At 70.2% G+C, this 56,625-nt stretch carries 52 protein-coding genes and 1 other RNA gene (2 of these 53 cut by a window edge); 38 read left to right on the top strand and 15 right to left on the bottom strand.

All coding sequences use genetic code 11. From position 1 onward, the window contains the following. The 4 genes from MKL11_RS17400 to MKL11_RS17385 all read left to right on the top strand — a co-directional run. Positions 1-950: the 3' portion of an OpgC family protein gene (locus tag MKL11_RS17400; RefSeq protein WP_243945518.1), read on the top strand. Its footprint begins 148 nt before the window's first position; the window shows 950 of its 1,098 coding nt (coding positions 149-1,098); the start codon falls outside the window, past its left edge; its stop codon occupies positions 948-950. Next, complete coding sequence (locus tag MKL11_RS17395; protein ID WP_243945516.1) at positions 911-1,792, top strand: SGNH/GDSL hydrolase family protein; 882 nt, start codon at positions 911-913, stop codon at positions 1,790-1,792. The genes MKL11_RS17400 and MKL11_RS17395 overlap by 40 nt, the downstream gene beginning before the upstream one ends. A gap of 158 nt (positions 1,793-1,950) precedes the next feature. Next, complete coding sequence (locus MKL11_RS17390) at positions 1,951-3,306, top strand: lipopolysaccharide biosynthesis protein (protein ID WP_243945514.1); 1,356 nt, start codon at positions 1,951-1,953, stop codon at positions 3,304-3,306. After that, the gene (locus tag MKL11_RS17385; protein WP_243945512.1) at positions 3,303-4,442 is read left to right on the top strand and encodes a GNAT family N-acetyltransferase; all 1,140 of its coding nucleotides are present in this window, start codon (positions 3,303-3,305) and stop codon (positions 4,440-4,442) included. Before MKL11_RS17390 ends, MKL11_RS17385 begins: the two co-directional genes overlap by 4 nt. 9 nt (positions 4,443-4,451) lie before the next feature. Here the strand turns inward: MKL11_RS17385 and MKL11_RS17380 are convergent, their stop codons facing one another. Continuing rightward, the gene (locus tag MKL11_RS17380) at positions 4,452-4,736 is read right to left on the bottom strand and encodes a hypothetical protein (protein ID WP_243945510.1); all 285 of its coding nucleotides are present in this window, start codon (positions 4,734-4,736) and stop codon (positions 4,452-4,454) included. A gap of 153 nt (positions 4,737-4,889) precedes the next feature. On the opposite strand from MKL11_RS17380, the gene MKL11_RS17375 reads away from it, so the two are divergent. Next, entirely contained in the window at positions 4,890-5,144 is a 255-nt protein-coding gene (locus tag MKL11_RS17375) for a hypothetical protein (RefSeq protein ID WP_243945508.1), read from the top strand. A gap of 9 nt (positions 5,145-5,153) precedes the next feature. Here the strand turns inward: MKL11_RS17375 and MKL11_RS17370 are convergent, their stop codons facing one another. From MKL11_RS17370 to MKL11_RS17355, 4 genes are all read right to left on the bottom strand, one after another. After that, positions 5,154-7,496: a PAS domain-containing sensor histidine kinase gene (locus tag MKL11_RS17370; RefSeq protein ID WP_243945507.1), complete on the bottom strand. Its 2,343-nt coding sequence runs from the start codon at positions 7,494-7,496 to the stop codon at positions 5,154-5,156. A 179-nt stretch (positions 7,497-7,675) separates the two neighbouring features. After that, the gene (gene pepN / locus MKL11_RS17365) at positions 7,676-10,297 is read right to left on the bottom strand and encodes an aminopeptidase N (RefSeq protein ID WP_243945505.1); all 2,622 of its coding nucleotides are present in this window, start codon (positions 10,295-10,297) and stop codon (positions 7,676-7,678) included. 82 nt (positions 10,298-10,379) lie between these two features. Next, positions 10,380-10,820: an arsenate reductase (glutaredoxin) gene (arsC, locus tag MKL11_RS17360; RefSeq protein WP_243945503.1), complete on the bottom strand. Its 441-nt coding sequence runs from the start codon at positions 10,818-10,820 to the stop codon at positions 10,380-10,382. Further along, positions 10,813-11,172, bottom strand: coding sequence for an ArsR/SmtB family transcription factor (locus MKL11_RS17355; protein ID WP_243945501.1), 360 nt, complete (start codon positions 11,170-11,172; stop codon positions 10,813-10,815). Before MKL11_RS17355 ends, arsC begins: the two co-directional genes overlap by 8 nt. A 50-nt stretch (positions 11,173-11,222) precedes the next feature. On the opposite strand from MKL11_RS17355, the gene arsH reads away from it, so the two are divergent. From arsH to murD, 10 genes are all read left to right on the top strand, one after another. Further along, complete coding sequence (gene arsH / locus MKL11_RS17350; RefSeq protein WP_313900759.1) at positions 11,223-11,969, top strand: arsenical resistance protein ArsH; 747 nt, start codon at positions 11,223-11,225, stop codon at positions 11,967-11,969. A 129-nt stretch (positions 11,970-12,098) separates the two neighbouring features. Further along, positions 12,099-12,539 (top strand): VOC family protein, encoded by a 441-nt coding sequence (locus tag MKL11_RS17345; RefSeq protein WP_243945499.1) that lies wholly within the window; start codon positions 12,099-12,101, stop codon positions 12,537-12,539. A gap of 111 nt (positions 12,540-12,650) precedes the next feature. After that, an RNA gene (gene rnpB, locus MKL11_RS17340) (RNase P RNA component class A) lies at positions 12,651-13,049 on the top strand. Positions 13,050-13,453: 404 nt separating this feature from the next. Then, positions 13,454-14,521, top strand: a complete 1,068-nt coding sequence (rsmH, locus tag MKL11_RS17335; protein ID WP_243945497.1) for a 16S rRNA (cytosine(1402)-N(4))-methyltransferase RsmH — start codon at positions 13,454-13,456, stop codon at positions 14,519-14,521. Further along, positions 14,518-14,931 (top strand): hypothetical protein, encoded by a 414-nt coding sequence (locus tag MKL11_RS17330; RefSeq protein WP_092041622.1) that lies wholly within the window; start codon positions 14,518-14,520, stop codon positions 14,929-14,931. The genes rsmH and MKL11_RS17330 overlap by 4 nt, the downstream gene beginning before the upstream one ends. Before the next feature lie 174 nt (positions 14,932-15,105). Beyond that, positions 15,106-16,863, top strand: coding sequence for a penicillin-binding protein 2 (locus tag MKL11_RS17325; protein WP_279600555.1), 1,758 nt, complete (start codon positions 15,106-15,108; stop codon positions 16,861-16,863). Beyond that, on the top strand, positions 16,860-18,320 hold the full coding sequence (locus MKL11_RS17320; protein ID WP_313900758.1) for a UDP-N-acetylmuramoyl-L-alanyl-D-glutamate--2,6-diaminopimelate ligase: 1,461 nt from the start codon (positions 16,860-16,862) through the stop codon (positions 18,318-18,320). Before MKL11_RS17325 ends, MKL11_RS17320 begins: the two co-directional genes overlap by 4 nt. After that, positions 18,320-19,804: a UDP-N-acetylmuramoylalanyl-D-glutamyl-2,6-diaminopimelate--D-alanyl-D-alanine ligase gene (locus MKL11_RS17315; RefSeq protein ID WP_243945493.1), complete on the top strand. Its 1,485-nt coding sequence runs from the start codon at positions 18,320-18,322 to the stop codon at positions 19,802-19,804. Before MKL11_RS17320 ends, MKL11_RS17315 begins: the two co-directional genes overlap by 1 nt. Positions 19,805-19,894: 90 nt before the next feature. Continuing rightward, on the top strand, positions 19,895-20,980 hold the full coding sequence (mraY, locus tag MKL11_RS17310; RefSeq protein WP_243945491.1) for a phospho-N-acetylmuramoyl-pentapeptide-transferase: 1,086 nt from the start codon (positions 19,895-19,897) through the stop codon (positions 20,978-20,980). Between the two features lie 206 nt (positions 20,981-21,186). Next, positions 21,187-22,551 carry a UDP-N-acetylmuramoyl-L-alanine--D-glutamate ligase gene (murD, locus tag MKL11_RS17305; RefSeq protein WP_243945489.1) on the top strand — a complete coding sequence of 455 codons (1,365 nt, stop codon included), beginning with the start codon at positions 21,187-21,189 and terminating at the stop codon, positions 22,549-22,551. 146 nt (positions 22,552-22,697) lie between these two features. Here the strand turns inward: murD and MKL11_RS17300 are convergent, their stop codons facing one another. Further along, positions 22,698-24,173, bottom strand: coding sequence for a PAS domain S-box protein (locus tag MKL11_RS17300; protein ID WP_243945487.1), 1,476 nt, complete (start codon positions 24,171-24,173; stop codon positions 22,698-22,700). 287 nt (positions 24,174-24,460) lie between these two features. On the opposite strand from MKL11_RS17300, the gene MKL11_RS17295 reads away from it, so the two are divergent. From MKL11_RS17295 to murC, 3 genes are all read left to right on the top strand, one after another. Continuing rightward, entirely contained in the window at positions 24,461-25,627 is a 1,167-nt protein-coding gene (locus MKL11_RS17295) for an FtsW/RodA/SpoVE family cell cycle protein (RefSeq protein ID WP_243945485.1), read from the top strand. Continuing rightward, positions 25,624-26,733, top strand: coding sequence for an undecaprenyldiphospho-muramoylpentapeptide beta-N-acetylglucosaminyltransferase (murG, locus tag MKL11_RS17290; protein WP_243945483.1), 1,110 nt, complete (start codon positions 25,624-25,626; stop codon positions 26,731-26,733). Before MKL11_RS17295 ends, murG begins: the two co-directional genes overlap by 4 nt. A gap of 152 nt (positions 26,734-26,885) precedes the next feature. Next, positions 26,886-28,292 carry a UDP-N-acetylmuramate--L-alanine ligase gene (murC, locus tag MKL11_RS17285; RefSeq protein WP_243945481.1) on the top strand — a complete coding sequence of 469 codons (1,407 nt, stop codon included), beginning with the start codon at positions 26,886-26,888 and terminating at the stop codon, positions 28,290-28,292. A 15-nt stretch (positions 28,293-28,307) separates the two neighbouring features. Here murC and MKL11_RS17280 read toward each other — a convergent pair whose 3' ends face one another. After that, positions 28,308-28,691 carry a helix-turn-helix domain-containing protein gene (locus tag MKL11_RS17280; protein ID WP_243945479.1) on the bottom strand — a complete coding sequence of 128 codons (384 nt, stop codon included), beginning with the start codon at positions 28,689-28,691 and terminating at the stop codon, positions 28,308-28,310. Between the two features lie 10 nt (positions 28,692-28,701). After that, positions 28,702-29,019: a type II toxin-antitoxin system RelE family toxin gene (locus MKL11_RS17275; RefSeq protein ID WP_243945477.1), complete on the bottom strand. Its 318-nt coding sequence runs from the start codon at positions 29,017-29,019 to the stop codon at positions 28,702-28,704. A gap of 8 nt (positions 29,020-29,027) precedes the next feature. Between MKL11_RS17275 and murB the strand changes: the two genes are divergently transcribed. The 9 genes from murB (at position 29,028) to MKL11_RS17230 (ending at position 39,783) form a co-directional block, all read left to right on the top strand. Next, on the top strand, positions 29,028-29,954 hold the full coding sequence (murB, locus tag MKL11_RS17270; RefSeq protein ID WP_243945465.1) for a UDP-N-acetylmuramate dehydrogenase: 927 nt from the start codon (positions 29,028-29,030) through the stop codon (positions 29,952-29,954). Between the two features lie 113 nt (positions 29,955-30,067). Further along, positions 30,068-30,991, top strand: coding sequence for a D-alanine--D-alanine ligase (locus MKL11_RS17265; protein ID WP_243945454.1), 924 nt, complete (start codon positions 30,068-30,070; stop codon positions 30,989-30,991). Next, the gene (locus MKL11_RS17260) at positions 30,958-31,914 is read left to right on the top strand and encodes a cell division protein FtsQ/DivIB (protein ID WP_243945451.1); all 957 of its coding nucleotides are present in this window, start codon (positions 30,958-30,960) and stop codon (positions 31,912-31,914) included. Before MKL11_RS17265 ends, MKL11_RS17260 begins: the two co-directional genes overlap by 34 nt. A gap of 52 nt (positions 31,915-31,966) precedes the next feature. Next, positions 31,967-33,289 carry a cell division protein FtsA gene (gene ftsA, locus MKL11_RS17255; protein WP_243945449.1) on the top strand — a complete coding sequence of 441 codons (1,323 nt, stop codon included), beginning with the start codon at positions 31,967-31,969 and terminating at the stop codon, positions 33,287-33,289. Between the two features lie 91 nt (positions 33,290-33,380). Further along, a complete protein-coding gene (gene ftsZ, locus MKL11_RS17250) occupies positions 33,381-35,150 on the top strand; it encodes a cell division protein FtsZ (RefSeq protein ID WP_243945447.1) in 1,770 nt (589 codons plus the stop codon). Positions 35,151-35,591: 441 nt separating this feature from the next. Continuing rightward, on the top strand, positions 35,592-36,539 hold the full coding sequence (lpxC, locus tag MKL11_RS17245; protein WP_243945445.1) for a UDP-3-O-acyl-N-acetylglucosamine deacetylase: 948 nt from the start codon (positions 35,592-35,594) through the stop codon (positions 36,537-36,539). Positions 36,540-36,731: 192 nt separating this feature from the next. Then, positions 36,732-37,613, top strand: coding sequence for an outer membrane protein assembly factor BamD (locus MKL11_RS17240; protein WP_243945443.1), 882 nt, complete (start codon positions 36,732-36,734; stop codon positions 37,611-37,613). Positions 37,614-37,791: 178 nt separating this feature from the next. Continuing rightward, the gene (recN, locus tag MKL11_RS17235; RefSeq protein ID WP_243945438.1) at positions 37,792-39,465 is read left to right on the top strand and encodes a DNA repair protein RecN; all 1,674 of its coding nucleotides are present in this window, start codon (positions 37,792-37,794) and stop codon (positions 39,463-39,465) included. Positions 39,466-39,582: 117 nt separating this feature from the next. Beyond that, a complete protein-coding gene (locus MKL11_RS17230) occupies positions 39,583-39,783 on the top strand; it encodes a hypothetical protein (RefSeq protein WP_243945436.1) in 201 nt (66 codons plus the stop codon). 78 nt (positions 39,784-39,861) lie between these two features. On the opposite strand, the gene MKL11_RS17225 is transcribed toward MKL11_RS17230, so the two are convergent. Further along, positions 39,862-40,122 (bottom strand): hypothetical protein, encoded by a 261-nt coding sequence (locus tag MKL11_RS17225; RefSeq protein WP_243945434.1) that lies wholly within the window; start codon positions 40,120-40,122, stop codon positions 39,862-39,864. A gap of 265 nt (positions 40,123-40,387) precedes the next feature. Here MKL11_RS17225 and pstS point away from each other — a divergent pair, with 265 nt between their 5' ends. The 6 genes from pstS to phoB all read left to right on the top strand — a co-directional run bounded on the left by pstS (position 40,388) and on the right by phoB (position 46,205). Continuing rightward, complete coding sequence (gene pstS, locus MKL11_RS17220; protein WP_243945431.1) at positions 40,388-41,428, top strand: phosphate ABC transporter substrate-binding protein PstS; 1,041 nt, start codon at positions 40,388-40,390, stop codon at positions 41,426-41,428. Between the two features lie 86 nt (positions 41,429-41,514). Next, positions 41,515-42,492 carry a phosphate ABC transporter permease subunit PstC gene (gene pstC / locus MKL11_RS17215; protein ID WP_243945429.1) on the top strand — a complete coding sequence of 326 codons (978 nt, stop codon included), beginning with the start codon at positions 41,515-41,517 and terminating at the stop codon, positions 42,490-42,492. A 12-nt stretch (positions 42,493-42,504) separates the two neighbouring features. After that, positions 42,505-43,401, top strand: coding sequence for a phosphate ABC transporter permease PstA (gene pstA, locus MKL11_RS17210; RefSeq protein WP_243945427.1), 897 nt, complete (start codon positions 42,505-42,507; stop codon positions 43,399-43,401). 80 nt (positions 43,402-43,481) lie between these two features. Next, complete coding sequence (gene pstB / locus MKL11_RS17205) at positions 43,482-44,297, top strand: phosphate ABC transporter ATP-binding protein PstB (protein WP_243945425.1); 816 nt, start codon at positions 43,482-43,484, stop codon at positions 44,295-44,297. 313 nt (positions 44,298-44,610) lie between these two features. Beyond that, complete coding sequence (gene phoU / locus MKL11_RS17200; protein ID WP_243945420.1) at positions 44,611-45,333, top strand: phosphate signaling complex protein PhoU; 723 nt, start codon at positions 44,611-44,613, stop codon at positions 45,331-45,333. Positions 45,334-45,509: 176 nt separating this feature from the next. Then, positions 45,510-46,205, top strand: a complete 696-nt coding sequence (gene phoB / locus MKL11_RS17195) for a phosphate regulon transcriptional regulator PhoB (protein WP_243945579.1) — start codon at positions 45,510-45,512, stop codon at positions 46,203-46,205. 30 nt (positions 46,206-46,235) lie between these two features. Here phoB and MKL11_RS17190 read toward each other — a convergent pair whose 3' ends face one another. The 4 genes from MKL11_RS17190 to MKL11_RS17175 form a co-directional block, all read right to left on the bottom strand. After that, positions 46,236-48,386 (bottom strand): protein-disulfide reductase DsbD family protein, encoded by a 2,151-nt coding sequence (locus MKL11_RS17190; RefSeq protein ID WP_243945417.1) that lies wholly within the window; start codon positions 48,384-48,386, stop codon positions 46,236-46,238. A 379-nt stretch (positions 48,387-48,765) separates the two neighbouring features. Then, entirely contained in the window at positions 48,766-48,930 is a 165-nt protein-coding gene (locus MKL11_RS17185; RefSeq protein WP_243945415.1) for a hypothetical protein, read from the bottom strand. Further along, positions 48,917-49,210 (bottom strand): hypothetical protein, encoded by a 294-nt coding sequence (locus MKL11_RS17180; protein WP_243945413.1) that lies wholly within the window; start codon positions 49,208-49,210, stop codon positions 48,917-48,919. Before MKL11_RS17180 ends, MKL11_RS17185 begins: the two co-directional genes overlap by 14 nt. Before the next feature lie 139 nt (positions 49,211-49,349). After that, on the bottom strand, positions 49,350-51,188 hold the full coding sequence (locus MKL11_RS17175; RefSeq protein ID WP_243945410.1) for an aminopeptidase P family protein: 1,839 nt from the start codon (positions 51,186-51,188) through the stop codon (positions 49,350-49,352). 138 nt (positions 51,189-51,326) lie between these two features. Between MKL11_RS17175 and MKL11_RS17170 the strand changes: the two genes are divergently transcribed. Continuing rightward, positions 51,327-51,587 carry a hypothetical protein gene (locus MKL11_RS17170; RefSeq protein ID WP_243945408.1) on the top strand — a complete coding sequence of 87 codons (261 nt, stop codon included), beginning with the start codon at positions 51,327-51,329 and terminating at the stop codon, positions 51,585-51,587. Between the two features lie 205 nt (positions 51,588-51,792). On the opposite strand, the gene MKL11_RS17165 is transcribed toward MKL11_RS17170, so the two are convergent. After that, a complete protein-coding gene (locus MKL11_RS17165) occupies positions 51,793-52,713 on the bottom strand; it encodes a 50S ribosomal protein L11 methyltransferase (protein ID WP_243945576.1) in 921 nt (306 codons plus the stop codon). Positions 52,714-53,020: 307 nt separating this feature from the next. On the opposite strand from MKL11_RS17165, the gene MKL11_RS17160 reads away from it, so the two are divergent. From MKL11_RS17160 to modB, 3 genes are all read left to right on the top strand, one after another. Next, positions 53,021-53,164 (top strand): hypothetical protein, encoded by a 144-nt coding sequence (locus MKL11_RS17160; RefSeq protein WP_243945406.1) that lies wholly within the window; start codon positions 53,021-53,023, stop codon positions 53,162-53,164. Positions 53,165-53,656: 492 nt separating this feature from the next. Next, the gene (gene modA, locus MKL11_RS17155; RefSeq protein ID WP_243945404.1) at positions 53,657-54,466 is read left to right on the top strand and encodes a molybdate ABC transporter substrate-binding protein; all 810 of its coding nucleotides are present in this window, start codon (positions 53,657-53,659) and stop codon (positions 54,464-54,466) included. A gap of 16 nt (positions 54,467-54,482) precedes the next feature. Beyond that, the gene (gene modB, locus MKL11_RS17150) at positions 54,483-55,175 is read left to right on the top strand and encodes a molybdate ABC transporter permease subunit (protein ID WP_243945401.1); all 693 of its coding nucleotides are present in this window, start codon (positions 54,483-54,485) and stop codon (positions 55,173-55,175) included. A gap of 39 nt (positions 55,176-55,214) precedes the next feature. Here modB and MKL11_RS17145 read toward each other — a convergent pair whose 3' ends face one another. Continuing rightward, positions 55,215-55,871 carry a glutathione S-transferase gene (locus MKL11_RS17145; protein WP_243945574.1) on the bottom strand — a complete coding sequence of 219 codons (657 nt, stop codon included), beginning with the start codon at positions 55,869-55,871 and terminating at the stop codon, positions 55,215-55,217. 65 nt (positions 55,872-55,936) lie between these two features. Between MKL11_RS17145 and modC the strand changes: the two genes are divergently transcribed. Next, on the top strand, positions 55,937-56,625 hold the 5' portion of the coding sequence (modC, locus tag MKL11_RS17140) for a molybdenum ABC transporter ATP-binding protein (RefSeq protein ID WP_243945399.1). 418 nt of this gene lie beyond the right edge of the window; only the first 689 of its 1,107 coding nucleotides appear in the window; it begins with the start codon at positions 55,937-55,939; its stop codon lies off the right edge, out of view.

The raw sequence follows: 56,625 nt of genomic DNA, 5'->3' as shown, positions 1-56,625 counted from the left end.
GCTGGTCGATCGGCATCGCCACCCGCGGGCGCGACGGGCAACCGGAACCGGCCGGCCGGAGCGTGGTGCGGCTGCTCGCCCGCACCGTCGAGGTCTACCGGGCGCAGCTCACCGTCATGCTGCTGGCGCTGGCGATCATCGCCGGATCGGCGCTGCTGCTCGACAACCCGCTGATCCTCGAATGGCACAATGCCGGCGGCTTCTTCGCGGACCCGATCCAGTCGGTCTGCGGCATGGCGCTGATGACCTACCAGCTCGGCTTCTTCAACATCCTGCCGCTCTACGTGGTGCTGATCGGCATCGCGCCGATCTTCGTGCTGGTCGGCCGCTTCAGCCTGCTGGCGGCTTTGGCCCTGTCCGGGGGCGTCTACCTCGCAAGCCTCGTGTTCGAATGGAACGTACCGTCCTGGCCCGGGGAGGGCGATTGGTTCTTCGATCCGCTCTGCTGGCAGGTGCTGCTGGTGCTGGGCTTCGTGCTCCAGGGCTGGAACCTGCGCTCCGACACCCTGCGCCGCTGGGCGCGAAGACTGTTTCCGGTGGGGCTCGCCATCGTCGTCCTCGGGATCGTGCTGGCCGTGACGGGTCTCCGGCCGGATCCGCTGATGGTTCCCGAGCCGCGGCTGCTGTTCACGTTCGAGAAGACCTACCTGACACCGGCACGGCTTCTTCATTTCCTGGGGGTATTGCTCGCCTTCGCGCCCCTCTACGCAATCCTGGCTCCCCGAATCGGCGTGGTCGGTGGCTATCTGACCGGGCTGGGCCGGAACTCCCTGGCGGTCTTCTCCATGGGCTCGATCCTGAGTCTGATCGGGCAGCTCGTGCGTTTCCAGACCGGCGGCGGCGTGCTGGTCGATATACTGGTCGCCGGAAGCGGCTTGGTCGGTCTGGGGTTCACCGCATGGTTCGTCGAATGGCGCGCCCGCACCAAGTCATCCCGAGTTCGCGCGTGACGCCGGCACGCGCATCCGGGACCCGCTGGGCGCTGGCCGCCCTGATCCTGGCCGGTCTCCTGCCGGCGGCGGCGGCGGAGCAGCCGGCGGATCCGGGCGCGGGCGACCAGCCCGGCCTGTCTCAGGAATGCCGGGTCCCGGGTGCGCAGCTCTACACCATGGCCAAGCTGCGCGCGGTCCAGGCCGCACTCAGCGCGAACCGCACCCTCAAGATCCTGGCGATCGGCGGCAGCGCCGCGCCGGGCGCCTCGGCCTCCTATCCGGCCAAGCTCGAAGCCGCCCTCGAACACGCCCTCCCGAAGACCGACGTGACCATCGACCATCGCGGCCTGCCGGGGGAGATCGCCTCGGGGGCATCCGAGCGCCTGCGCACGATGGTGGCGGAGGCGGAGCCCGATCTCGTGGTCTGGCAGGTCGGCACCCATGACGCCATCGCCCGGGTCGATGCCGACGCCTTCGCGAGTGCGCTCAGCGAGGCCGTGGCCTGGATCCGCTCGCACGGGATCGACGTGGTGCTGGTCGACCCGATCTACACTGCCAGCATGGCCGCCGATGTCGACTACAACCGGATCGTCGACGCGGTCCGCACCGTGGCAGCTCAACAGGAGGTGCCGCTGGTGCGGCGCTACGAAGCCCTGCACTACCTGTCGAGTCGCAGCGACAAGGGCGAGGGGCACATGCTCGGCCGCCAGTTCCGGCTCAACGATCTCGGCCTGCGCTGCATGGCCGAGCACGTGGCGCTGACCATCGCCACCTCGCTCGCGCGGACCGAGGCGGAGCCGGATCCGAAGCTCGCGCCGGCCGCGCCACCCTTAACCGAGCCGCAACGCGCCCCGGGCTAGACCGGAAAACCCGAGACCGTCCTCCTGCGGTCACTGGCGTATCGACCCGGATATTGGATCCCGGACGCTGCTCCAGCGGGTTTGACGGGACATCATCTGTTTCCGAGCCGGCGGCGGCCGTTCGGGATGATGCTCCAAAGCCCGGCGCGGAGCGCGTAGTGTCAGCGACAGCCCTCCCAGCCTTCGGCAAGCTCGCCGCCGCCGGCCAGCGCCTCCAGGCCTTGAGCAGAGGCCCGGCGCGGGCCGCGCTCACGGTCTTCGCGATCCGGGTCGGCGCGGCCGGCTTCGCCTACGCGGCCCAGGTGCTCGCCGCCCGGCTGATGGGCTGGGACGCCTACGGGGTGTTCGCCGCCGTCTGGGTCTGGACCGCGATGCTCGGCCATACCCTGACGCTCGGCCTGTCGCAGGGCGCCTGCCGGTTCGTTCCGACCGACCAGGCGCGCGGCGATCTCGACCTGGCCCGGGGCTATATCCGGGCCGGTGCGCTGGTCACCGGCGGGGCGGCGCTCAGCGTCGCCGGCCTCGGTGCAGCCCTGCTGCGGCTGGAGCCGGGCCTGTTCGCGGCCGCCTACCGGGCGCCGATCGCGGTCGCGCTCGGCGTGATGCCGCTCTTCGCGCTGCAGGACTATCTCGAAGGCGTGGCGCGCAGCCAGAACTGGGTCGGGCTCGCCATCGCGCCGCCCTACCTTCTGCGCCAGAGCCTGATGATGGTCTGCATGGTCGGGGCCGTCCTGCTCGGGGCGCCGCCCCGGGCCGAGGTCGCGATGGCCTGCATGCTGATCGCCGCCGCCATCGCCACCGCGCTGCAGGCCGGCTTGCTCCTGGCGCGGCTGCGGGCGAATCTGCCGCCGGGGCCGCAGCGCTACCAGTGGCGGACCTGGCTCGGCACCAGCCTGCCGATCGCCGGGATCGACCTCGCCAATGCCGGTTTCACCTTCGTCGACGTGATCGTGCTCGGCGCCCTGGTGAGCCCGGCCGAGCTCGGCCTGTATTTCGCCGCGACCCGGATCCAGCAATTCGTGGTGTTCGTGCACTTCGCCGCCAGCGCGGCGACGCTCCAGCGCTACAGCGCCGCCCACGCCCGGGCCGATCGCCCCCTGCTCGCCGACCTCGTGCGCCGCCAGGGCCGGCTGACCGCGGGGGCCACCGCTCTCGTCGGCTGCGGGATCGTCGCGCTCAGCCCCGTGCTGCTGGCGATGTTCGGCCCCGGCCTCGGCTCCAGCGTGCCGATCCTGGCGGTGCTGGTCGCCGGCAGCGTCGCGGCGAGCCTGTTCGGACCTGGCGAAGACCTCCTGACCATGCTGGGCGGCGAACGGCTCTGCGCCGGCATCACCGCCTTCATGCTGATCGTCGCGGGCGCCCTGTGCTGGGCGCTGATCCCGCCTTTCGGAACCTTGGGTGCCGCCCTGGCGGTGGCGCTGGCGACGATCATGCGTGCCGGCCTGCTCGCCCGCACCGCCGGGCGCCTGCACGGGCTGCCGACCCCGATCTGGTCCGCGGGAGCGATCCGATGAGTGTTCCGGTTCACGCGCCGCCCAACGTGGTCGCCGGCCTGTCGGTCTCCGTCGGCCCCGCGCCGGATCCGGCAGCCTGGGACGCGCTGTTCGCATCCAGCGCCGCTCCGCATCCGCATTACGCGCGTCGCGTGATCGACGCGCATCGAGCCGCCGGGCTGCTGCCCGCGGACCTGCGCTTCGTCACGATCCGCAGCGGCGGCGATCTCGTCGCGCTCCTGCCCGTCACCCTGCGGCGCGACCTCACCGGACTCGGCAGCCGGGTGGCGCGGCCGTTCCTGTCGCCGCTGGTGACCGCCACCGCGCCCCTGGTGATCGACGGGTCCGGGCGCGCCGCGGCGGCGGAAGCCCTGGTCGCCAGCCTGGAGGAATGCGGCCGGGCCTGGCGCTGGCCGCTCTTGCCGACCGGTGACGGCGCGGTGCCGGAGATGCTGGCCGCGATGCGGGCGCGCGGCTGGGCGATCGGGACGGTCTCGGCATTCGAGCGCCCGGTGATGGAGCGCCGGGCCGATCACGACGCGTTTCTGGCCGGACACCCGAACCGATCCCGGTTCAAGGATCTGCGCCGCCGCGCCCGCCGCCTCGCGGAGTTCGGCACGGTCGCGCATGTCAGCGCCGCGGGCGGCCCGGAGTTGGCCCGGCTGGTAACGGATTTCCTCGCCCTCGAGCAGAAGGGCTGGAAGGGTCAGGCCGGCACCGCCATGGCCTGCCGGGCGGACATGGCCGCGCTCGCCCGCGCCCTGTTCGCCGACGCGCCCGGCCCGGTCGGTGTCCGGGCCGACGCCCTGACCCTCGACGGGCGGCCGATCGCGGTCAGCCTCGCCCTGGTCGGCGGCGGCACCGCGACCCTACTCAAGATCGCCTACGACGAGGACCTGCGCAGCCACGCCCCTGGCCTGCTGCTGGAGGCGGAGATCGTGCGCGCCTGCCACGAGACCGGTTTCGCGGACACACTCGATTCGGCGACCCTCGACGGCTCGGCCCTGGAGAGCCTCTACCGCGAGCGAACCCCGGTGGCCGAGATCATCGCCCTGCCGCCGGGGGATCGCACCCTGTCCCTGGACCGGCGCCTGCGCCTCGCCCGGTTCGAGCACGAGGCGCGTGCCGCGGCCAAGCGGGCTCTGCGGCGGCGCTAAAGAGCGTCCCTACCGGCTTCGGTACGGCCCCTCGCCCTCGACCCGGTCGTAGACGCCGTGCCCGGTCCGAGCCCGATAGGCGCGGCCGGCGATCTCCCCGGGGGTGGGCGGCGTGCCGGGCTGGGCGAAGCTCGTCTCCGGGCGATAGGCCGGCCCCCAGCCGATCTCCTCGTCGCCCGCCGGATCCTTGCCGGGGAAGCCAGTGGCATAGCCGACGCTCTGCGCGCAGGCCGGGGCCGCGGCCAGCCCGAGCAGGGCCGCGAGGGTGAAGCGGAGCGTGGTCTTTGCGGGCATCGATCGTCTCGTCCGATGGTCGATCCGCCGGGCGGATCCTCTGACGGGGAAACGCCGGTCCACACCGCGCGTTCTCGGAGGCGCATCCGTGTCGCGGGCGAGCCCCCGAAAAGCCGGTCCGGACGACGTCGCAGTACGGAGGCCCGGGTCGCCATGGAGGATTGGAAGGCGGGTTTCCGGGCCGAGTTGCGGGCGATCGAGATCGCCACCGCCGATGCGGCGGCATCGGTACTGCCGGATCTGCTGCGGCGCCTGCGCCATCACCAGGCCGGGCTCGGAGGCCCCGCGCTCCTGACGCTCTACCGCCGCTGGCGGATCCGGCGCCTCGCCCGGGCGGTGGCGGATGCGCGCTGGCAGGTGGAGCAGGGTCGCCTGGCGCGATCGGGCGGGCTCGATCCGCGGCGGTGAGAGACGGATTCAGGCGGCGACCGGCCGGCGCGCACCCAGCCTCCGGGCTTCCCGAGACGCGCCGGCCGCGCCGCCGGGCCGGTCGTTCTGCTCGGGCGTCGGTGCCGGCAGGCGCACCAGGACGACGGTGCCGACCGTTTCCTCGGAGCGGATCCGCAGGGACCCGCCATGCAGCTCGACCATCGAGCGGGTGATCGCGAGCCCGAGCCCCGACCCCTTGTGGCTGCGAGTCATCTGCGCCTCGACCTGGGTGAACGGCCGGCCGAGCCGGGCGAGGTCGGCGCGGGGGATGCCGATACCGCTATCCTCGACGAACAGGTGGGTGCTGGCCCCCGCGCGCCGGACCCGCACCGCGACGCGGCCGCCGGCCGGCGTGAACTTCACGGCGTTCTGCACGAGGTTGGTCAGGATCTGCTGCATCGCGCTCGGATCGGCGAGCAGGTCGATCCCGGGCTGCACGTCGAGGCCGAGGGTTATTCCCTTCTCACGGGCGGCCGCCTCGACCAGCCCGAGCGCGGCGGTGACGGCAGCCTCGGCCGGGATCGCCCGCGGGTTCAGCCGCACCCGGCGCGCCTCGAGCCGGGCCATGTTGAGGATGTCGTCGATCATCGAGAGCAGGTGCGAGCCGCTCTCGCGGATGTCGCGGCAATACTCGGTGTAGCGCGGGGTGCCGAGCGGGCCGAGGACCGCGTTCTCCATCACGTCGGCGAAGCCGATGATCGCGTTGAGCGGCGTGCGCAGCTCGTGGCTCATATTGGCCAGGAACTCGGACTTGGCCTGGCTGGCGGCCTCGGCGGCGGCTTTCTGGTCGAGATAGCGCTCGGCCAGGTCGGCGAGCTGCTGGGTCTGGAGTTCGAGGGTGCGGCGGGAGCGCTTGAGGTCCTTGACCGTCTCGATCAGCTCGCGCTCCGAGGCCTGGAGCTGTTCCTGGTGGCGCTTCAGGCTGGTGATGTCGGTGCCGACCGAGACATAGCCGCCATCCTTGGTGCGGCGCTCGCTGATCTGGAGCCAGCGGCCGTCGGTGAGCTCGGCCTCGAAGGTCCGGGCGGCCATGCCCGGGAGGGCGAGGCCGGCCTCCGGGGATTCGCGCCGGACCTGGGGCAGCACGCCCCGGCCCATCACGTCGCTGTAGTTGCGGCCCGATTGCGCGTCCTCGGGGCTGAGGGCGTGGAGGTGGCGGAACTTCGAATTGCACAGCACCAGCCGGTTGCCGGTATCCCAGAGGACGAAGGCCTCCGAGATCGCCTCGACGGCGTCGCGCAGGCGCATGTCGGAGGCCGCGTTGGTCTCCTCCAGGGCGCGCTGCTCGGTGATGTCGGTGGCGATGCCGACGAGGTGGCGCCCGCCATCGGTGGCGTCGGGCATGACCTCGGCCCGGGCGCGCAGCCAGACATAGGCGCCGTCGGCCCCACGCATCCGGAAGGCGTGGTCGATGCAGGTCTGGGCGGCGGCCAGCCCCCGGGCGAGGCTGTAGAGGTCGCCGTCGTCGGGATGGACCAGGGCGTTCACCGCCCCGAAGGAGAGATACTCGTGCTGCCGCTGGTAGCCCAGCAGCGCGTACATCGAGTCGGACCAGTAGATCCGGCCCCGGGCGATATCCCAGTCCCACAGCCCGCAGGCGCCGCGGCGCAGGGCGGTCTCCAGGCGGCCGCGGATCTGCTCGCCGGCGCGGTCGGCCCGGGTCGCCTGTCGGCTCTGCAGCCCGTAGGCGAGGCCGACGCCGACGATCACCAGGATCGCGGCCCCGACCAGGACGATCTGGTCCCGGGCCCGGGCGCTCCAGCCACGCATCAGCGGCTCGATCGGCTGCAGCACCGCGACCTGTCCGGCCCCGTCGGGCAGGCTGTGGATGGCGGCCAGCACGCTCTCGCCGCCGGGCAAGTCGAGGGCCATGGCGCCGGCGCGCTCGCCGAGGCCGGAGAGCGGCTCGCTGTCGCCTAGCACCTGGGCCAGGGTCGTCGCGTTGGCGGGAAGGGGCGGGTGTGCGGCGGCGATGCGGGTGTCGGGCCGCAGCAGCAGGAGGCGCCGGCCCGGATGCCGCTCGCTCTCCGGCATCAGGGCGCGCAGGTCTGACGCTCGGCCGGCGGCCGGCGTGATCGCCCGGGCGGCCAGTCGGGCGAAACCCTCGACCTCGGCCTTGGCTCCGGCCAGGATCTCGGCCCGCTGACCCTGGATGTGGAGCGCCGCGAGACCGACCAGGCAAGCGAGGAACACCGCCAGGATGCCCGGCACGGCGTAGCGCAGCCACCGCTCGACCAGACCGAGCCGCGGATCCCGGACGCGCATCGGCCAGGAAACGGCGAGACTCGATTCCGCACGCGCGGAGAAGGAAGCGGAAGCCGCCTCCGGCATGGCCGAACCTCACCCGTGGGAGTTGCGATCGGTTCGCCGCGTCTCGCGCCCCCCGAATCTGACTGAATACAATCACCTTCAGGGGGCGCTTGTCCACGGGTTTTTTACCATTCGGTCTTGACGCAACCCGTGCGTTACGACTCGGCAACAGAATCGTTTTCTACCGCAAGTTCAGTATGTTAGCCGCCTCCCAGGCTGCGCGCGACGATGTCCGCCGAGTCCCGGGACAGGCCCGGGATCGCCTTGATCCCATTAAGCATTTCGCCGGCTTTGGCGGCCCGCGATTTTTCCAGCCGACGCCAGGATCCGAAGGCCGTCAGGAGACGTGCTGCAACCTGTGGGTTGGTCGAATCGAGGGTCGCGACCGCGTCGGCGATGAGCGAAAAACCGGCTCCGTCGAGCCGCGCGAACTGCGTCGGGTTGCCGAACGCGAAGCTCCCGACCAGCGCGCGCACCCGATTCGGGTTGGTCATGGTGAAGGCCGGGTGGGCCTTCAGCCGGGCGATTCGCTCCAGGGTGCCGGGTTCGGGGATCTGAGCCTGGATCGCGAACCACTTGTCGAGGACGAGCGGTTCGTCGGCGAATCGCTCTGCGAAGGCCGCGAGCGCGTCCTCCCGGGCCGGGCCCGGGATCAGCGCCAGGGTGCCGAGCGCCGCCAGCCGATCGGTCATGTTGGTGGCGTTCGCCAAGCGTTCCGCCGCGCGCGCCGCCCCGGCCTCCGGGTCACCGGCCGCGATCAGGTCGAGGGCGGCGTTGCGCAGGGACCGTCGCCCGGCCGAGGCCGCGTCGGGGCTGTAGGCCGCGCCGTCGGCCGGGGCGAGGGCCGCGTCGAGGCTTTCCAGCCGCGGTCGCAGGGCACGGCCCAAGCGCGCCCGCAGGTCGAACCGGGCGCGGTGGATCGCGTCGGGATCGACGTCGGCGGGCACGGCGTCGGCGGCCTCGCCCTCGCTCGGCAGGGCCAGGACCAGAGCGGCGAAGGCCGGGTCGGCGAGCGCCTCGCCGTCGAGGAACCGCCCCAGCGCCTCCGCGAAGGCGTCGGCCCGGGCGGGATCGGGATCCAGGATCAGCCGCAGGGCGACGTCCTGCGCCGCCTGCCAGCGGTTGAACGGGTCGCTGTCCTGCGCGAGCAGCCGCATGCGCTGGGCGTCGGTGAGATCGAAATCGAGCCGCACCGGAGCCGAGAAGTCGCGCAGCAGCGAGGGCACCGGCTCCTCGGTGACGTGCTCGAACACGATCTCGGTCTCGGCGCTGTCGAGGACGTAGACCCCGTCCCGCACATCCGGGCAGGTGGCGTGCGCGAGCGGCCCGTCGGCGCCGACGAGGCCGAGCGCCACCGGGATCACCAGGGGCGGCGCGTCCTGTCCGCCCTCGCCGGGCAGTCTCTGGGCGAGGCGCAGGGTGCAGCGGGCGGCCTGCTGATCGTACGCCATGGTGACGGACAGGCGCGGCGTGCCGGGCCGCTCGTACCAGCGGGCGAAGGCCGAGAGATCGCGCCCGCTCACCGCCGCGAAGGCGGCCAAGAACTCCTCGACGGTGGCGGCGCGGCCGTCATTGTCGGCGAAGTAGCGGTCCATGCCGGCCCGGAACGCTTCCGGGCCGATCAGCGTCCGCAGCATCCGGACGATCTCGGCGCCCTTCTCGTAGACCGTCGCCGTGTAGAAGTTGTTGATCTCGGCATAGGCCCGCGGCCGGACCGGGTGGCGCAGGGGGCCGGCATCCTCGGGGAACTGACGCGCCCGCAGGGAGCGGACCTCGGCGATCCGATGGACCGGCCGGGAGCGCATGTCGGAGGAGAATTCCTGATCGCGGAAGACCGTCAGCCCTTCCTTGAGGCAGAGCTGGAACCAGTCCCGGCAGGTGACCCGGTTGCCCGACCAATTGTGGAAATACTCGTGGGCGATGATCGCCTCGATCGCCGCGTAATCCCCATCGGTCGCGGTCTCCGGGCTCGCCAGAACGTACTTATCGTTGAAGATGTTGAGGCCCTTGTTCTCCATGGCGCCCATGTTGAAGTCGGACACGGCGACGACATTGAACACGTCGAGATCGTAGGGACGGCCGAAGGCGGTCTCGTCCCATTTCATCGAGCGGATCACGGCGTCGAGGGCGTAGTCGGCGCGGGCCTCCTTGCCGGGCTCGACATAGACCGCGCAGGTGACGGTGCGTCCCTCCATCGTGGTGAAACGGGTCTCCACCTGGCCGAGCCGGCCGCCGACCAGGGCGAACAAATAGGCGGGCTTCGGGTGCGGGTCGTGCCACACGGCGAAGTGCCGGTCGCCCTCGGCCGGACCGGACTCGACCAGGTTGCCGTTGCCGAGCAGCACCGGCGCCGCGGCCCGGTCCGCCTCGATGCGGGTGGTGTAGACCGCCATGACGTCGGGACGGTCGAGGAAATAGGTGATCCGCCGGAAGCCGTCGGCCTCGCACTGGGTGCAATAGACCTCGCTGGAGCGATAGAGACCCATCAGCTTGGTGTTGGCGGTCGGATCGACCTCGGTGACGAGGCGCAGGCTGAACGGCTGCTGCGGCGGGGCGTGGAGGCTGAGGCCCGACGGCGTCGCCGTGTAGGCATCCGCCGCTAGCTCTGTGTCGTCGAGGGCGACCGAGACCAGACGGAGATCATCGCCATCGAGATGCAGCGGCGCCCCCGCGCGGCCGGCCGGGTTCGAGCGCAAAGACAGGGTCGCATCGATCCGGGTGGCATGCGGGTCGAGGCGGATGTCGAGATCGACGCGGTCGATCAGGTAGTCGCTCGGCCGGTATTCCTCCAGGCGGATCAGCGGCGGCGTCTCGGTGCGCATTCGGCTCTCTCTCCGGATCGGGTTCGGGCCCGTTCTGGTCCCTCGCGGGGCCGGGCGCAACGCGGTCCGGGAGGCCAAGCGCTTACGCCAGACCGACGCGGCGGCCGATCTCGTCCACCACCGGCTCGCCGTCTTCCTTGACGAACGCTCCCTGCTGCACCGGCAGCAGGTCCAGCACGTCCTCGGAGGGCCGGCACAGGCGGACGCCCCTGGGGCTGACCACGAGCGGCCGGTTCAGCAGGACCGGATGCGCCGCGACGGCGTCGAGCAGTTGGTCGTCGCTCAGCGCTGGATCGGCGAGGCCGAGCTCGGCGTAGGGCGTGCCTTTTTCGCGCAACGCCGCGCGCACCGATAGGCCGGCCCGGGCCAGGAGTTGCTTGAGCAGCGCCCGCGCGGGCGGGGTCTTGAGGTACTCGATCACGTGCGGCTCGATACCGGCGTTGCGGATCATCGCGAGGGTGTTGCGCGAGGTCCCGCAATCCGGGTTGTGATAGATCACCACGTCGAAGGCGCGATCAGGCATGGTCCACGTCTTTTGCGTAGGAGCCGCAGGCCGACAGGGCGGCAAGCGCCGGGGCGCAGACCTCCGAATGTCCCTGGCAGCAATCCGTCATGAGAAATGCGATCAGGCCGGACAGGACCGGGTAGGCGGCGCTGTAGATGATCGAGCGCCCCGCCCGGCGCGACCCGATCAGCCCGGCCTGTTGCAGCTCCTTCAGGTGGAAGGAGATGGTCGAGGCGGACACCCCGATGGCATGGGCCAGCGCCCCTGAGGCCATCCCGTCCGGCCCGGCCTTCACCAGCGCCCGGAGCGTCCGCAGCCGGTGCTCCTGGCCCAGCGCCATGAAGGCCGCGAGGGCTTGCGGTTCATCCATTTTCGTTTCAACATTCAAACGATCGTTCGAACATACGAGAAAGCGTCCCCGTGGACAAGCCCGAGCAGCCCTTCGCCGACGGCATCCCGCATGTCAGCCGGTCGCATTTCGTGGTGCCGGATGCAGCGCAGCTCGCAGCGGCGCGGCCGTTCGCGCACGCGCCGCGCTTCCTGATCCTGTACGGCTCGCTGCGCGCGCGCTCGTTCAGCCGGTTCCTGGCCCACGAGGCGGCGCGCCTCCTCGAGGCCATGGGCGGGGAGGTCCGGATCTACGACGCTTACGGCCTGCCGCTGCCCGACGACGCCACCGCCGACCACCCGAAGGTGCAGGAGCTACGTGCGCTCTCGCTGTGGTCGGAGGGGCAGGTCTGGGTCTCCCCGGAGCGGCACGGCACCCTCACCGGCGTGATGAAGAGCCAGATCGACTGGCTGCCGCTCAGCGAGGGCTCGGTGCGGCCGACGCAAGGGCGCACCCTGGCGGTGATGCAGGTCTCGGGCGGCTCGCAGAGCTTCAACGCGGTCAACAGCCTGCGCCTGCTCGGCCGCTGGATGCGGATGATCACCATCCCCAACCAATCCTCGGTGCCGATGGCCTACAAGGAATTCGACGCTGACGGACGGATGAGGCCGGGGCCGCTCTACGAGCGCGTGGTCGATGTCTGCGAGGAGCTGATGAAGTTCACGCTGCTGACACGCGAGCGGGCAGAATATCTCGTCGACCGCTACAGCGAGCGCAAGGAGCGGGCGCCGGAGCGGCTGCGGGACGTAGCGGCGGATATCGGCATCGGGACGCCATGACCGGCTCGGGCGGCCTACTCGGCCGGGGAGGCGCGCTCTAGCTAGGACAGCGACCGGCTCTGCCGGCCAAAACCGATTCCGCAGAGGGCGTCGCATCGGCCCTCGCTCCGACAGAGGGATAGCCGCCCGATGGAATACTTGCACACCATGGTCCGAGTGGCCGATCTCGACCGGGCGCTCGCCTTCTACGTCGACACCTTCGGTTTGAAGGAGGTCCGCCGCGTCGAGAACGAGAAGGGCCGCTTCACCCTGGTCTTCCTGGCCGCTCCCGGGGATGTCGAGCGGGCGCAGGCGAGCAAGTCGCCGCTGGTCGAGCTGACCTACAACTGGGACCCGGAGACCTATTCGGGCGGGCGCAATTTCGGGCACCTCGCCTACCAAGTCGACGACATCTACGCCTTCTGCGCCCGGCTCAAGGACAGGGGCGTGACCATCAACCGTCCGCCCCGCGACGGCTACATGGCCTTCGTGAAGTCGCCGGACGGGATCTCCATCGAGATCCTGCAGAAGGGCGGCGCCAAGGAGCCGCAGGAGCCGTGGGTCTCCATGGAGAACACCGGCAGCTGGTAATCGAAAAGCTCGACGCGACGCGCTCGCTGACGCCGAACCGGCTTCCACGTCGGCTGCGGGCGCTTCGGCGCCCTTGACCCGGACGGCGGCGCGGGCGCATCTGCCCGCGGATCAGCCGGCCGGGCGGCCGCTCCGGGTGCATCAGCATCCGGGGAGGAAAGTCCGGGCTCCATGGAGAGACGGTGCCGGATAACGTCCGGCGGGGGCGACCCCAGGGACAGTGCCACAGAGAGCAGACCGCCCCGGACACGTCCGGGGTCAGGGTGAAAGGGTGCGGTAAGAGCGCACCGCGGACGCGGCAACGCGGACGGCACGGCAAACCCCACCGGGAGCAAGACCGAATAGGGGCGGCGCGCCCTTCGCGAGAAGGGCAGGCCCGCTCTCCAGGCCAGTCGCCCGGGTTGGTTGCTCGAGGCGGTCGGCAACGACCGTCCCAGAGGAATGGCCGCCACGTCGGCGCGCGCGAGCGCTCCGGCCTTACAGAACCCGGCTTACAGGCCGGCTGATCCAACCCCCTGAACCCGCGCCGCCGTGGGGCGCGCCCGAGCCTCGACCCGCTCCGGCCAGGGCCAAAAATTCGCGCCGGGCAAAAACCTTCGGTTAACCGTGCCGGGGTCAGATCCGTCGGCTCGCCAGCGCCAGGCTCGCGCGTTGACGATCCTCCGAGGCCCATGATACCCGGCATCCTCCCGTCAACGGCGTGTATCGGATCGCCGGGCGTCACCTGCACAGGTGCAGGTCCCGTCCGTGCGCGGCGTTTCGCGCGCTCTGCATCCGGTGCCGTTCCCGTCACGCGCGCCGCGCTCGCGCGGCCCGGCACAGGGCACCATGAGACGCACGAGCCGCACCCGCGCCGGACTTCCCGGATCGCGCAGAAACCCCGACTGTCCCTGCACCGGCCCGGCGAGGCGCGCATGATTCGGCGCCGCCCCCCGGCCGAGGTCGCGGCCGCCGCGCGCTGCGATGGCCCCGGCTCCGCGCAGCCCCACGTGCCGGTGCTCCTCGACGAGGTCGTCGCGTCGCTCAAGCTCGACGGCGGCCTGGCCGTCGACGGCACCTTCGGGGCCGGCGGCTACACCCGCGCGCTGCTGGCGGCCGATCCGGCCCTGCGGATGATCGCCATCGACCGCGATCCGGAAGCGATCGCCAACGGCCAGACGCTGGTCGCCGAGGCCGGCGGACGCCTGCGCCTCGTGCCCGGCCGGTTCGGCGATCTCGACGCGTTGCTCGGCGAGGCCGGCGAGGCCAAGGCCGACCGGATCGTCCTCGATATCGGCGTCTCGTCGATGCAGCTCGATGCGCCGGAGCGGGGTTTCTCGTTCCGCAACGACGGCCCCCTCGACATGCGCATGGGCAATGACGGCCCGAGCGCCGCCGACCTCGTCAACGAGGCCGACGAGACCGCGCTCGCCGACATCATCTATCATTACGGCGAGGAGCGGCGCTCGCGGGCCGTGGCCCGGACCATCCACGAGGCCCGCCGCCGCGGCCGGATCGAGACCACGGCTCAGCTCGCCGAGCTGGTCGCCAGCGTCGTCTGGGCCGAGCCCGGCAGCCACATCCACCCGGCGACCCGGACCTTCCAGGGCCTGCGGATCGCCGTGAACGACGAGCTCGGCGAATTGGTCCGCGCGCTCCACGCCGCCGAGCGGGTCCTGGCCCCGGGCGGGCGGCTCGCCGTGGTGACGTTCCATTCCTTGGAAGACCGGATCGTCAAGCAGTTCTTCGCGGCCCGCAGCGGCCGCTCCGCCCAGGGCTCGCGTCATCTCCCGGGCGGCCCGGCCGAGACGATCCGCAGCTTCCGCCTGGTCACTAAGGGTCCGGTCCTGCCGGGCGAGGCCGAGATTGCGCGCAATCCGCGCGCCCGCTCGGCCAAGCTCCGGGCCGCCGAGCGCACCGAATCCGAGACGCCCGAACCGCTCGCCGCGCTCCACGCGCTGGCGAGCCTGCCAGACGCCGCCCGCGGGGGCCATCGCCGATGATCCGCCTGCTGAACCTCCTGGCGGTCGCCGGCCTCGTGGCCTCGGCGATCTACGCCTACTCGATCAAGTACGACACGCTCTACCAGGGCGGGCAGGTCTCCAAGCTGCAGACCGCGCTGCACAAGGAGCGGCAGGCGATCGCAGTGCTGCGCGCCGAGTGGCAGCTCCTGACCCGGCCGGACCGGCTGCAGGCGGCGGTGGACAAGCACCTCGCCCTGGAGCCGATCGGGACCAGTCATCTGGCCCGCCTGTCGGACCTGCCGGCCCGCCCCGAGCGCGGCGACGAGATCGGCCGGCTGCTGGCCGCGACGGCGACGCCCAAGGACAAGGGCACGGCCGAGCCGCGCACAACCGGCGCGATCACTCGCACCGTCACCACGACCCGCACCCCGAATACCGCTTCGAGGTAATCACCCGTGTCCGAAGACGCCGACCACACCCAAGACGCGGCAGCCGAGGTGCGAATCTCGGAGCACCAAGTCTCGGAACACCAAGTCTCGGAGCCCAACGCACCGGAGCACGACGCGGCGCACTACGCCGTGTCCGAGCACGATGCGGCCGCGCTCGAAGCCGCCGCCCGGGCGCTGAACCCGGACCGGCGCGCCGCCCGCGCCAAGGCGTTCGTGCGCAGCATGTTCCGGCTCGCCATCGAGCGCTCGCACATGCGCGTCGCCCTGGTCGGGCTGGTCTTCGTCGGGGTATTCGGGACGATCTCGGCCAAGCTCCTGATGATGGCCGTGTTCGGCGATCCGCCCAGCCAGGAGCACCGGGTCGCGGCCGCGTCCTCGACCGCGTTCCGGCCCGACATCGTCGACCGCAACGGCGAGATCCTGGCCACCGACATCCGCACCGTCTCGGTCTTCGCCGAGCCCGGCAACATCTACGACAAGGACGAGGCGGTGGAGCTGCTCACCGCGGTCCTGCCGGAACTCAACGCCTCGGAGCTGCGCGCCAAGCTGTCCTCGCGCAAGGACAAGAAGGGCGCGGGCTTCGTCTGGGTGAAGCGCGAGCTGACGCCGAAGCAGCAGGCCGAGGTCCACCGGCTCGGCATCCCGGGCATCGGCTTCCTGCCCGACCACAAGCGGGTCTACCCGAACGGCACCGCCGCCGCCCACATCCTGGGCGCGACCAACCTCGACGGCGTCGGCATCGCCGGCATGGAGAAGTACATCGATTCCACCGGCCTGCAGGCGCTGAACAGCTTCGGGCTGGTCAACAAGCAGGCCGACCTCAAGCCGGTGCAGCTCTCCATCGACCTGCGCGCCCAGTTCGCCGTGCGCGACGAGCTGGCCTGGGGCATCGACCACTTCAAGGCCAAGGCCGGCGCCTCGATGATCCTCGACGTCAAGACCGGCGAGGTCATCGCCCTGGTCTCGATGCCGGATTTCGACCCGAACGACCCGAAGGACGCGCTCTCGCCCGACCGCATCAACCGGATGAATGTCGGCGTCTACGAGATGGGCTCGACCTTCAAGGCGATGACGCTGGCCATGGCCCTCGATTCCGGCAAGTACAACGTCAACTCGACCTTCGACACCCGCGGTGGCGTGCTGAACTGGGGCCGCCAGAAGATCCACGAGTATCACGGCACCAACCGGCTCATCACGATGCCGGAGGTGTTCACCCACTCGTCCAACATCGGCTCGGCCAAGATGGCTCTGGGCGTGGGCGTGCCCGGCCACAAGGCGTTCCTGAAGAAGATGGGCCTGCTCGACCGGCTGCGCACCGAGCTGCCGGAGAGCGCGGCCCCGATCGTCCCGTCCCGCTGGAGCGAGATCAACACCATCACCATCGCGTTCGGCCACGGCATCGCGGTGGCGCCGATCCAGGCCGCGGCCGCCGTGGCGGCGATCGCCAACGGCGGCGACCTGATCACCCCGACGTTCCTCAAGGCGAACCCCGACGACAAGGCGCGGTCCACGCACGTCCTGTCCGGCCAGACCTCCGAGGCGATGCGCTACATCATGCGCCTGAACGCCGCCGAGGGCTCGGCCAAGAAGGCGGCGATCCCGTACTACTTCGTCGGCGGCAAGACCGGCACGGCCGAGAAGGTGATCGGCGGGCGCTACATCCACAACCGCCTGTTCACCACCTTCATGGCGGCAGCGCCGATGAACGATCCCAAGTACCTGTTCGTGACGATCATGGACGAGCCGCAGGGGCTGCCGGAATCGGGCGGCTATGCCACCGCGGCGTGGAACTCCGGCGTCGTCACCGGCAAGGTGATCGAGCGGGTCGCCCCGATCCTCGGCCTGCCACCGCAATTCGAGCCGCCGGTGCGGCCATTCCCCCAGATGGTCAAGCTCAACGCCTACCACATCAATCAGCTGGGCGGCCCGTGAGCAGCCGCCTCGCCGAGCTCTTCCCGGAGGCCGCCGGCCCGGCCGCCGACCTCATGGTCTCGACGGTGACCGCCGACAGCCGGAAGGTCGTCCCGGGCGGCGTGTTCGTCGCCGTGCCGGGCACCCAGGCCGATGGCCGCCGGTTTGCCGCGCAGGCCGCCGGACGCGGTGCCATCGCGGTGGCCGGGGAGGGCGAGCGCCCCGCCGACCTGCCCGAGGCGGTCGCCTGGATCGCCGTACCGGATGCCCGCCGGGCTCTGGCGCTCGCCGCCGCGCGGCTGGCCGGTGCGCAGCCCGGGGCCGTGGTCGCGGTCACCGGCACGGCCGGGAAAAGCTCGGTCGCCGATTTCGTGCGCCAGATCCTGGCCCGGCTTGGCCGCGACGCCGCGAGCCTCGGCACCGTCGGGATCGTCACCAATCGCGGCGCGGAATACGGCTCGCTCACCACCCCCGACCCGGTGACGCTGCACCAGACCCTGGCCCGGCTCGCCCGCGACGGCGTCACCGAGCTTGCCATGGAGGCGTCTTCTCATGGGATCGAGCAGCGCCGCCTCGACGGTGTGCGGCTCACCGCGGCAGGCTTCACCAATCTCGGCCGCGACCATCTCGATTACCACGCGAGCATCGAGGAATACCTCGCGGCCAAGCTGCGCCTGTTCACCGACCTCCTGCCGGAAAGCTGCCCGGCGATCGTCAACGCCGATGGCGCCTATGCCGATCGGGTGATCGCGGCAGCCGAAGGCGCCGGGCGGCCGGTTCGCACGGTCGGGCGCGCGGGATCGGAGATCCGTCTCGTCTCGGCAAAGACCGAGGGCTTCGCGCAAGCCGTGACGCTGCAGCATGACGGCGTGACCCGGACGGTGCGTCTTCCCCTGGTCGGCGATTTCCAGGTCGCGAACGCCCTGGTGGCGGCCGGCCTGGCGCTCGCGACACCGGCCGGTGCCGCCGATCCGGCGGGTGTGTTCGCGGCCCTCGACGATCTCACCGGCGTGCCGGGCCGCATGGAGCGGGTCGGCGAGGCGCGGGGGGGCCTGTGCCTCGTGGATTACGCCCACAAGCCCGAGGCGCTGGAGAGCGTGCTGACCACCCTGCGGCCATTCGCGTCCGGACGCCTCGTGGTGGTGTTCGGCTGCGGCGGCGACCGCGACCGGGGCAAGCGCCCGCTCATGGGTGCCATCGCCGCGCGCCTGGCCGATGGCGTCATCGTCACCGACGACAATCCGCGCACCGAGGAGCCTGCGGCGATCCGCCGGGCGATCCTCGAAGCCGCTGCGAAGGCTGAGGAAATCGGTGACCGCGCCGCGGCGATCCGCGAAGCGGTGCGGCGCCTCGGACCGGGCGACGTGCTGGTCGTGGCCGGCAAAGGCCATGAAACCGGCCAGATCGTGGGAGATCGCACCCTGCCGTTCTCGGACCACGAGGTCCTGCGCGCCGCCATCGCCGAGGCGGTGCGCTGATGGCGCGGCCGGATGGTGACCGGGGGCTGACCGTGACCGCACTCTGGACCCGAGACGACTTGGAGGCCGCCACCGGCGGGCGCCTGATCGGCGAGGGCCGCCCGATCGGCGGCGCCTCGATCGACACCCGCACGCTCCAGCCGGGCGACCTGTTCTTCGCCATCAAGGGCGAGGCCCGCGACGGCCACGACTTCGTCGCCGTCGCGCTCGGGCGCGGCGCCGGCGCCGCCGTGGTGAGCGAGGCCCGGGCGGCGGACCTCGCGGCGTTCGGCCCGGTGCTGGCGGTTCCGGAGCTGGGCGCCGATCCGGTCCTGACCGCGATGACCCGCCTAGGGAAAGCCGCAAGGGCGCGCACGGACGCCCAGATCGTGGCGGTGACCGGCTCGGTCGGCAAGACCGGGACCAAGGAGGCCCTGCGGCACGTGCTGAGCCAGCAAGGCGAGACCCACGCCTCCGCGGCCTCCTACAACAACCACTGGGGCGTGCCCCTGACGCTCGCCCGGATGCCGCAAGCCACCCACTACGGCGTGTTCGAGATCGGCATGAACCACCCGGCCGAGATCGTGCCGCTGACCGCCCAGGTCCGCCCCGATATCGCGCTGATCACCACGGTCGAGCCGGTGCATATCGAGCATTTCGCCTCGGTTTCGGCGATTGCCGACGCCAAGGGCGAAATCTTTTCCGGCCTCGAGCCCGGTGGCGTCGCGATCATCAACCGCGACGGCGCGCATTTCGAGCGCCTGCTTGCCCATGCGCACGCCTCCCGCGCCGGCCGGGTGATCAGCTTCGGCGAGCACCCGGAGGCCGATGTGCGCGCGCAAAAAATCGTGCTGCGCCCCGACCTGTCGGTGGTCGACGCCGTGGTGATGGGCCAGCCCGTCACCTACAAGCTCGGTACCGCGGGGCGGCACGCGGCCTTGAACTCCCTCGGCGTGATGGCGGTGATCCATGCGCTCGGCGCCGATCTCGCCGAGGCGGCCCTGTCGCTGGCCGGGTTGAGCCCGCCGGTCGGTCGCGGCGAGCGCACCGCCCTGGAGATCGAAGGCGGCACCGCCTACCTGGTCGACGAGAGCTACAACGCCAACCCGGCCTCGGTCCGGGCCGCGATCGCGACGCTCGCCGGCATCGAGACCGGCCCGCGTGGCCGCCGCATCGCGGTGCTAGGCGACATGCTGGAACTCGGCGGTGCCGCCGCCGACCTGCATCGCGGCCTCGCCGAGGCGATCGAGGCCGCCCGGATCGACCTCGTCTTCGCCTCCGGTCCGCTGATGCGCAACCTGTTCGAGGCGCTGCCGGTGAGCCGCCGCGGCGGCGTCGCCGACACCGCCGCCGACCTGATCGAGCCGCTGACCCGCAACCTCCGGTCCGGCGACGCCGTGATGGTCAAGGGATCGAACGGCAGCCGCATGGGGCGGATTGTCGAGGTCCTGAAAGCCCGCTACGCGGTCGACCCGGCGCGGCGCGGACTGGCCGCCGCCCCGTGATCCGCCTCATGATCGGTACGCCCGAGCGTTCGCGACGATCGGTGCCGCCCCCCGAAACCCGCGCCTGAACAAAAGGGGCCGAGCGCCCGGATGCTGTACCTTCTCTCGGAACTGAGCGGCACGTTCTCGCCGTTCAACGTCTTCCGCTACATCACCTTCCGCACCGGCGGCGCGCTGTTCACGGCGGGCCTGTTCGTGTTCTGGTTCGGGCCGTGGATCATCTCCCTGCTGCGCCTGCGCCAGGGCAAGGGCCAGCCGATCCGCGAGGACGGGCCGCAGACCCACCTGCTGACCAAGCGCGGCACGCCAACCATGGGCGGGCTGATGATCCTGGCGGGCGCCGTGGTGGCGATCCTGCTCTGGGCCAACCCCCGCAACCACTACGTCTGGGTGACCCTGACCGTCACCCTCGGCTTCGGGGCGATCGGCTTCTACGACGACTACCTCAAGGTCACGAAGCAGTCGCACAAGGGCTTTTCCGGCAAGTTCCGGCTGTCGCTGGAGGCGCTGATCGCCATCGCGGCCTGCACGATCATCTCGATCTACTCGCCGGTGGCGCTGCAGAACCAGCTCGCCTTCCCGGTGTTCAAGGACGCGCTGCTGAACCTCGGCTGGTTCTACGCCCTGTTCGGGGCCTTCGTGATCGTCGGCGCCGGTAATTCCGTGAACATGACCGACGGCCTCGACGGGCTCGCCATCGTGCCGGTGATGATCGCCTGCGGCACGTTCGGGATCATCGCGTATCTCGTCGGCAACTCGTTCACTGCGAGCTACCTCCAAGTGAACTACGTCCGTGACACCGGCGAGCTCGCCGTGGTCTGCGGCGCCGTGATCGGGGCCGGCCTCGGCTTCCTGTGGTTCAACGCGCCGCCGGCGCAGATCTTCATGGGCGATACCGGCTCCCTGGCGCTGGGTGGCCTGCTCGGCACCATCGCGGTGGCGACCAAGCACGAGATCGTCCTGGCGATCGTCGGCGGCCTGTTCGTGCTGGAGATGATGTCGGTGATCATCCAGGTCGCGTCGTTCAAGCTCACCGGCAAGCGCGTCTTCCGGATGGCGCCGATCCACCACCATTTCGAGCAGAAGGGCTGGAAGGAGCCGCAGGTCGTGATCCGATTCTGGATCATCGCGGTGATCCTGGCGCTCGCGGGCCTCGCGACCCTGAAGCTGCGCTGAGAAACTGTGTTAGACTGTATTCCACTATGGCCGATCCCAAACGGGCCCTCATCCTGAGGTGCGGCCGCGAAGCGGGCGCCTCGAAGGAGCCCCCCAGCCGGCCGCGTGATCCCTGGAGGGCTCCGTCAAAGCCCGCTGGCGCGGGCACCTCGGGATGAGGGGGTTGGGTGGGATCGGCGATGTTCCCACGTTGAATTGAGTTTCGCATGACACCCGTCACCGTCTTCGCGGGCCAGAAGGTCGCCCTGTTCGGGCTCGGCGGCTCGGGGCTGGCCACGGCCAACGCGCTGAAGGCCGGCGGTGCCGAGGTGATCGCCTGGGACGACAACGCCGACAGCGTCGCGCGTGCCGAAGCGGCGGGGATCGGCACCCAGGACCTGCGCGAGGCCGCGTGGCCCGGCTTCGCGGCCTTGGTGCTCAGCCCCGGCGTCCCCCTGACTCATCCGGAACCGCACTGGACCGTCCGGCTCGCCCGCGAGGCCGGCACCGAGATCATCGGCGATATCGAGCTGTTCTGCCGGGAGCGCCGGGCGCGGGCGCCCGGGGCGCCGTTCGTGGCGATCACCGGCACCAACGGCAAGTCGACCACCACGGCTTTGATCGCCCACGTGCTCGCCCAAGCCGGGCGCGACGTGCAGATGGGCGGCAATATCGGCACCGCGATCCTGTCGCTGGAGCCGCCGGACGCGGCCCGCATCCACGTGATCGAGATGTCGTCGTTCCAGATCGACCTGACCCCGGGCCTCGATGCGATGGTCGGCGTGCTGATGAACATCACGTCGGACCACCTCGACCGCCACGGCACCATGGAGCAATACGCCGCCATCAAGGAGCGCCTGATCAGTGGCGCCGGTCTGGCGGTGGTCGGCATCGACGACGGCCCGAGCCGGGCCATCGCCGAGCGGCGTACGGGCGACCTCGTGCGGATCCACGTGCCCAGCGGCGACGCGCTCAGCACCGACGCCCTGACCGTGCGCGACGGCCTCGTCCGCGATCCCGACGGCACGGCTCTCGCCGACGTCAACGGCATCGGCTCGCTGCGCGGCGCCCACAACTGGCAGAACGCCGCCGTGGCGGTGGCGGTCGCCCGAGCCCTCGGCCTCAGCGGCGAAGAAATCCAGGCCGGGCTGTCGTCGTTCCCGGGCCTGCCGCACCGGATGGAGGAGGTCGGGCGGCGCGGATCGGTGCTGTTCGTCAACGATTCCAAGGCGACCAACGCAGATTCCACCGAGAAGGCGCTCACGGCCTTCCGGGACATCCACTGGATCCTCGGCGGCAAAGCCAAGGAGGGCGGGATCTTCCCGCTGGTGCCGTATTTCCAGCGGGTCGCCCACGCCTACCTGATCGGCGCAGCCTCGGATGCCTTCGCGGCGACGCTCGAAGGCGTGGTGCCCTACACCCGCTGCGAGACCCTGGAGGTCGCGGTCCCCAAGGCCGCCGAGAACGCCGCCGCCTCCGGTGCACCGGAGCCGGTGGTGCTGCTCTCGCCGGCCTGCGCCTCCTACGACCAGTTCCGCAATTTCGAGATCCGCGGCGACCGTTTCCGTGAACTGGTGCAGGCGCTGCCTTGAGGGCGTCGATCAGGGTTTCAAAAGGTTCGGACCTTTTGCGGGTGCAGGGCGGAGCCCGGCAAGAGAGCTTCGCTCTGTGCCCTCAGGGGCTCCGCCCCCGAACCCCGCCAAAGGGCTGAGCCCTTTGGAAACCCGATACCGGCCGCTCAGCGCGCCAGCACCTTGGCGGCATCCCGGGTGGTCGCCACCGCCTGCGAGACGTCGGCCACCGATTGCGCGATTGCCCCGATATTGCCGGTGATCGCCGCGACCGCCCCGGCGGCGCTCTGCATGCTCTCGGCGAGGTCGCGGGTCACCGCGCTCTGCTCCTCGATCGCCGCCGCGGTGGACACCACGGTCTCGCGCATCACCGAGACCGAGGACCCGATCGAGCCCAAAGCCACTACGACTTCCTGCGAGACCTGCTGGACGCTGGCGATCTCGCTGTTGATCTGGCCGGTGGCGCGGGCTGCCTGGTCGGCGAGTGCCTTCACCTCGGAGGCGACCACCGCGAACCCGCGTCCGGCCTCGCCGGCGCGCGCCGCCTCGATGGTGGCGTTGAGCGCCAGCAGGTTGATCTGACCGGCGATGTTCTGGATCAGGCCGACGATGCTGGACATCGCCGTCGCGCTGTCGGCGAGCCGCTTGGTGTGGCCGTCGGCCTCTTGCACGCAGGCATAGGCGGTGTCGGTGGCGCCCTGCGAGCGGACGATGCTCTGGGACATCTCGGCAACGGAAGCGGCGAGTTCCTCGGCCGCCGCCGCCACGGTCTGGACGTTGCCGGACGTCGAATCCGCGGCCGACGCAGCCAGCCGGGCGGCATCGGTGGAATGCAGGACCGCGTGCTCGATCGCGCCGAACTTGCTGTCGATCAGGGTCCGCAGGTCGGCCAGCAGGCGGACCTGCTCGGTGATGTCGGTGGCGAACTTCACGACCTTGTAGGGCCGTCCGGCGGCGTCGAGGATCGGGTTGTAGGAGGCCTGGATCCAGACCTCGCGCCCATCCTTGCCGAGGCGCCGGAACTGCGCGGCTTGGTAGGTGCCGTTGCGCAGAGCCGCCCAGAAGGCGCGATACGCCTCGCTGTCCCGGTAGCTGGGCTCCACGAACAGGCTGTGGTGCTGACCGACGACCTCGTCGCGCCCATAGCCCATCACGGCGAGGAAATTGTCGTTGGCCTCGATCACCATGCCGTCGAGGTCGAAGGCGATCACCGCCTGCACCTTGTGGATCGCCGCGATCTGGCCGGTGCGGTCGGCCTCCTCGGTGCGCTGTCGGGTGATGTCGGTGGCGAACTTCACCACCTTGTAGGGCCGCCCCCGGGCATCGAGCATCGGGTTGTAGGACGCCTCGATCCAGATCGCGCGGCCGCCGCGTCCGACCCGCCGGAACTGGCCCGTCTCGAACGTGCCGCCGCGCAGGCGCTCCCAGAACGCCTTATAGTCCGGGGAATCGCGGTAGCCCGGGTCGACGAACAGGCTGTGGTGCTGCCCGACGATCTCCGGCAGGGTGTAGCCGACCGCGTCGAGAAAGTTGCCGTTCGCCGATAGGATTCGGCCGTCGAGATCGAACTCGATCATCCCCTGGACGCGGTCGAGGGCGGCCAGCTTGGCCTGCGCTTCACGGACCTTCAGAGCAGCGAACATGGCGGGTCGGCTTCTGCTGTGCGGATCGGGGCTGACAAAGCGACGCCCTGGACGGGCCACTTTCCGATCCTGGTGGGGATGCACGCCAGAGTTGCATGTCGAGAATTAACATTCGATGACATCATTCAAAGTACAGATTAGGCGAATACGGTAATTCCTCTCGCTGCCAGCGCCGCCGGCTCGCGCGCAGGCCGGCCGGCCATAAGGCTCCGTTTACCATTCCCCCACAGGATCTGGCCCGACCCACGCGGACCGGCCTCCGCGCGGCCTGGAGTTCGGTGCCCGGCATGATCTCACGCGCGGAACGCACACCGCTGACCGACTGGTGGTGGACGGTGGACCGCGGGTTGCTCGCGGCGCTGTTCGCGCTGATGGTGGCCGGCCTGGTCTTCCTGATGGGCGGCGGCCCGCCGGTCGCCGAGCGCATCGGCCTGCCGACCTTCTACTTCCTCAACCGGCAGGCGCTCTATCTCGCGCCGACCATCCTGCTGATCTGCGCGGTGTCGTTCCTGTCCCTGCGCGGGGTTCGGAGACTGGCGCTGGTCACCTGGGTCTGCGGCGTCGCGCTCTGCCTGCTGGCCGGCAAGTTCGGCCCGGAGATCAAGGGCGCGCATCGCTGGATCCAGTTCGGACCGATCGGCCTGCAGCCGTCGGAATTCGTCAAGCCGGCCTTCGTGGTCGTGGCTGCCTGGGCCTTCTCGGAGGGCGCGCAGCGCCGCGACATGCCGGGCGGCTTCCTGGCGATGCTGCTCCTGCCGGTCACCATCGTGCCGCTGCTGCTCCAGCCGGATTTCGGCCAGACCATGCTGATCACCATGGTCTGGTGCGCGCTGTTCTTCGTCGCCGGCCTGCACCTGATCTGGGTGGCGCTGCTCGGCGTGCTCGGGCTCGGCGGCGTGTTCGCGGCCTACCTGTTCTTCCACCACGTCCGCGAGCGCTTCAACAAGTTCCTCGACCGGGATTCCGGCGGCGGCTTCCAGGACTTCTGGTCGCGGGAATCGTTCCGCTCGGGCGGCTGGTTCGGCACCGGCCCGGGGGAGGGGGTGGCCAAGCGGCACCTTCCGGACGCACATACCGACTTCATCTTCTCCGTCACCGGCGAGGAATTCGGCGTGATCGTCTGCCTGTGCCTCGTGGGCCTGTTCGCCTTCATCGTGCTGCGCGGCCTCAAGCTGGCGCGGCGCACCGACGACACCTTCTCACGGCTGGCGATCACCGGCCTGACTACCCTGTTCGGGCTCCAGGCCTGCATCAACATGGCGGTGAACACCCAGCTGATGCCGGCCAAGGGCATGACCCTGCCGTTCGTGTCCTTCGGCGGCTCGTCGATGATCTCGCTGGCGCTCGGCACCGGCTTCCTGGTCGCCCTGACCCGCAAGCGCCCGCGCACCGTCCTGCTCAGCCAGAAGCCCCCCGGCACCGCCTCGGCCACCGTCGCCGGAGTGATGCGGTGACGGTCTTCACCCCCACGATCCTGCTCTGCGCGGGCGGCACCGGCGGCCACCTGTTCCCAGCCGAGAGCCTCGCCCACGCGCTCCGCGCCCGCGGCATCCGGGTGGCGCTCGCCACCGACGCCCGGGTCGACGCGATCGCGAGCGAGTTCCCGGCCTCCGAGGTGGTCACCATCGCCTCGGCGACGCCGTCGGGCCGCTCGCCGCTGAAACGGGCCAGCGCCGTGCTGACGCTTGGCCGCGGCTTCGGCGTCGCCGCCAGGGAGATCCGGCGGATCAACCCGGCCGCGATCGTCGGCTTCGGCGGCTACCCGACCGTGCCCCCGGTGCTCGCCGGCCAGATCCTGCGGGTTCCGACGGTGCTGCACGAGCAGAACGCCGTGATGGGCCGGGCCAACGCCTTCCTGGCGCGCGGCGCGCGGACCATCGCCACCGGCTTCAAGGATGTCCGCGGCGTCCCCGACAAGGCGCGCGCGCCTCGCATCCACACCGGCAACCCACTCCGTCCGGCGGTTATCGAGGCGGCCAAGACCCCGTATCCCGCGTTTGGCGACGGCGACGTCCTGCGGCTCCTGGTGTTCGGCGGCAGCCAGGGCGCGCGGGTCATGGGCGAGGTCGTGCCAGAGGCGATCGAGCGCCTACCCGCCGACCTGCGGCGGCGCCTGCACCTCGTCCAGCAGGTCCGGCCCGAGGATCTGACCGCGGTCCAGAACCGCTACCTCGCCCTGGGGCTCGCCGGGCTCGAGGCGGCGCCGTTCTTCAAGGACCTGCCGGCTCGCATGGCCGCGAGCCACCTCGTGGTCTCGCGATCGGGCGCCTCGACGGTGTCGGAGCTCGCCGCGATCGGCCGGCCGTCGATCCTGGTGCCGCTGCCCGGCTCCCTCGACCAGGACCAGGCTGCCAACGCCGCGACCCTCGAGGCGATCGGCGCGGCGCTGGCCCTGAAGCAGACCACCTTCACGCCGGATCGCCTCGCGGCCGAGCTGGTGGCCTGCTTCGAGACGCCGGCAAAATTGACCGCGGCGGCCGATGCGGCCAGAAGCGCGGGCATCCACGACGCCGCTGAGCGGTTGGCCGAGGTCGTCATCCAGACGGCCAGCCGCGGGTAGCAATGGGGTTTCCAAGGGGCTCAGCCCTTTGGCGGGGTGTCGGGGCGGAGCCCTGATGCGTCGGGCAAAGCCCGACAGCAGGGCTCCGCCCTGCACCCGCAAAAGGTCCCAGACCTTTTGAAACCATGACGTTACGGAAGGTACGACGACAGATGAAGCTGCCCGACAAGCTCGGTCCCATCCACTTCATCGGCATCGGCGGCATCGGCATGTCCGGCATCGCCGAGGTGATGAGCAACCTCGGCTACACGGTCCAGGGCTCCGACGCCTCGGACAACGCCAATGTCCGCCGGCTCGCCGAGAAGGGAATCCGCACCTTCGTCGGCCACCAGGCCGAGAACGTCGACGCCGCCGCCCTGGTGGTGGTCTCGACCGCGATCCGCCGGGACAACCCGGAGCTCCAGGCCGCCCGCGAGCGCCGGCTGCCGGTGGTCCGGCGCGCCGAGATGCTGGCCGAGTTGATGCGCTTCAAGTCCTGCGTCGCCATCGCGGGCACCCACGGCAAGACCACCACGACCTCGCTGGTCGCGACCCTGCTCGACGCCGGCAGCCTCGACCCGACCGTGATCAACGGCGGCATCATCAACGCCTACGGCACCAACGCCCGGATGGGCGAGGGCGACTGGATGGTGGTGGAGGCCGACGAATCCGACGGCACCTTCCTCAAGCTGCCGGCCGACGTCGCCATCGTCACCAACATCGACCCCGAGCATCTCGACCATTTCGGCTCCTTCGAGGCGGTGAAGGACGCGTTCCGGCGCTTCATCGACAACATCCCGTTCTACGGCTTCGCGGTGATGTGCACCGACCACCCGGTGGTGCAGGACATGGTCGGCCATATCGAGGACCGGCGGATCATCACCTACGGCGAGAACCCCCAGGCCGACGTGCGCCTGCTCGACGTGGACCTGAAGGGCGGCCAGAGCCGCTTCCGGGTGATGATCCGCGACCGGCGCCCGGGCTTCCGCATGGAGATGGAGGATCTCGTCCTGCCGATGCCCGGCAAGCACAACGCGCTCAACGCCACCGCGGCGCTCGCCGTCGCCAACGAGCTCGGCGTCTCGCACGACGCGATCCGCCGGGCGCTCGCGGGCTTCGGCGGGGTCAAGCGCCGGTTCACCCGCACCGGCGAGTGGAACGGCGCCACGATCTTCGACGATTACGGACACCATCCGGTGGAGATCAAGGCGGTGCTCAAGGCCGCCCGGGCTTCGACCGACGGCAACGTCATCGCGGTGGTGCAGCCGCACCGCTACACACGGCTCGCCTCGCTGTTCGACGATTTCTGCACCTGCTTCAACGACGCGGACACCGTGATCGTGGCCCCGGTCTACACGGCCGGCGAGGCGCCGATCGAGGGCGCCGACCGGGACGCCCTGGTCTCCGGCCTGCGCTCCCGCGGTCACCGCGACGCCCGCCTCCTCGACCGGCCGGAAGAGCTGGCCGGCATCGTCGCCGAGCTCGCCAAGCCCAGCGACTACGTCGTGTGCCTGGGCGCCGGCACCATCACGCAGTGGGCCTACGCGCTCCCGGGCGAACTCGCCGCGCGGGGGAAGTGAGGGGGTGGGCGTGGATCAGACCGATTCCGGCAAGAGGTCTTCGACGGCGACGTCGAGCGCCCGTGCAAGCCGTTCGTAGACGGCGGGATCGGCCGTGCCCGCGCCCGTTTCCAGATCGGCGACCTGCAACTCCGGCACCGCGCCGTCGCGTGCCAGAGCGGCAACCGTCATTCCCCGCCGGGCGCGCCAGAACGCCAGGGGACTCGGTGCCGCGCGCAGGGTGTCGAGATCGGCCTCGTCCAAAAGTTCTTCATGGCCGACGCTCAAGCGCCTCTGCGACTCGTCGATGACGCGCGCGTCGAGCGAGTCCTCCGCCAGCTCGCGCAGCCGCTCGAATTCCGCCTCCGGCAAGATCACGATGGCCTCTCCGGAGGGCGTCCGGGTTCTGACGATCGTCACGGGCGGTATCCTAGCCGGAGATCGAGCCGCGCGGGCCGACGGCGTGAACAATGATCCGATCCACCTCGATCGTGAAGACCGCGCGCCAATCCCCGACGCGCAATCGGTACCGATCGCCCGCGCCCCTGAGGGCCTTCACGTTGTTGGCGAGGCTATCCGGCTCCTGCGCATGGAGGCGCAGCTTCTGCCGGATCAGGTCTTCGGTCGGCTTCGGCTTCGGCATCCGGCTGAGGCTGCGGGCGGCCGCACGGGTGAAGACCAGGCTTCTGCCGGTATCATTGCCCATCCCGCCGTGATTCCCTCGAGCGAGCCGGTTGATCCGGTCCAAAGCTTAGCATGACCGCATCGCTTCACGACCGTATCCGCGCCGCCGCGCCTGCCCTGCGCGGGCGCCTGCTCGCGGACCAGCCGCTCGCCGACCTCACCTGGTTCCGGGTCGGCGGCCCGGCGGAGATCCTGTTCACCCCGGCCGACGAGGAGGATCTCGCGCTCTTGCTCGCCGCCCTGGAGCCCGACGTGCCGGTCACGGTGATCGGCCTCGGCTCCAACCTGATCGTCCGCGACGGCGGGGTGCCGGGCGTGGTGGTGCGCCTCGGCGGCAAGGCGTTCGGCGGAATCGCGGTCGACGGGGAGACTCTGCAGGTCGGCACCGCCGTGCCGGACGTGCGGCTGGCCAAGGCAGCGGCCGAAGCCGGGCTCGACGGGCTCGCGTTCTACCGGGGCATCCCGGGCTCGATCGGCGGCGCCCTGCGGATGAACGCCGGCGCCCATGGCGGCGAGACCACCGACGTGCTGGTCGAGGCGCACGGGATCGACCGCCGGGGTGCGTTGCATCGGTTCAGCCACGCCGAGATGGGCTTTTCCTACCGTCATTCCGACGCCCCCGAGGATGTGATCTTCACCCGCGCCCTGTTCCGCGGAAAGCCCGGCGATCACGTCGCGATCGAGGCCGAAATGGAGCGGGTCACCGCCGCCCGCGAGGCCGCGCAGCCGATCCGCGAGCGGACCGGCGGCTCGACCTTCGCCAACCCGGAGGGCGGCAAAGCCTGGCAGCTGATTGACGCCTCCGGCTGCCGGGGCCTGACCCGGGGCGGTGCCCAGGTCTCGCCGATGCACTGCAATTTCCTGATCAACATCGGCGGCGCCACCGCCGCCGATATCGAAGGGCTGGGCGAGGAGGTCCGGCGCCGGGTGCGGGAGACCAGCGGCGTCGCGCTGCGCTGGGAGATCCGGCGGATCGGCGTGCCCGCGATCGAGAGCTGAGATCGAGGCGCGAAAGGGACGGATGTTACGCTACGCGGTGATCATTGCGCCGGTAGGCGTCACCGGCTCAGCCTACGTCCCCGTTCGAGACTGACCTTTCCGAGGAGCCCACCATGTCCAAGAACGTCGCCGTCCTGATGGGCGGCTCCTCCGCCGAGCGCGAAGTCTCGCTCAGTTCCGGCAAGGCCTGCGCGGACGCTCTCGAAGGGGAGGGGTATCGGGTCACCCGGGTCGATGTCGGGCCCGACATCGCTTCGGTGCTCACCGCCCTGCGGCCGGACGCGGCCTTCAACGCCCTGCACGGCCCGGACGGGGAGGACGGCACGATCCAGGGCCTCCTGGAGATCCTCAAGATCCCCTACACCCATTCGGGCGTGCTCGCCTCGGCGCTCGCCATGAACAAGGTGCGGGCGAAGACGGTCCTGCACGCCGCCGGCGTCGACGTGCCGGCGGGCCGGATCGTTAACCGCTTCGAGGCCGCGAAAAACCACCCCTTGCCCCCGCCTTACGTGGTCAAGCCGATCTCCGAGGGCTCGTCGATGGGCGTCATCATCGTGCGCGACGGCCGGTCGCACCCGCCCCAGATCCTGGCCTCGGAGGACTGGACGTTCGGCGAGCAAGTCCTTGCAGAACCTTACATAGCTGGTCGCGAGCTCACCTGCGGGGTGATGGGCGACAAGGCCCTCGGCGTGATCGAGGTGAAGGCCGCGACGGGGGACTGGTACGACTACGACGCCAAGTACGCCCCGGGGGGGTCGGTCCACGTGCTGCCGGCCGAACTTAAACCAAATGTTTACCAGCGTGTCCAAGAACTGTCGTTAACGGCGCATCAAGCACTGGGCTGCCGGGGCGTCAGCCGTGCCGACCTTCGCTACGACGACACACCGGGTGGAACCGGTCTGCTCGTGGTGCTGGAGGTCAACACGCAACCCGGCATGACCCAGACAAGCCTTGTGCCGGATATGGCGGCCCATGCGGGCCTGAGTTTCGGTGAGCTCGTCCGATGGATGGTGGAGGACGCTTCTCTGAATCGCTGAGCGGCGGTGACGCTGCCGGGCACAGCCTTCCCGCGCGCCTCGTCGGCGCCGCGCTGGACCGGCTGACCGGACGCGCGCCCGCCCGCTCCCTCTCGGTGCGCCGGTCCCGCAAGGGCCAGCTTCTGACCGAGCGCTTGCCGCGGGGTGTCGGCACGGTAGGCCTCTCCATATCTCTCGCCGCCGTGGCGCTCGCCGGCTTCGTGGCGAGCGGGCGCTACGAGTCCTTCGTGACCGAGCAGGGCCGGCCTCTCGATATCGTCGCCCGGGTCTTCGGATTCGGCGTCGAGCGGGTGACCATCTCGGGCATCTCGCGGATGTACGAGCGTGAGGTCCTGGCCGCGGCCGGCATCGACTGGCGCTCCTCCGTCCCGTTCCTGGATGTGGTCGCGGTCCGCGAAAAGCTGCTGGCCGTGCCCCTGATCGCCCAGGCCTCGGTCCGCAAGATCTATCCGAACGAGATCGCCATCACCCAGGTCGAGCGCGAACCCGCCGCCCTCTGGCAGAAGAACGGCGAGATCAACGTGATCGCCGCCGACGGCACCGTGATCGACGCCATGCGCGACGACCGCTACGCCAGCCTGCCCCTGGTGGTCGGCGAGGACGCCAACACCAAGCTTCCGGAATATCTCGCTCTCATCGCCGCCGCCGGGCCGCTCTCCGAGCGGATCAAGGCCGGCACCTACGTCTCGGGCCGGCGCTGGACGCTCAAGCTCGACGGTGTCGACGTGCGCCTGCCCGAGCTAGACCCGGCCGCGGCGCTCGCCCGCCTGGTGCGGTTCGAGCGCGAGGCCGGCCTGCTCGAGAAGGACATCATCGCGGTGGACCTGCGCATGCCGGACCGCCTGGTGGTGCGCCTGACCGAAGAGGCCGCCGCCGCGCGCGCGGAAGCCCAGAAGGCGAAGAAGAAGGGCGCAGCCAGCTGATGCCCGTCCTGTCGATCTCCGCCCGTCCCGTCTTCTGCGTCCGGTAGTGTCAATGCACAGCCAACACGGCCTCACGCCGCGCCTGAAGCCGCTCTCGGCCCGACGCTCGACCACCCTGTCGGTGCTCGACATCGGCACCAGCAAGGTCGTCTGCCTCATCGCCGAGCTGCAGCCCGCCGAGGCGCTCTCGACCCTGCGCGGCCGGACGCACCTCGCCCGCATCATCGGCATCGGCCATCAGCGCTCCCTGGGGCTGAAGGGCGGGGCGATCGTCGATCTGGCCGCCGCCGAGGGCGCGATCCGCCAGGCGGTGCACGCCGCCGAGCGGATGGCCAAGGTCGAGGTCCAGTCGGTCATCGTCAACATGTCCGGCGGACGGCTCGCCTCGCAGCATTTCCAGGCCCGGGTGAACGTCCGCTCGGGCACCGTCACCGGCAGCGATGTCGAGCGGGTACTGGAGACGGCGAGCGCCCACGGCGTCAGCCCCGGCCGGGCCGTGCTGCACGCGCTGCCCACCGGCTACGCGCTGGACGGGCAGGGCGCGGTCATCGACCCGTCGGGCATGATCGGCGAGGCCCTCGGGGTCGACCTGCACGTGGTCACCAGCGAGCTCGCCGCCGCCCGCAACGTCATGCTGGCGGTGGAGCATTGCCATCTCGGGGTCGAGGCGGTGATCGCGACGCCCTACGCCGCCGGGCTATCCGCCCTGGTCGACGACGAGGCCGAGATGGGCGTCTGCGTCGTCGACATGGGCGGCGGCACCACCAGCGTCGGGGTGTTCTCGGGCGGCCACCTCGTCCACGTGGACGCGGTGGCGGTCGGCGGCCACCACGTCACCATGGACATCGCCCGGGGCCTCTCCACCCGCATGGCCGCGGCCGAGCGGCTGAAGACCCTCTACGGCTCGGCCCTCTCCACCCCCTCCGACGAGCGCGACATGATCGCCGTGCACGGGGTCGGCGAGGACGAGAGCGAGGCCCCGTCTCACATCCCGCGCTCCCAGCTGGTGCGAATCATCAAGCCGCGGGTCGAGGAGGTGGTCGAGCTGGTCCGCGACCGCCTGCGCGACGCCGGCTTCGCCGCCCAGGCCGGGCGGCGGGTGGTGCTCACCGGCGGCGCCAGCCAGCTCGTCGGCCTGCCGGAGGTCGCCCGGCGGGTCCTGCAGGGCCAGGTCCGGATCGGCCGGCCGCTCGGGATCCGCGGCCTGCCCGAGGCGGCCAAGGGTCCGGCCTTCTCGGCCGCCGTCGGCCTGCTGGTCTACCCGCAGGTGGCGCATGCCGAGCACTTCGAGCCGCGGGGGCACGGCGCCTTCGCGGCCACCGGATCCGACCGGTACATCAGCCGGGTCGGGCGCTGGATCCGGGACAGCTTCTAGGTTTCACCGCCGCCCTCACGGGCGGGGGATCGAAAAAATATCGGCGCCGCAGCGCCGCACGGAAAGCAGAGTAAGCGAGAGGCTCGACACCATGGCCATTACCCTCCAGGCGCCGGACATCCGGGAACTCAAGCCCCGCATCACCGTCTTCGGTGTCGGCGGCGCAGGCGGCAACGCCGTCAACAACATGATCGAGTCGGGCCTGCTCGGCTGCGAATTCGTGGTCGCCAACACCGACGCGCAGGCGCTCACCTCCTCGAAGGCGGAGCGGGTCATCCAGATGGGCCTGGGCGTCACCCAGGGCCTCGGCGCCGGCTCCCACCCGGAGGTCGGCTCGGCCGCCGCCGACGAGGTGATCGACGAGATCCGGGACCAGCTCTCGGGCGCCCACATGTGCTTCATCACTGCCGGCATGGGCGGCGGCACCGGCACTGGCGCCGCGCCGGTCATCGCCCGCACCGCCCGCGACATGGGCATCCTGACGGTCGGCGTCGTCACCAAGCCGTTCCAGTTCGAGGGCGTGCGCCGCATGCGCACGGCCGAGTCCGGCATCCAGGAGCTGCAGGCCGCCGTCGACACCCTGATCGTGATCCCGAACCAGAACCTGTTCCGGGTCGCCAACGAGAAGACCACCTTCGCCGACGCCTTCGCGATGGCCGACCAGGTGCTCTACTCGGGCGTCGCCTGCATCACCGACCTGATGGTCAAGGAAGGCCTGATCAACCTCGACTTCGCCGACGTCCGGGCGATCATGCGCGGCATGGGCAAGGCCATGATGGGCACCGGCGAAGCGTCCGGGGAGAAGCGCGCCAACCGCGCCGCCGAGGCCGCCATCGCCAACCCGCTCCTCGACGACGTCTCCATGAAGGGCGCCCGCGGCCTGCTGATCTCGATCACCGGTGGCTCGGACCTGACCCTGTACGAGCTCGACGAGGCCGCCACCCGCATCCGCGAGGAAGTCGATCAGGACGCCAACATCATCCTGGGCGCCACCTTCGACGAGAGCCTCGACGGCATCATCCGCGTGTCGGTGGTCGCCACCGGCATCGAGCCGCTGCTGATCTCGGCCAACTCGACCAACAACCCGGCGATCGCCGAGACCGAGCAGCGCATCGCCGAGGTGGCCGAGCGCCTGCGGGCCGAGGCGCGGGCCCGCGCGACCTCGCCGGTGCCGAGCATCCGCACGGACTCGATCGCCCAGGCTCCCGCGCAGAACCCGGCGCCGGCCGCCCCGCAGCCGGCCCCCGAGGCGCGGACCGAGACCCGGTTCGAGGCTCCCGCGCCGGTCGCCCGTGACGAGGTCGTCCTCGCTCCGGCCCAGCCGCGAGCCGCCGCGCCGTTCGTCCCGGCCCCCGCCCCGCAGCAGGCCGAGCCCGCGCCGCAATTCCAGGCCGGCCCGTTCGTCCCGCCGCGTCCGGCCGCCCCGGCCGCCGCGCCGCTCGCCCGCGCCCCGCGCATGCCGCAGATCCACGAGCTGCCGCCGATCGCCCAGAACCAGATCCTGGCGAATCGGGCCGCCGAGGAGGTGGCTCCGGAATCCAAGCGGACCTCGCTGCTGCGCCGTCTCGCCACCGTCGGCTTCGGCGGCCGGCGCGACGAGATGGAGGGCCTCCCCGCCCAGCGGGCCGCGGCTCCGGTCGCGCCGCAGCCCCATGTCGCCCAGCCGCAGCACTTGGTTCAGCCGCAGCACCTGGCCCAGCCGCATATTCCGCAGGCCCCGCGCGCTCCGGTCCCGCAGGCGCCGCAGTACCGGCCGGCCCAGGGCGGCCTCGATGCCCAGGGCCGCGTCGCGCCGCAGTCGCGGATGATGGACGACGACCAGCTCGAGATCCCGGCGTTCCTCCGCCGCCAGGCGAACTGAACGGCCGAGACCGAAAGGCGACACTGCAGGAGCCGGCGGGACACCGCCGGCTCTTCGCGCTGCAACGACGCAACCCTTGGTTGCCGAAGCTGAGGACGGGAGTCACAGCAGAGTTAACGTTTGTGACGCTATCCCCAGGTGCGTGATGCATCCACGCCACAGAACGACCACCTGTTAGCCACGCATTAACCAAGCTTTAAGCCTTTGTGCTATCACGTTTTTAGCGGCTCCAAGCAGCAAGCGTGTCTGTAACAGAGCGTAAGAATCCGTGATTTGGCTGCCCTGTGCGGTGCAGCTATAGACACTCGCAGACCAATGAGACGCGCTGCAGGACACAACCTGATAGCGCGGGTAGGGGCTTCAAGCAGCGGACGGATCGGACAGTTTCCTCACCATCCCTGGTCGGGATGGCGGGACCTGATCGTTGCCGGGGGCTAATGAATGCGAACGCATAAACAGACGACCCTGAAGGGGCCGGTAACGCTCTCGGGAGTCGGGGTCCATTCCGGGAACCCGGCCGAGATCACGATCCGCCCCGCTCCCGCCAATCACGGCGTCGCGTTTCTTCGAACCAGCACCACCCACGGCAACGACCGCCTGATCAAGGCCCATCACGCCCTCGTCTCCGCCACCGAGCTCTGCACCGTCATCGGTGATGTCGAGACCGGTGCCGTCGCCACCATCGAGCATCTGATGTCGGCCCTCTACGGACTGGGCGTCGACAATGCCCTGGTCGAGATCGACGGGCCGGAGATGCCGATCCTTGACGGGTCCGCCCTCCAATTCGTTCACGCCATCGACGCGGTCGGGATCGCCTCCTGCGGCACGCCGCGCCGCTGGCTGAAGGTTCTGCGCCACGTCCGCATCGAGACCGGTCGCGCCTTCGCCGAGTTGCGCCCGATCGACCGGGGCTTCCGTCTCGACGTGGAGATCGATTTCGACAGCCCGGTGATCGGCCGCTCGCGCAAGGCGATGGATTTGTCGCCTGCCTCCTACCGCCGCGAGATCGCCGGCGCCCGCACCTTCGGGATGATGAAGGACGTGGAGCGCTACTGGAAGGCCGGTTTCGCGCTGGGGGCCTCGCTCGAGAACACCGTCGCGGTCGGCGAGACCGCCGTGGTCAACCCCGAGGGCCTGCGCTTCCCGGACGAATTCGTCCGTCACAAGATCCTCGACGCGGTCGGCGACCTCGCGCTGGCCGGCCTGCCGATCCAGGGCGCCTACCGCTCCTATTGTGGCGGCCACCGCATGAATGTCGGCGTGCTTTCCGCCCTGTTTGCCGACCGGTCCAACTACGCCATCGTCGAGGCGCAGGGCTCGCGCCGCGAGGCTGTGCTCTCGGAACTCGGCGTCGGCCTCGGCATCGCCGCCTTCGCGGGCGATCTCTGACCGCCAATCTGTGACCCGCGGGACACAGCCGGCAACCGATACGGCCTGCCGCAGCGCTGCCGCTTTCGTGCCCGAATCGAACGTCACGGTTTAACGGTCCGTGAACGACGGGCACGGCCCGGTCGGGCCGGATCCACTCACGCGATGGCACGACGGCGCAAGACGTGCGCCGGTTCCGGGGAAGAGCGCCAGATGCCTGTCACCATTCGTCATCGCCGAGCGGCAGCCTTCATGGCGCCCCTCGTGGCCGTTCTCGGCCTGGGCCTCGGTGGCTGCGACTTCGACCCGACCAATCTCTTCGCCGAGAAGTACAAACCCGAGGTCGTGCCGGATGTCCCGGCGGACAAGCTCTACAGCGAGGGCTTGGCCAAGCTGCAGGACAGCGACTACGAGGGTGCCGTCAAGAAGTTCGACAATCTCGACAAGCAGTACCAGTACTCCGAGTGGTCTCGGAAGGCGCTGCTGATGACGGCCTACGCGAATTACGAAGGCCAGAAATACGACGACGCGATCAGCGCGGCGAAGCGGTATCTGCAGCGCCACCCGGCCAGCAAGGATGCCGCCTACGCGCAGTACCTGATGGCGATGTCGAACTACAAGCAGATCCCGGACGTGACCCGCGACCAGGACCGGTCCGAGAAAGCGCTGGTCGCCCTGCAGGAGCTGGTCCAGAAGTATCCGACGTCCGAGTATTCGGCCGACGCGCGATCGAAGATCCAGATCACCCGCGACCAGCTCGCCGGCAAGGAGATGGAGGTGGGTCGCTTCTACCTGGAGCGGCGCAACTTCCCGGCCGCAATCAACCGCTTCCGCGACGTGGTGGCCAAGTACCAGACCACCCGGCACGCGGAAGAGGCACTCGAGCGCCTGACCGAGGCGTACTGGGCGCTGGGCATCACCCAAGAGGCGCAGAACTCCGCGGCGGTGCTGGGACACAACTTCCCCGACAGCCCCTGGTACAAGGACGCGCACGCGCTCCTGGCCACGGGCGGCGTCGAGCCGCGCGAGGAGAAGACCTCGTTCCTCTCCAAGATCTACCGGACCGTGACGGGCAAGACCGCCTCAGCCGAGTGAGGATCGCGTGGGCCGCGGCCCGCATGACGACGCCCCAAGGCCCGGAGCCGACGCTCCGGGCCTTTGTCGTCCGCGCAGCCCCGCGGCACTGGGGATGGCGGCCGACGCATTTTGGGGGTGAATCCCTGCCGCAGCGGCCTTATGTCTGCGGTCCCATCCTCAGGAATCTCGTCGCCGCATGCTGGCGCAGCTCGCGATCCGCGACATCGTTCTGATCGACAGGCTCGAACTGAATTTCCGGGCGGGGCTGAGCGTCCTGACCGGAGAGACGGGGGCGGGCAAGTCGATCCTGCTCGACGCCTTCGCCCTCGCGCTCGGCGGCCGCGGCGACGGCCGACTCGTGCGCCACGGCGAGCCGCAGGGGGGCGTCACCGCGGTGTTCGACCTGCCCCTGGACCATCCGGCGCGCCACATCGCGGCCGAGGCCGAGATCGACACCGAGGGCGACCTGATCCTGCGCCGGACCCAGATGGCGGACGGCCGCACCCGCGCCTTCGTCAACGACCAGCCGGTGGGCGTGCAGGTCCTGCGGGCGATCGGCGCCGCCCTGGTCGAGATCCACGGCCAGCACGACGACCGCGCCCTGTCCGATCCGGCCTCGCACCGGGCGATCCTCGACGCCTTCGGGGGCCTGCAGACCCAGCTGACGAAGGTGGCCGCGGCGGCCAAGGCCGTGCGCGCTGCGCGTACCGAACTCGCCGAGCACCGCGCCCGGATCGAAGCGGCCCGCAAGGAGGCCGACTTCCTGCGCCATGCCGTCGAGGAACTCGCCGCCCTGGCGCCCCAGCCCGGGGAGGAAGCCCAACTCGCCGAGCGCCGCAGCGTCATGCAGCAATCCGAGAAGGTCGCGCGCGAGCTGAACGAGGCGCTGGACGCGGTCGGCGGCCCGCATTCGGGCGTGCCGCATCTCTCGGCCGCCCTGCGCAAGCTGGAGCGCCGGGCCGGGCAGCTTCCGGCGCTGATCGATCCCTGCGTCAATGCCTTGGACGCCGCCATGGTCGCCCTCGACGAGGCGCGCGCGGTGCTGGACGCGGCCGTGGCCGAGACCGAATTCGACCCACGCGACCTGGAGCGCGCGGAAGAGCGGCTGTTCGCGCTGCGAGCGGCGTCCCGGAAATACGACGTCCCGGCTGACGACCTCGCCGCCCTGGCGGAGCGCTATGCCGGCGAGGTCGCGACCCTCGATGCCGGCGAGGCCGCCCTCGAAGGCCTTGAGCAGGCCAGGGCAAAGGCCGAGGCGCACTACGCGGAAGCGGCGGAAAAACTCAGCGCCGGGCGCCGCCGGGCGGCCAAGCAGCTCGACGCGGCGGTGAAGGCCGAGCTGCCGCCGCTGAAACTGGAGCGCGCCCGCTTCATCACCGAGATCGTCACCGATCCGGAGGCGCGCGATCCGGCCGGCATCGACCGCGTCGAGTTCTGGGCGCAGACCAATCCCGGCACGAAGCCGGGCCCGATGATGAAGGTCGCCTCGGGCGGCGAGTTATCGCGCTTCATGCTGGCCCTGAAGGTCGTGCTCGCCGACAAGGGCTCGGCCCCGACCCTGATCTTCGACGAGATCGACACCGGCGTCGGCGGCGCGGTAGCCGACGCGATCGGCCTGCGCCTCGCCCGGCTCGCCGCCACCGTGCAGGTGGTGGCGGTGACCCACGCGCCCCAGGTCGCGGCCCGGGCGAGCACCCATTTCCTGATCGCCAAGGCCCCCGTAAAGGGCGCCGGCCGGGTCGCGACCCGGGTGGCGAGCCTGCCGGTGGCGGAGCGCCGCGAGGAGATCGCCCGGATGTTGGCGGGCGCCACCGTCACCGACGAGGCCCGTGCGGCGGCGGCCCGGCTGCTCCAGGGCGCGGATGCGTGAACGTGCATCAACCTTAACCGTTGATTGCACGTAAGCTTTCATTAACCATTCCTGACGAGACTGAACCCATCCCGGTGCCGTGGTCAGGAGCGCGCGGTTAATGGGCGGGAGGAAAACATGAAGCCGTCAATCGTCGCGTCCGACGGGCGCCCGCACATGGGTCGATCGATCAAGCAGGCGATCGACACGCAGCAGCTCGGGCTGACGCTTCGCACAGTCTACGAGGGCAGCGTCGACACCCAGCCGATCACCGACACCCACGTGGAACTGCTCCTGCGCCTGCGCCAGAAGGAGCGGGAGCTGCGTCGGGCGGGATAGGTCCGCCGTCTGAGGCGCAGCATCCCGGAATCAGTATCCGTTTCAGCGAAGCGTGTTTCAGACGCAGCGCCCCGGGCGCTACCAGCGCCGCGAACCGGGCCGCCGGCGGTACTCCGCCGCCCGGATCTGCGTCAGGATCCGATCGAGATCGACCAGGAGTTCGGCCTCCTCGACGTGCGCCTGTGCGACGGCTTCGGCATCGGTGCCGAAGCGCTGGCGCGCCTGCGCCAAGGTCAGCGCGCGCTCCACGGCCTCGCGATCGGCATGCAGGGCGAGCCATGCGGCATCCGGACCTGCCGCGTCGGGACCTTCCTCTGCCTCGGTCCCCTGGTCAGCCACGATCCGAACACCTTCCTGGCGCTGCGGGCGGCATCGTCCGCCGATCATCGCGCGCCACCGCCAGACTTGAACGCGCGAGCGCCCCAAACCGTGCCCTTGGCCCTGCGACGCGGTGTCATGCCGATGTCATCTGCCTGTCGTAACGCCCGGCCCATCGGGCGGCCGGCGCCGGGTCTCTTGGAAGACTGGCCGCACAGCTCTGCCGCGGGCATGGGCTTGCCGGCAGGGAGGCGCAGGCTTTCGCCCGACGGCAACGGAGATACCCTTGAGACCCTTCGCTTACGCGCTCGCCGTCGGCCTCGCGACGGTTCAGCTGGCGTCCGCCGCGCTCGCCGCCGACATCACGGGAGCCGGTGCCACGTTCCCGTTCCCGGTCTACTCCAAGTGGGCCGAAGCCTATCGCAAGGAGACCGGCTCGGGACTGAACTACCAGTCGATCGGCTCCGGCGGCGGCATCAAGCAGATCCAGGCCAAGACCGTCGATTTCGGCGCCACCGACGCGCCGCTCAAGGGTGAGCAGCTGGCCAAGGACGGCCTCGTCCAGTTCCCGACCGTGATGGGCGGCGTCGTGCCGGTGGTGAACATCGCCGGCCTCGAGCCCGGCAAGCTGAAGCTCACCGGTGACATCCTGGCGGACATCTACGCCGGCAAGATCTCGAAGTGGACCGATCCGCGGATCGCGAAGCTCAACGAGGGCGTGAAGCTCCCCGACGCCACCATCACCCCGGTCTACCGGTCCGATGCCTCGGGCACGACCAATATCTTCACCACTTACCTGTCCCAGGCCTCCGAGACCTGGAAGAAGGACTACGGCGCGGCGACCACGATCTCCTGGCCGGTCGGGCAGGGCGGCAAGGGCAACGAGGGCGTGACCGCCACCGTCAAGCAGGTGCCGAACGCCATCGGCTACGTCGAATCCGCCTACGCCAAGCAGAACAAGCTCGCCTACACTCTGTTGCAGAACAAGGCCGGCAAGTATCCGCAGCCGGAAGACAAGGCTTTCCAGGCCGCCGCCGCCAGCGCCGACTGGAAGTCGGCTCCGGGCTTCGGCATCTCGCTGACCAACCAGCCGGGCGACGACGCGTGGCCGATCACGGCGGCGACCTTCATCCTGGTCCACAAGGAACCCGCCGACACCGCCAAGGCCGCGGATACGCTGAAATTCTTCGATTGGGCCTACAAGAACGGCGACAAGCTCGCCTCCGACCTCGACTACGTGCCGCTGCCGGACAACGTCGTCGCTCTGATCCACGAAGAGTGGAAGTCTGTGAAGGGCAAGGACGGTAAGCCCGTCTTCAACATGTGAGTGAGACGGGGAGGGGGTGTGTCGCCCCCTCCCTCGCGTCGCGGACCGCACCGCGCTACCACGTCCCCCTTCATAGAGAATCGCGGATGCCCGCTTTGACCGAGACGATTGCCCTCGCACGACCCCGCGCCGCCGCCGCGCGCAAAGGGCCGAGCCGGAGCCTCGACACCCTGTTCCGGGTCTGCTCCTATGGTGCGGCACTGTTCGTACTCGTCGTACTCGCCGGGATCCTGGGATCGATCCTCTATGGCGGCTGGCCGGCCTTCCGCGAATTCGGATTCGCGTTCCTCACCTCCAGCGCCTGGAATGTCGGGACCGAGCAGTACGGCTCGCTGGTCGCCGTCATCGGGACCGTGGCTTCGGCCACCCTGGCGCTCCTGATCGGCGTGCCGGTCTCACTGGGGATCGCCGTCTATCTCACGCAGCTCTGCCCGGGTTGGGCCCGCAAGCCGGTGGCGATGACCATCGAGTTGCTCGCCGCGGTGCCGAGCATCATCTACGGCATGTGGGGCCTGTTCGTGTTCGCGCCGCTCTTCGCGCGCTTCGTCCAGATCCCGGTGTCGAACATCGTCGAGGGCATGCCGATCGTCGGGACGCTGTTCTACGCCCGGGTACCCTCCGGCGTCGGCGTGTTCACCGCCGGCATCATCCTGGCGATCATGATCGTGCCGTTCATCGCGTCGATCGCCCGGGACATGCTCGACCAGATCCCCACCGTGCTGCGCGAGAGCGCCTACGGGATCGGCTGCACCACCTGGGAGGTGGTCCGCCACGTGCTGGTTCCGCAGGCCTCCGTCTCGATCATCGGGGCGATCATGCTCGGCCTTGGGCGGGCACTCGGCGAGACCATGGCGGTGACCTTCGTGATCGGCAACGCCAACCGCCTGTCGGCCTCGATCTTCGACCCGAGCTCGACCATCGCGTCGCGCATCGCCAACGAGTTCAACGAGGCGGATGGCCTCCAGCTCAACGCCCTGATGGCCCTGGGCTGCATCCTGTTCGTCATCACCTTCGTGGTGCTCATCATCGCCCGGTTGCTGACGCGCCGCGTCAAGGCTGCCTGAGGAGGGCTCACGATGGACGCGTCCAACCCCATGACCCTCTCCGACTCGGCGCCCCGGCGGACCGGCCGCGTCCGCTCCAGCCGACGGATCGCCGACCGGGTGCTGCGCACCGCCTGCCTGGTCGCCACGATCGTCGGCGCCGTGGTACTCGGCTCGATCCTGCTGATGCTGATCATTCAGGGCGTGCGCGGCTTCACCCCCGCCATGTTCATGCATCCGACGCCGGGGCCCGGCTCCGAGGGCGGCGGCATCGCCAACGCGATCCTGGGCAGCCTCGTGCTCACCGGCATCGGCATCACGATCGCGACGCCGATCGGCGTCATGGCCGGGACCTACCTCGCCGAGTACGGCCGGTTCTCCAAGATCGCCGGGCTGATCCGCTTCCTCAACGACATCCTGCTGTCGGCGCCCTCAATCCTGATCGGCCTGTTCGTCTACACCCTGATGGTGCGGCCGATGGGGACCTATTCCGGGTGGGCCGGCGGCGTGGCGCTCGCGATCATTGCCGTGCCGGTGATCGTTCGCACCACCGAGGACATGATGCGCCTGGTACCGGGCACCCTGCGCGAAGCCGGGGCGGCGCTCGGCGCACCGCCCTCGACGGTGATCATGAGCGTCACTTGGCGCGCGGCCTCGGCCGGCATCGTCACCGGGATCATCCTGGCGCTGGCCCGCATCGCCGGCGAGACCGCGCCGCTCCTGTTCACGGCGCTCAACAACAATTCCTGGTTCTCGCCCGATCTGATGGGCGGCGTCGCGAACCTGCCGGTGATGATCTACCAGTTCGCGCTCTCGCCCTACCCGAACTGGCAGAGCCTCGCCTGGGCCGGGGCGCTCCTGATCACGGCGACGATCCTGGTGCTGTCGATCATCGCCCGTCTCGTCATCAAGCCGCAGATGTCGCGCTAGACGTCTGATTTTGCATCCTCCCGAAAGCCGGAAGCCACCTTTCGGAAGGATGCGTAAAGACCCTTCTCGAGGACACGACGATGAACGCCGCCTCCGCGATCCCCACGGTCGATCTCACCCGCAACCACGCCAACGAGGGCGGTGCGGTCCGCATCGCCGTGAAGGGCCTGAATTTCTACTACGGCAGCTTCCACGGGTTGAAGAACGTCGACATCAACTTCCACGACCGGCAAGTCACGGCTCTGATCGGACCGTCCGGCTGCGGCAAGTCCACCTTGCTGCGCTGCTTCAACCGGATCTACAGCCTCTACCCGGAGCAGCGGGCGGAGGGGCAGATCCTGCTCGACGGCCAGAACGTGCTCGACCCCTCCGTCGACCTCAACGAATTGCGCTCGCGCATCGGCATGGTGTTCCAGAAGCCGACGCCGTTCCCGATGTCGATCTACGACAACGTCGCCTTCGGCCTGCGCCTTTACGAGAAGCTGCCGAAATCCGAACTCGACGGGCGGGTCGAGCAGGCGCTGCGCAAGGCCGCCCTCTGGGACGAGGTCAAGGACAAGCTGCGCCAGGCCGGCACCGGGCTCTCGGGCGGCCAGCAGCAGCGCCTGTGCATCGCCCGCACCGTGGCTCAGAGCCCGGAGGTGATCCTGTTCGACGAGCCGACCTCTGCGCTCGACCCGATCTCCACCGGCCGCATCGAGGAACTGATCGAGCAGCTGCGCGACGAATTCACCATCGTGATCGTCACCCACAACATGCAGCAGGCGGCGCGCATCTCGCAGTTTACCGCCTTCATGTATCTCGGTGAACTGATCGAGTTCGGCCCGACCAACCGGATGTTCATGAATCCTGTCGAGCAACGCACGCAGGATTACATCACCGGCCGGTTCGGATAAGCATTCGCGGTAGAGTACAGTACCGTTCCGGCGCGCATGCGTATGCCGCGCACAAGACTTAGAGCCGCACCCGATCGCAAGACGGCCGGGTGCGGCTCCCAGACATAGCGTTGATCCGGGAACATCGGCTTCGTTCAGCCGGTTCTGTAGCGTGTTGGGTTTGGGACGCTGATCCTCGACTCTCCGTTACATCTTCCAGATTGCGCCAGGGATTGGGTATCGGGGAACGCGTCTCGGTATCCTCGCTCGGAGCGGCGAGTTTCCGCCAAACCTCGCGGATCAAGGTTTGCGGGACGCCATCGAAGGATCCACAATGCCCGGCCATATCGTCAGCTCCTACGACACCGACCTGGATGACCTCCGCCGCTCGATTTCCGAGATGGGCGGCGTGGCCGAGAAGATGGCCGCCGAGGCGACCGATGCCCTGGTCCGCCGGGACGATACCCTCGCCCAGGCGGTGATCCTCGCCGACAAGCGCCTCGACGCGCTCCAGCGGGACATTGAGGAGCGGGCGGTTCTGCTCATTGCCCGGCGCCAGCCGCTGGCGATCGACCTGCGCGAGACCATCTCGGCGATCCGCGTCTCCGGCGATCTCGAGCGGATCGGCGACCTCGCCAAGAACGTCGCCAAACGCGTCGTCGCGATCTCCGATCAGGCGCCCGCCCAGAAGATCGTGCTCGGCGTGCGCCACATGAGCGACCTCGCTGAGGCGCAGCTCAAGGACATCCTCGACGCCTACGCCAGCCGCGACGTCAAGGCGGCCTACGATGTCTGGGAGCGGGACGGCGAGATCGACGCGCTGTACAACTCGCTGTTCCGTGAGCTCCTGACCTACATGATGGAGGATCCGCGCAACATCTCGTTCTGCACGCATCTGCTGTTCTGCGCCAAGAACGTCGAGCGGATCGGCGACCACACCACCAACATCGCCGAGACGATCCACTACCTCGCCACCGGTGAGACGCTGGCCGGCGAGCGGCCGAAGAACGATGCGTCGAACTACGCGACGGTCGGCCCCTCCGCCACGGCTCCGTGACACGCGGATCGCGATGCCTCCGGGCAGCGCGTAATCCTGCCTGTGGGGCAGAGGCAGATTGAGGGCGCGGGCGGCTTGAGGGATCGCGGCATCCGCCGCACCATCGGCCCGCTTGCGCCTTCCGGCGCGGGCGAGCCGTCCGGTACCGTCTACGGAACAGGTCATCGAACGTGAGCATGCAAGTCCTGATCGTCGAGGACGAGGAGGCCCTGACCACCCTGCTGCGCTATAACCTGGAGGCCGAGGGCTTCCTGGTGGATTCGGCCACGCGCGGCGACGACGCGGAGCTGCTTCTGGCCGAGCGCACGCCCGATCTGGTCCTGCTCGACTGGATGCTGCCCGGTCTCTCGGGGATCGAGCTGTGCCGCCGCATCCGGGCCCGGCGCGAGACCGAGCGGCTGCCGGTGATCATGCTCACCGCCCGCGGCGAGGAGGGCGACCGGGTCCGCGGCCTCGGGACCGGCGCCGACGATTACATCGTCAAGCCGTTCTCGGTCCCGGAGCTGCTCGCCCGGGTGCGGGCGCTCCTGCGCCGGGCCAAGCCCTCCCATGTGGCGGATCGGCTGGCCGCGGGCGACATCGAGCTCGACCGCACCGGCCACCGGGTCCGGCGCGCCGGCGAGGAGCTCCATCTCGGCCCGACCGAGTTCCGGCTGCTCGAATTTCTGATGTTGGCGCCCGGCCGGGTCTTCTCCCGCGAGCAGCTCCTCGACGGAGTCTGGGGCCACGACGTCTATATCGACGAGCGCACCGTGGACGTGCATGTCGGGCGACTGCGCAAGGCGCTCAACGCGCCGCGGCAGGCCGACCCGATCCGCACGGTCCGGGGCTCGGGCTACGCCTTCGACGAGACGTTTTCGCTGGAAGCCTGAGCCTCAGCGAGAAGAAGCTGGCGGCCCCGCTTAGCGGGCCAGCGCCGCGCTCCTGTCCGCCGCAGCCGGCACCGTCTCAAGGGCGGCCAGCACCGTTCCTTCAGTCAGGATCTGCGGCAGCACCCGGGGCTCCCCGGTGCCGGCGTAGAGCAAGTATAGCGGCACGCCGCTGCGCCCGTGCATTTCCAACAGGCGGGTGATCTCGGGGTTCTGGTTGGTCCAGTCGCCCTTCAGGTAGGTCACGCCCCGATCCTTCATCAAGGCTCGGACGGCCTTTGTGGACAGCGAGGTCGTCTCGTTGACCGCGCAGGTGATGCACCAGGCGGCGGTCATGTTGACGAAGACCGGGCGGTGCTGGTTCAGCAGGGCGTCGAGGCGCGCCTGGGTGAACGGCTCGACGCCGTCGGCGGCGGCCTGGGTGGGGGCTGCGGCCCGGTCGCGGTCGAGGGTCAGCGTCAATGCGGCGATCCCCACGATCGTCAGCAACGCGAACCCCCGGACGATCCGACCAAGCCGCGGGGCCGTGGCGCACCCCTGCTCCCAGGCCCAGGCGGCAAAGCCCACCAGCACGAGGCCGATCAGCGCCGCAAGCAGCCCCTGCGGGCCGACCTGCTGGGCCAGGACCCAGATCAGCCATGCCACCGTGGCGTAGACCGGGAAGGCCAGGACCTGCTTCAGGGTCTCCATCCAGGCCCCCGGGCGTGGCAGCGCCCGCAGGGCCGGCGGCCACAGGGTGAGCGCCAGGAAGGGTACGGCGAGGCCGAGCCCGAGGCTCGCGAACACCGCCAGCGCGACACCGGCGCTCTGGGTCAGGGCGAAGCCCACCGCAGAGCCCATGAACGGCGCCGTGCAGGGCGTCGCCACCAGGGTCGCGAGCACGCCCGTGAAGAACGAGCCGCTGAGCCCCGATCGCCGGGCGAGGCCGTCACCGAAGCCGGCGAGCCGACCGCCGAGATGGAATACCCCCGACAGGCTCAAGCCCATCGCAAGCAGCAGATAGGCGAGCCCGGCGACCACGGCCGGCGACTGCAACTGGAAACCCCAGCCGATCGCCGCCCCACCGCCCTTGAGGGCGAGCAGCAGACCGGCGAGGCCGAGGAAGCTCGCAAGCACGCCTGCCGTGTAGGCGAGGCCGTGCAGGCGCACGCGCGCCGCACTCTCGCCGGCATGCCGCACGAGGCCGAGCACCTTGATCGACAGGACGGGAAAGACGCAGGGCATCAGGTTGAGAATCAGGCCGCCCAGGAAGGCCAGACCCGCCGCGGTCGCCAGGGTCAGCGCGTCGAAAGCAGGGGCGGCCGGCGGCGCAGCCAAGGCCTCAGGTGCAGCCGCCGGAGCCGGCGGCACCGGCTCGTCCCCATATGCGAAGGCGAGGCGATGGGTACCGGCCCCGGTCGCCTCCTCAAGGGTCAGCACGCCCGGCAGGGCAGCTGGTGCCGGCTCGGCCGGGTTGCTCCGGGCGAGGGTGAGATGCAGACCGGATGCGTCGACCGTCAGCACCTGTGCGGCGGCATTGTCGATCGCGGTCTCGGAATAGGGGAAGAAGGCCACGCCCTTGATCGTCTCAGGCTTGAGGCCGGTGGCGGCGAAGTCGAGCTGCAGGGTGTCGCCCTGGCTAGACAGTCGCAGCGGCCAGAGCGCCGGGGCCGGCAGGGCCGCCCGGGCGCGCTCGAACAGGGCTGCAAGGCCGGCATCCGGCCGGGGCTCGCCCACCGGCAGGGTCAGGGCGAGGTCGGCAGAGCCCGGCACGCACTCGGTCTCGCAGACCAGGTAGGTCAGCTTGGCCTGGATCTGCACCGGATCGGCCGGATCGAGGCTCGGCGGCGGCGTCACCGGCACGAGCAGCGTGACCTCGCCCTCGTAACCGTAATTCATCAGCGTCGCGATCGCGATGCGCTCGGGGGCCGGCCACTGGATCGCGCCCGCGTTGAAGCCCGCCGGCAAGGTCCAGGTCACCTCCGGCGGGAGCCCGGAATCGCCCGGATTGCGCCAGTAGACGTGCCAGCCCGGCTTCACCTGCATTCGCACCGCCAGCGTGAACGGCTGCGCGCCCGCCACCGCGACGGGCTCTGCGACGAGGCTCGCCCGCACCAGATCGGGCGGCGTGCGGAAGCCCTGCGCCAATGCGGCCGACAGGCTCGCGGCGAGCATCAGGAGCAGGAAGGCGAGGCGGCGGATCATGCTGTCCCTTCGCGCGCGGTGCGGTCGCGGTTTCACCCGGGGGTCTGCGGGACCGGCGCGGGCTTTTCCGGGACCGGGCGACTTATAGCGCGGGGGTCCGCCCTCTGTCCTCCGCTCAGCGCGGTAAGGCCCAGACCATGACGCCGCTGGGGTCGCTCAGCGGGGCTCGAACAGGATGAGGTAGAGGAACGCCCGCCGCTGATCCGCCCGCAGATGGGCCAGCCGGTTGACCGCCGACCGGGCCGTCTGAAGCGCCGCCCGCGCATCGGTTTGAAGGAAGGAGAGGGACGGATCGTAGTCGGCAGCGTGCCGCCGGTCCTGCAATTCCGAAACGGCCCCGGCAATCGTGATGACGTGACCACCAAATCTACCGGGCGGCTCATACCGCCTCGTCGGCCGCTTCCGTCAGGATCGCGTGAAACAAGCCGTAGTAGGCTTTCGAGAAGGTACGGCGCAGATCGGCCTGCCGCAAAGAGCCGCGACCAATTTGGAGAAGAAGCGCATCCGCCTGGCTGAACAGATGCTCGGGATTAATCAGCGCCAAGTTCGTCGAGTTCGCGCTGCTCGGCATATTCGACGACGACGCGCAGCGTCTCGCCGGCCTTCTGTAGGGCTTTGCGGATAGCCAAGCCGGCATCAAGCAGCTTGTCGCCGTCAAGCTGGTCAATGGCGTTGTCGGAGACGATCAGCTGGACGCGCCGAACGTCCTCGCCGTCCGACCCTTCCATGTCGCCGAGGCGGACAGCCTGCACTAGGTCGCTGCCGAAGGACGCATTGGCGGCTTTTTTCGCGACCTCGGCGAGATCCGGAGACCGCCGGGGCATGATCTAGCACTTCCTGCAAATCGAGCCGGCCGATCCGCCTTCTGCGACGATGAACGCGCGGTTCGCTCAGTCTGTCGCGCCAGCCTCAACGGCACAAGCGCATGGACCGAAGTCGCTCACAGACCTGCTCCCCCGGCGATCACTCCATCAGCGGCGCCGTGGCGCGCTCCAGCCACTCGCGGGATCCGGCATCGAGGAGCGGTGCCAGGGTGTCACGCACCCGGGCGTGATAGGCGTCGATCCAGGTCCGCTCCTCCGGTGCGAGCAGGTCGGGGCGGATCAGGCGCCGGTCGTAGGGGGCCAGCGTCAGGGTCTCGAAGCCGACCATCGGGCGCTCGCCGCCGGGGATCGCGCGCGGCTCGACCAGAACGAGATTCTCGATCCGGATGCCGTAGGTGCCGGGCGCGTAGTAGCCCGGCTCGTTCGACAGGATCATGCCCGGCTCCAGCGCCACGGTCCCGGTCTTGGCGATGCGCTGCGGCCCCTCGTGCACCGACAGGAACGCGCCGACGCCGTGGCCGGTGCCGTGGTCGAAATCGAGACCCGCCTGCCAGAGCGGGGCGCGGGCGAAGGCGTCGATCTGGGCGCCGGTGGTGCCCTTCGGGAACACCGCCCGGGCGATGGCGATGTGACCCTTCAGCACCCGGGTGAAGCGGTCGGACATCTCGGCGCTTGGTTCGCCGACCGCGACCGTGCGGGTGATGTCGGTGGTGCCGTCCGGGTATTGCGCACCGGAATCGATCAAAAACAGCTCGCCGAAGCGCACGACCCGATCGCTAGCGCGGGTGACCCGGTAATGGACGATCGCGCCGTTGGGACCGGAGCCCGAGATCGTCGGGAACGACACGTCGCGCAGGTCGCCGCCGGCCGCGCGGAAATCCTCCAGGGCTTCGACCGCGGCGATCTCGCTCAGGCCGCCCGCGGTAGCGGCGCCATCGAGCCAGGCCAGGAAGCGCACCACGCTGGCGCCGTCGCGGGTATGGGCGGCGCGGGCGCCGGCGATCTCGGCGGCGTTCTTGACCGCCTTCATGCCAGTGATCGGGTCCTTGCCGATATCGGCAGTCCCGCCCGCGGCCTCGATCTTCTCCTTCAGGGCGACGGCGCCCGTGGCGGCATCGACCCGGACGCGCACGCCGCTGAAGGAGCCGAGCCCGTCATCGAGGTCCGCCCGCGTCAGGATCTCGGCCACCGGCGCCAGCGCCGTCCGCAAAGCCGGATCGACCTTGGGTGAGACCAAGAACAGCCGGGCGCGCCCTTCGCGCGGCAGGATCGCGTAGCCCAGCGCCAGGGGGGTATGGCCGACATCGGAGCCGCGCAGGTTGAACGCCCAGGCGAGGTTGTGCGGGTCCGAGATCACCAGGGCGTCGCAGCCGCCCGCGGCCAGGGCCGCGCGCACGCGGTTGAGTTTTTCAGCGACCGCCTCGCCCGCGAACGCCTCGGGATGGATCACCACCGGCCCGACGGGCGGCTTCGGGCGGCCGGCCCAGACGGCGTCGACGAGGTTCGGCACCGCCTGCACCGACCCGCCCGCCTTGACGGCGGCCCGTTCCAGGCGGGCGACGCCGTCCGCCGTGTGCAGCCAGGGATCGTAGCCGAGCACCTGATCGCGCTTGAGATTAGCACCGATCCAGGCTTCGGCGGTGGATTCGGCCAGCGGCACCACGGTGACCACGCCGGTATCGACCTGCTCGGGCGCCTGCAACGTGTAGCGGCCGTCGACGATCAGAGCCGCGGATTCGCCGAGGATCACCGCGGTTCCGGCCGAACCGGTGAAGCCGGTAAGCCACGCGAGGCGTTCCGCGTCGGCGGGCACGTATTCCGATTGGTGCTCGTCGGCGCGAGGCACGACGAAGCCGTCGAGAGCGGTCTCGCGCAGGGCCGCGCGCAACGCTTCGATCCGCTCGGCGCCCTTGCGGTGGCTCGGATCGTCGAAGGTCTGGAACCGGTGGCGGGGCCGGGGCGGGCTGATCTCTGTCATGGACCGAGCCTATCGCCCACCGGTCCATGGCCGCAACCGCATTGGATTTGTCATGAGATCCGTGGACGAAGCCATAACCTATGGTTTAGCCTCGTGCGCAATCTTATCACGCCAATTCTTTGCCCTATCTCTCCAGTCATGCCACGCCGCGTCTTCTACCGGATCAGCGACAGACCCGACGGCCTCTTCGACGCCATCACCACGATCGAGCCGGACACGGTGATCCGGCGCGACGGTTTCGGCTCGCTCGCGGAGGCTGAGGAGTGGGTCGATGGCCTGCGCGTCCTGATGGCCGCTTTGGGCGCGCCGGTGGCGCAGGCGGACGGTGCTTCTAGCCCCGCCGTCGAGACGGCGCCGGAGGATGCGCCTCGATCTGGGCAGTTGCGGACTGCGCGATAGCACGCCTTCCGCCGGTCAGGCGTCCGCCCTCGGCAGATCCCGGATACGGCTCGACGGCACGGCGTCCTGGCTCTCCGGTTAGGCGGCCCGGGCGGGCGGAGCCGCCGGATAGGGGCAGCCGTCTTCCGGCCGGCCCCCGGCCGGTGCGCCCTCAGCGAGCGGATCGTGGCGCGGCGTCCGACTCATGCGCGGCCCGACTTCCGGCTCAGCGCCCGGGCCGCTTCGCCGCACCGCCGCGGGCCAGAACCAGGGCGACCCAGCCCTCGATCAGGCCGTGGCGCACCAGATGGAAACCCTGGTGGCGATAGGTCGAGAGCACGCCCGCCACATCGCGTTCGATCAGCCCGGACAGCACCAGCACTCCGGCTGGCGCGACCACACGGGAGAGGGTCGGGGCGAGGCGACGCAGGGGCCGCGCGAGGATGTTGGCGAAGACGAGATCGAAGTGCCGAGGCCTGTCCGCGAGCCGATGACGCACCCCGGGCCCCTCGTAGAGCTTGAGGTAGGGACCGAGGCCGTTGAGACGCGCGTTTTCCCGGGCGGTGCGCACCGCCTCGCCATCGAGGTCGCCGGCCACCACCGGCTGCCGCAGGGCCTTGGCGGCGGCGAAGGCGAGGATCCCGGTCCCGGTGCCCACGTCCAGGACATGCGCCGGACGCCGCCGCTTCAGCTCGGAGACCAGCGCCCGCAGGCAGCCGAGGGTAGTGCCGTGATGGCCGGTGCCGAAGGCCAGGGCGGCCTCGATCTCGATCGGCAGGTCGTTGCCGCGCACCGAGTCGCGATCATGCGAGCCGTGCACGAGGAAGCGGCCGGCCCGGACCGGCTTCAGCCCCTCCAGCGAAGCGCGGACCCAGTCCTGCTGCTCGACGGTGCGGAACTCGGCCACGTCCGCCTCATCCCCGATCACCGGGCGGATCAGTTCGCGGATGTAATCCTCGTCCGGCGCGTCGGCGAAGTAGGCTTCCAACCGCCAGGTGCAGCCGTCCGCATCCTCGAACGCCGCGACGGCGGTCTCGGTGGGATCGAACATCTCGCCCAGCAAATCCGTCATCGCCCGGGCCGAACGCTCGTCGGTCGTGAGGCGCAGGACGTGAGTCGGGCGGTGGGGCGGCAGACCTTCCAGCATGGTGTCGGGCTGTAGCGCCCGGGCGCGCCACATCACAGGGGCCAGGCGAAAAAATCGCACCCCGTCCGGCGGATTGGCGCCGCGCCCGGCATTCGTATGAATGCGCGGCGGACCCACGACCAAGATTGCTGATTTGTTGCTACTCAGTCACATCTGACATTCGGCATGTTCAAAACCACGCAAATCAGTTTCCGCATGCGATTTCTGAGACTACAACAGTCTCGGCTTCCCCAAGGCCAGACCCTCAACTCAGGCGCGCCGCTCTTCGTGATCCGGCGCGCCCGTTTTGATCGACGACAGCGCAGCCATGAACGCGTCCCTTATCGTCAGCGTCGCCGTCGCGCTCACCACGGCTATCCTGGCCACCTTGTGGGCCACCGTGATCGCGTCCGGAATGGCGTCGGTGCTGGAGACCGAGACGCCAGAGCCGCGCGACATTCGGACTTGGTGAGGCCAGATACATCCCGGATTCGCAGCGGAATCCGCCCAGGAATGCGGCAGTGTGTCTGCCGGTTAACCACAGAATCCACCGATTGCCTGCGGAACCGGCGCCACGAGCCGGCGTTTTTGCCGGCTTTCGCGAGCGGCGTCATTGAGCAAGGTGCGTACAGCGTGACCAAGTCCAGGCGTTCCGAACCGCGCGGCCCCGTCGTCGTCAACGACGGGGCCGTCCGTCCTCCACCACGCGAACGGCTCTTCGGCGGGCCGGCGCCGGATGGCCCACTCCCCGGCCATCTCCTGGTCCTGCTCAGCCAGCTGCATCGGGCGGAAGCCGCGCCGCGGGAGCGCCGGGAGACGCCGCACAGCTGAGCGCACCACGCCTTTCCCCGTGTGCAGGCCCTCCAAGGTGTCCTGCGCGGCGCTTGGCCAGCAGGGTCGTCGGCCCTATGGTTCCCGGCGCACCCGACCAGACGACGGGTCGCGACTGGGGATGCCCGAGCCGATGCGACTCACCCGACGGATCTGGACCCTGCTCGCGGTCTTGGCCCTCGTCCCGGCGGCCGGGCCGAGCCGGGCGGCCGATCCGGTCGTCGTCTTCGCGGCGGCCAGCCTGAAGAACGCGCTCGACGACGCGACGACCGGCTGGACGAAGGAGACCGGCAAGATCGCCCGGATCTCGTATGCGGGCTCGAACGCCCTGGCCAAGCAGATCGAGGCGGGGGCGCCGGCCGACCTGTTCATCTCGGCCGACCAGGCCTGGATGGATTATGCGGAGAAGGCCGGCAGTCTGAAGGCCGGCTCGCGTATCGACCTCCTGCGCAACGCGCTGGTGCTGATCGCCCCCGGCCCCAAGAATACTGCCTCGGATCCGCAGATCGCCCTGGCGCCGGATCTCGGCACGACGCTCAGCCGGATCCTTGGCGGCGGCAAGCTGGCGATGGCGACGATCGACGCTGTCCCGGCCGGCAAGTACGGCAAGGCCGCCCTGGAGAAGCTCGGCGCGTGGGAGGCCGTGAAGGGGCAGGTCGCCCAGGCCGAGAACGTCCGAGCCGCCCTGCTGCTGGTCGCCCGCGGCGAGGCGCCCCTGGGCATCGTCTACGCCACGGACGCGGCCGCCGAGCCGGGCGTCCACGTGGTCGCGACCTTCCCGTCCGACAGCCACCCGCCGATCGTCTATCCGGCGGCCCTCCTCAAGGATTCGGCCAACCCGGATGGCGCCGCCCTGCTGACCTATCTGCGCGGCCCGGCGGCCAGACGCTTCTTCGAGCGCCAAGGTTTTGCGGTGATCGGAACACCCGGCGCCAGCCAGTAGCCCCGCGCACCCGGCCTTGCTCGGCCTGCCCCCCGACGCCTGGACGGCCGTCGCCCTGAGCTTGCGGGTGGCGAGCGTGGCGACGCTCGCCAGCCTGCTTCCAGGGCTCGCTGTGGCGTGGCTGCTGGCGCGGCGCCGATTCCCCGGCCGCGCGCTCCTCGACGGGCTGGTCCATCTGCCGCTGATCCTGCCGCCGGTGGTGACCGGCTACCTGCTGCTGCTGGCGCTCGGCCGGCGCGGCTTCCTCGGCGGCGCGCTCGCGGAGATCGGCATCGTCTTCGCCTTCCGCTGGACCGGGGCGGCCCTGGCCTGTGCGGTGATGGGCTTCCCCCTGATGGTGCGGGCGATGCGGCTGTCGATCGAGGCGGTCGATCCCAAGCTCGAACAGGCGGCCGGCACCCTTGGGGCTGGCCCGCTCGCCGTGTTCCTGACCGTCACGCTGCCGCTCAGCCTGCCGGGCTGCATCGCGGGCGCCGTGCTGGCGTTTGCCAAAGCGATGGGCGAGTTCGGGGCGACGATCACCTTCGTGTCCAACATCCCCGGGGAGACCCAGACCCTGCCGTCGGCGATCTACACGCTGACCCAGGTCCCGGGCGGGGAGGGGCCGGCCCTGCGCCTGACTCTGATCTCGGTCGCGCTGTCGGTGACGGCCCTGCTGGTCTCGGAGTTCCTGGCGTCCCGCGCCGCGCGACGGCTTCGGGCGGCCTGAATGGCGGAACGACTGAGTTCCCCTCAGCGGGATCGCCCATCACGCATAGGCGTAGGGTCCGCCCCGCTCCAGCGCCTGCCGGTAGGCCGGGCGGGCATGGATCCGCGCGAGCCAAGCCGTGACCCGCGGCCCGGCGCCGGTTCCGCGGGCCGCGAAGGCTTCCAGCGGAAAGCTCATCATGATGTCGGCGGCGGTGAAGTCCGCGCCGCAGACATACGGCCGGTCGGCGAGTTCCGATTCCCAGAACGCCGCGTGCCGCCACAGGTCGGGATCGACGAAGTTCTTGAGCACGTTGTCGGCGACCCGGCGAACCAGAGGCCGCACAGCCCAGGGGCTTTGCGGGGCCAAGCGTGCGAAGACCAGCTTGAGCAGCAGCGGCGGCATCGCCGAGCCCTCGGCGTAGTGCAGCCAGTAGGTGTAGCGCGCGCGCTCGGGCGTTCCCGGGGCGGGGACCAGTTCGCCGCCGGCCCGGTCGGTCAGGTAGGCGACGATGGCGCCGGTCTCGGCCACCACGATCCCGTCCTCGGTGATGACCGGCGCCTTGCCCAGCGGGTGGATGGCCACGAGTTCCGGGGGCGCCCGCAGGGTCCGCTTGTCGCGTTCGTAGCGCTTCACCGTATAGGGCAGTCCGAGCTCTTCCAGCAGCCACAGCACGCGCTGCGAGCGGCTGTTCTCGAGATGGTGGACCGTGATCATCGTGCGCGCTCCGTGGCGGGTGCCGACGCGCATCGCCGCCTCCCGTGCCACCGGGGGCGAATCGCGTGAGCATTGAGATCGACGTACAGCTTCGGCGCGGCGCCTTCACCCTGGAGGCGGCGTTCGAGGCCGGGCCGGGACTGACCGCCCTGTTCGGCCGCTCGGGATCCGGCAAGACGACGCTGATCGACCTGATCGCCGGGCTGGCCAGGCCGGATCGCGGCCGGATCGTCGCCGACGGCGCGACGTTGGTGGACACCGCGGCGAAAATCTTCCTCCCGCCCCACCGGCGGCGGGTCGGGGTGGTGTTCCAGGATGCAAGGCTGTTCCCGCATCTCAGCGTGCGGACCAATCTCGGCTACGGCCGCGTCTTCGGGCGCCGGCCCGCCGACCCGGCCGGTTTCGCCGCGGTGACCGGGATGCTCGGGATCGGCCACCTCCTCGACCGAAGACCCGTGGGCCTGTCAGGGGGCGAGCGCCAGCGGGTGGCGATCGGGCGGGCGCTGCTCGCCAGGCCGCGCCTGCTGCTGATGGACGAACCGCTGGCGGCCCTCGACGAGGCCCGGAAGGCCGAGATCCTCCCCTATATCGAGCGCCTGCGCGACGAGGCCGGCGTGCCGATCGTCTATGTCAGCCATGCGGTCGTCGAGGTGGCCCGGCTAGCCACCACCGTGATCGTGCTGGAGGCTGGGCGCGTGGCCGCCTCCGGACCCGCCGAGGCGATCCTGCGCCGGGCCGACCTCGTGCCGGTCCA

It is taken from the genome of Methylobacterium sp. J-077, from assembly GCF_022829365.1.
Lineage (GTDB): Bacteria > Pseudomonadota > Alphaproteobacteria > Rhizobiales > Beijerinckiaceae > Methylobacterium.
This window is presented reverse-complemented; position numbering and strand designations above follow the sequence as displayed.

Coding starts and splice junctions, on each gene's coding strand:
- MKL11_RS17345 (WP_243945499.1), top strand. CDS start 12,099: ATGGAATACTTGCACACCATGGTCCGAGTGGCCGATCTCGACCGGGCG.
- MKL11_RS17300 (WP_243945487.1), bottom strand. CDS start 24,173: ATGTTCGCTGCTCTGAAGGTCCGTGAAGCGCAGGCCAAGCTGGCCGCC.
- rsmH (WP_243945497.1), top strand. CDS start 13,454: ATGATTCGGCGCCGCCCCCCGGCCGAGGTCGCGGCCGCCGCGCGCTGC.
- murB (WP_243945465.1), top strand. CDS start 29,028: ATGACCGCATCGCTTCACGACCGTATCCGCGCCGCCGCGCCTGCCCTG.
- pstC (WP_243945429.1), top strand. CDS start 41,515: ATGCCCGCTTTGACCGAGACGATTGCCCTCGCACGACCCCGCGCCGCC.
- MKL11_RS17165 (WP_243945576.1), bottom strand. CDS start 52,713: ATGCTGGAAGGTCTGCCGCCCCACCGCCCGACTCACGTCCTGCGCCTC.
- MKL11_RS17380 (WP_243945510.1), bottom strand. CDS start 4,736: ATGCCCGCAAAGACCACGCTCCGCTTCACCCTCGCGGCCCTGCTCGGG.
- pepN (WP_243945505.1), bottom strand. CDS start 10,297: ATGCGCACCGAGACGCCGCCGCTGATCCGCCTGGAGGAATACCGGCCG.
- MKL11_RS17355 (WP_243945501.1), bottom strand. CDS start 11,172: ATGGATGAACCGCAAGCCCTCGCGGCCTTCATGGCGCTGGGCCAGGAG.
- MKL11_RS17230 (WP_243945436.1), top strand. CDS start 39,583: ATGAAGCCGTCAATCGTCGCGTCCGACGGGCGCCCGCACATGGGTCGA.
- MKL11_RS17295 (WP_243945485.1), top strand. CDS start 24,461: ATGATCTCACGCGCGGAACGCACACCGCTGACCGACTGGTGGTGGACG.
- MKL11_RS17190 (WP_243945417.1), bottom strand. CDS start 48,386: ATGATCCGCCGCCTCGCCTTCCTGCTCCTGATGCTCGCCGCGAGCCTG.
- MKL11_RS17265 (WP_243945454.1), top strand. CDS start 30,068: ATGTCCAAGAACGTCGCCGTCCTGATGGGCGGCTCCTCCGCCGAGCGC.
- MKL11_RS17395 (WP_243945516.1), top strand. CDS start 911: ATGGCGCGCCCGCACCAAGTCATCCCGAGTTCGCGCGTGACGCCGGCA.
- pstB (WP_243945425.1), top strand. CDS start 43,482: ATGAACGCCGCCTCCGCGATCCCCACGGTCGATCTCACCCGCAACCAC.
- MKL11_RS17145 (WP_243945574.1), bottom strand. CDS start 55,871: ATGATCACGGTCCACCATCTCGAGAACAGCCGCTCGCAGCGCGTGCTG.
- murC (WP_243945481.1), top strand. CDS start 26,886: ATGAAGCTGCCCGACAAGCTCGGTCCCATCCACTTCATCGGCATCGGC.
- mraY (WP_243945491.1), top strand. CDS start 19,895: ATGCTGTACCTTCTCTCGGAACTGAGCGGCACGTTCTCGCCGTTCAAC.
- ftsA (WP_243945449.1), top strand. CDS start 31,967: ATGCACAGCCAACACGGCCTCACGCCGCGCCTGAAGCCGCTCTCGGCC.
- murD (WP_243945489.1), top strand. CDS start 21,187: ATGACACCCGTCACCGTCTTCGCGGGCCAGAAGGTCGCCCTGTTCGGG.
- MKL11_RS17315 (WP_243945493.1), top strand. CDS start 18,320: ATGGCGCGGCCGGATGGTGACCGGGGGCTGACCGTGACCGCACTCTGG.
- phoB (WP_243945579.1), top strand. CDS start 45,510: ATGCAAGTCCTGATCGTCGAGGACGAGGAGGCCCTGACCACCCTGCTG.
- MKL11_RS17370 (WP_243945507.1), bottom strand. CDS start 7,496: ATGCCGGAGGCGGCTTCCGCTTCCTTCTCCGCGCGTGCGGAATCGAGT.
- MKL11_RS17175 (WP_243945410.1), bottom strand. CDS start 51,188: ATGACAGAGATCAGCCCGCCCCGGCCCCGCCACCGGTTCCAGACCTTC.
- MKL11_RS17385 (WP_243945512.1), top strand. CDS start 3,303: ATGAGTGTTCCGGTTCACGCGCCGCCCAACGTGGTCGCCGGCCTGTCG.
- MKL11_RS17160 (WP_243945406.1), top strand. CDS start 53,021: ATGAACGCGTCCCTTATCGTCAGCGTCGCCGTCGCGCTCACCACGGCT.
- recN (WP_243945438.1), top strand. CDS start 37,792: ATGCTGGCGCAGCTCGCGATCCGCGACATCGTTCTGATCGACAGGCTC.
- MKL11_RS17330 (WP_092041622.1), top strand. CDS start 14,518: ATGATCCGCCTGCTGAACCTCCTGGCGGTCGCCGGCCTCGTGGCCTCG.
- ftsZ (WP_243945447.1), top strand. CDS start 33,381: ATGGCCATTACCCTCCAGGCGCCGGACATCCGGGAACTCAAGCCCCGC.
- lpxC (WP_243945445.1), top strand. CDS start 35,592: ATGCGAACGCATAAACAGACGACCCTGAAGGGGCCGGTAACGCTCTCG.
- MKL11_RS17170 (WP_243945408.1), top strand. CDS start 51,327: ATGCCACGCCGCGTCTTCTACCGGATCAGCGACAGACCCGACGGCCTC.
- phoU (WP_243945420.1), top strand. CDS start 44,611: ATGCCCGGCCATATCGTCAGCTCCTACGACACCGACCTGGATGACCTC.
- MKL11_RS17375 (WP_243945508.1), top strand. CDS start 4,890: ATGGAGGATTGGAAGGCGGGTTTCCGGGCCGAGTTGCGGGCGATCGAG.
- pstA (WP_243945427.1), top strand. CDS start 42,505: ATGGACGCGTCCAACCCCATGACCCTCTCCGACTCGGCGCCCCGGCGG.
- arsC (WP_243945503.1), bottom strand. CDS start 10,820: ATGCCTGATCGCGCCTTCGACGTGGTGATCTATCACAACCCGGATTGC.
- modA (WP_243945404.1), top strand. CDS start 53,657: ATGCGACTCACCCGACGGATCTGGACCCTGCTCGCGGTCTTGGCCCTC.
- MKL11_RS17260 (WP_243945451.1), top strand. CDS start 30,958: ATGGATGGTGGAGGACGCTTCTCTGAATCGCTGAGCGGCGGTGACGCT.
- MKL11_RS17240 (WP_243945443.1), top strand. CDS start 36,732: ATGCCTGTCACCATTCGTCATCGCCGAGCGGCAGCCTTCATGGCGCCC.
- MKL11_RS17180 (WP_243945413.1), bottom strand. CDS start 49,210: ATGCCCCGGCGGTCTCCGGATCTCGCCGAGGTCGCGAAAAAAGCCGCC.